This is a genomic window from Pseudomonas fildesensis (assembly GCF_001050345.1).
In the GTDB taxonomy this organism is placed as follows: Bacteria; Pseudomonadota; Gammaproteobacteria; order Pseudomonadales; family Pseudomonadaceae; genus Aquipseudomonas; species Aquipseudomonas fildesensis.
In genome coordinates, this window is the sequence record NZ_LFMW01000025.1 from 1 (window position 1) to 48,917 (window position 48,917).

Here is a 48,917-nt window from a genome sequence, read left to right on the forward strand (position 1 = left end):
CTCTTGCACCGGCCCAAAGATGCGGCTGAAGCCGCGCGAATGGTGGATCAATCGGTGCAGATATATAACAGCGAGCGGCCACATCTATCGCTGAAATACAAAACGCCCGATGCGGTGCATCGGGCGTTTTGAGGCTGAAATGGGTGTAAACCTATTTCAGGACTAGACACTGAAATTCGTTGAATCAACAACCGAGAACCATGGGGAGCAGAGCAGTGTCAGAACTGGTTATAGTCTTTGGAGAGGCTATTTCCATGTTGCCGATTAAATAAGGACTTGAATGAGCAGGCTTATCGTAGTGTTTGCAGTGTTAGTGCTCGCAGGGTGCACGGCAACCAACGCCAAGACCCACGCGCGGCATGGCGTCAGCGGCATCGAGATCGATTGCTCCGGCCTGGGTTCCAGCTGGGGCAAGTGCGAGAAGCGTGCTGCGCGTGAGTGCAAGGCGCAGGGCTACAAGGTGGTGACGAGGTCGAGCGACGCCAAGGATGAAGAGGGTGACTATCTGTTTGGCTGGAATCCGGCTGGGGCAGTAACCAGGAAGATGTTGGTGATATGCAATTGAGTGGATCGAGTGCCGTTTACTGGCGCCGAAATATCCTGCAGATAAGTTATTGGATGGGCTGTTCAAATTCAGCAAGTCATGCTAAAACCTTCGAAGCGCTTTTCCTAGCTGCTTGAAAAAGAAGGGAAAAATATGACGAAGTCGGAGTTGATCGAACGAATTGTCACCCATCAAGGGCTGCTCTCATCCAAGGATGTGGAGCTGGCCATCAAGACCATGCTTGAACAGATGTCACAGTGCCTGGCCACCGGAGATCGGATCGAGATCCGCGGCTTTGGCAGTTTCTCGCTGCACTACCGCGCACCGCGCGTAGGCCGTAACCCGAAGACCGGGCAGTCTGTCAGCCTTGATGGAAAGTTCGTGCCTCACTTTAAGCCGGGCAAGGAATTGCGCGATCGGGTGAACGAAGACGAGGAAGACGACGTCTGAGTTTTTTTGGGGTAGGAGAAAGTTATGCGTGGGGTTAAGCGCTTTGTTGTGGCATTGACGGTGCTGGTTGTTGCACTGGTGGTGTTGGCGTTTGTGCTGGAAAACCAGCAAGGTGTGTCGCTTTCGTTCCTGGGCTTGGCTACTGGGCAGATGCCGGTGTCGGTGTTTGTGGTGGTGGCTTTGATTGTGGGGATGTTGGTGGGGCCGTTGTTGGGCGTGTTGGTGCGTAGCCCGCGTCCTAAGTCGGTTCCGGTTGGGCGCAGCTAGGGCTGTTTTCACTGAACTTGCTGCCGTCTGGCTGGGTCGCTAATGTGACCGTCCGTCATATGGTTTTCTTTAAATATCGCTAGATTTGCTATTCGCATTTTTGTTGATAAGGTCCCCTCATGTCGGAAGCGCCGGCAATGGCCCTCGTTAGTCTGGAGTTTTCTTTCTGTCTGGTCCTTTTCCTACGAGCCTATCAGGGTTGCCCCTAGATGCTTAGGAAGTGCCCTACAGGCATGTCAAGACTTGTAATATGTCAGAGAGATGGCAAAATGCAATCTGTTCTCGATAACGGGCATTTTGTGCGCTAAAAATTTGGCAGAGACGCTGGGTTTTGGCGGTCATACAATCAGAATAAAAACACACAATTTCGTCTGCATAACGAGCCCGCAGTTTCTCTTTGAAGGCAGGTTTTTGTTGTGAGTATTAGCTTCCAAGCCCCCCCTGTTTCCTCATCTGATGAAGTGGGCCTCTATGCTCTTTATCGTATGGTATGGCAGCAGAAAGTGCTGATTCTGTTCGTGACGGTTTTAGTTGGAGCGGTAGTAATTGCTTGTGCTTTTCTAGTGCGTCCGGAATATCAAGTGAGTAGTGTTTTGCGTCCAGCGGCGATCAATGAGCTGGATGCGTTGAATCGCTCTGAGATTTACCAGCTGCCTCCGGGAGAGGCCTTGATAAAAGTGGGCGCTTCTCTGGAGTCTTATGAGACACGCCTCGGTTTTTTCAGGGCGAATCAAAAGTTGTTCAGTAAGTTTGAGCGCCCTGGTAGGACGTTGGAGCAAAGCTTCGAAGAGTTTAATTATAATTCTATTAAATTAGTGATTCCTGACGCTAAGAAGTCGGGTTCTTTAAGTGAATATATCAAGCTCGAAATGAACTATCCCGAAGGGATCGACGGCGTCGCTATTCTGAACGGATTTGTACAGTACGCGATTGCAAGTCAGCGTCAGCAAATTACCGCTGATATGGAAGTGATTGTTAAAAATCGTTTGAGTGAGCTCGCTGGTAGGCTCGATGCGGCTCGATCCAATTATGATACTGATAAGGCGGCCAGAATAGCTACGTTGAGCGAGGCTGATGATCTCAAGAGGGCTCAGTTACAGGATGAGTTGAAGGCGCTGCGTGCCCAACTGAAAACCCAGCGAGGTGACCGAGTAGCGCAGTTGAACGAAGCAATTGGGATTGCGAGGTCTCTGGGCATTCAGAAGCCGGCTACACCTTCTTCTCTGGGGGAGGCAGGTTCGCGTGGAAGCCAGCAGGTAATGCGTACAGAGGTGAATAACCAGCAAATCCCTTTATATTTCATGGGTGTAGATGCCTTGTTGGCAGAGCGTGCAGCCCTGTTGCAGCGCAAGTCGGATGACTTTGCCGAGGCGCGCATAGGACAGATTGCCAAGGAGCTTCAGTTACTGCTGGCTAATCGTGAGGTTGAAATACTTAAGCTGCGGAAAAACGAAGATCTGTTCCTCAGTGGCGTACAGCCCCTGCGCGCGGAGGAGGTAAGACTGCGTAACCTCAATGTCGATATGAGTGGCTTAAAACTTGTCACGATTGACAGAGAGGCTATAGAACCGTTGGGTGCTGTAAAGCCTAAAAAAGTGTTGTTCATCATTATCGGACTTGTGTTTGGTTTGATGTTAGGTCTGGTTGTCGCATTTGTGCGAGGCACCGTCCAAAATCGGCGTGAAGGCGGTCTGGATGCCGCGTTGCTGCCACGCTCATCCTCCTTTGCAAAAAAAAACTTATTGGCGAGTGTTGACGGGAAATGAGTCAGGCGCCGTCAAGAAGGGTAGCCCGGCGATCAAGGGTGATGGCTTTATGATACTCCTCATGACCGGATATCTCTTTCACGTTATCTTTATGCGGATTTCAGCACGAAGCTATGATTTAATTCGTGCATGTCTGATGCGTAGTGATTCGTCCTGGACGCGCTGCCCCTCACCTACCGCCTGATGATGTCTGCTTGTGAGTAACGGTAGGCAGGCATCAGGTCGGAGCTGAAAGGCAACGCCGATAGCAAAAGGTCGCCATATGACGGGTCACATGCTGACTTTAAAATTTATCTAGTTTAATTGGAGCGTTACGGATGCACCTGCAGAAGCTGGCCAGTGTTACCAAGTTCAAAAGTAAGGAAGCGTTGATCGGGATTGTTGGTCTTGGTTATGTAGGGCTGCCTTTAATGCTTCGTTATAATGCGATTGGCTTTCGCGTACTTGGCATAGATATCGATCTGGAGAAAGTCGACGACCTTAACGCCGGCAAAAGCTACATCGAACATATCTCTTCCGCTAAAATTGCAGCCGCGCGCAACTCGGGTTTTGAAGCTACCGTAGATTTTACTCGTGTTGCTGAGTGCGATGCGTTGATCTTGTGCGTGCCCACGCCGCTGAATAAATACCGCGAACCAGATATGAGCTTCGTCATCAACACCACGGACGCAATCAAGCCTTACTTGCGTGCTGGTCAGATCGTGTCGCTGGAAAGTACTACCTATCCTGGTACTACCGTTGAGGAACTGCTCCCCCGAGTTCAGGAAGGTGGTCTTGTAGTGGGTGAGAACATCTTTTTGGTTTACTCCCCCGAGCGTGAAGATCCGGGTAATCCAAACTTCGAAACCCGTACCATCCCGAAAATCATCGGCGGTGACACGGCTGCGTGCCTGGAAGTGGGTACCGCTCTCTATGAGCAGGCGATCGATCAGGTCGTTCCGGTCAGCTCTACTAAAGCAGCAGAGATGACCAAGTTGCTGGAAAATATTCATCGTGCCGTCAATATTGGTTTGGTCAACGAGATGAAAGTCGTTGCCGACCGTATGGGGATCGATATTTTTGAAGTGGTGGATGCCGCGGCTACGAAGCCATTTGGCTTTACCGCTTATTACCCAGGTCCTGGTCTGGGCGGTCACTGCATTCCGATCGACCCGTTCTATTTGACGTGGAAGGCTCGCGAATATGGCTTGCACACTCGCTTCATCGAACTCTCCGGTGAGGTTAACCAGGCAATGCCCGAGTACGTCGTCAGTAAGCTGGCAGATGGTCTGAATGAGCGTGGTAAACCGCTCAAGGGCAGCAAAGTACTGATACTGGGTATTGCCTACAAGAAGAACGTGGATGATATGCGTGAGTCTCCATCGGTCGAGATAATGGAGATGCTCGAAGCCAAGGGTGTCACCGTTGCTTACAGCGATCCCCACGTACCTGTTTTCCCCAAAATGCGTGAACACCACTTTGTCCTCAGCAGTGTAGAACTGACTGCGGAGAGCCTGGCAGGGTTTGATGCAGTTGTTCTGGCGACTGATCACGAGAAGTTCGATTACGAGCTTATCAAGGCGTCCGCGCAACTGATCGTGGACAGCCGTGGTAAGTACCGCGTGGCCGCTCCTCATATTGTGAAGGCATGATCAGGCCCTCCTGAATGACGTGCGCTCCCGGCCTCCATGCGTGGAACGCCGGGAATTATCGAATGTTATAGGAAAGACTCATGAAAAATTTTGCTCTTATCGGCGCTGCCGGGTATATCGCGCCGCGTCACATGCGTGCGATCAAAGATACAGGCAACGTTCTAGCTTCAGCTTATGACATTAATGATTCGGTCGGTATCATTGACAGCCTTTCTCCAGACAGTGAGTTCTTTACCGAATTTGAGCGTTTTCAAGAACACGCATTTCGTTTGAAGCGGGATCCGAAAACGGCGCTTGATTACGTCGCTATCTGCTCCCCCAATTATTTGCATCATGCTCACATTGTTGCCGGTCTGCGGCTGGGGTGTGATGTTATTTGTGAAAAGCCGCTTGTCCCGACTACCGAAATTCTTGATGAGCTTTCACTCGTAGAAAAAGAGACTGGTAAACGCGTATATAATATCCTGCAACTTCGTCATCATCAGGCCATCCTTGATTTGAAGGAAAAGGTCGCGGGTGAGCAAAAGGATGGAAAGTACGAAGTTGAGCTTACCTATATGACGTCTCGCGGCAAATGGTATATGGAAAGCTGGAAAGGTGATCCACGTAAGTCATTTGGTGTGGCGACTAATATTGGTGTTCACTTTTATGACATGCTGCATTTTGTTTTCGGAAATCTTGAACGGAATGTTGTGCATTTTGTTAATGAGCACAAGGCGGCGGGTTACTTAGAGTACGAAAAGGCGAAGGTGCGTTGGTTCCTAACGATCGACGCTAATGATTTGCCCGCCTCGGTTAAAGGTAAAAAATCTACTTACCGCTCGATCACGGTAGATGGCGATGAGCTGGAATTTTCCGAAGGCTTTACCGACCTTCACACTACCAGCTATCAGGAGATACTGGCCGGTCGTGGCTATGGTATAGAAGACGCGCGCCACTGCGTTCAGACAGTGGAGACCATCCGTGCAGCCACGCCTGTGATGCCTTCTGCCGGGGAAGGTCATCCCATGCTTGCTACGTTGCTACGTTGAACTGTTTGTCATTGTAGATAGGATGGCCTAGGCCATCCTTTGCAATTTTCAATATTAATACGTGTAGTTGTTGGTGAGGCGAAAATTACATTGCTGATGTCAAAAAATAATGAATCGAACCAGCACGCTAGTATTAGTTTTCGAGGTGACATACAAGGCCTAAGAGCTGTCGCGGTCTTGGCGGTAATGATTTTTCATGCCAATAGCAGCTGGATGCCGGCTGGTTTTATTGGGGTGGATATTTTTTTTGTGATTTCTGGCTACATTATTTCTTTTATTCTGGTTAAAGAAGGGAAGTCCCTGAGTTGGCGGCAGTTCTATTGGGCACGAGTTAAAAGAATCGTCCCCGCTTATTTGATGATGTTGTCTGTCGTTTGTGTTATTTCGGCGGTATTGTTGACGCCAACGGATTTTTCGTTTTTTAAGAGTTCTTTACGTTCTGCATTGCTTTTCGTCAGTAATCAGTATTACGCAGGTTTCGGGGATTACTTTGCGCCGGGCGCGCATGAGTTGCCATTGTTGCATACATGGTCCTTGGCAATTGAAATGCAGTTCTATCTGTTTTTGCCAATTATCATCTATTGGGTTCCTAGGCGCTTTCTCGTCCCTTTGCTCGGTTTTTTATGTGTTGTTTTTTTTGCGTATGCTGAGATGAGATTAGGCGCGGCAGATAATCAGCGACATGTATATTTTTCTCTGCTAGCCAGGGTGCCAGAGTTTTTAATGGGAACGCTGATTGCTGTAAGTGGTGTCGGGCGTTCATGGTCTTCGAGACTATCATTTATAGCCGGATTGGTTGGCGCCACGTTGTTGGGGCTTTCACTTGCTTTTGTGAATGAAAAAGCGTTTCCGGGCTTTTATTCAATCTTTCCATGTTTTGCTGCGGGTTTGATTATCGCTTCGAGGACGGGCGTGGTCAGTAAGGTATTAGCGCTCCCGTTTTTTGTCACCCTAGGTGCGTTATCGTATTCGCTATATCTATGGCATTGGCCTGTGTTGGCCTTTATGCGCTATTACCTTGGGCTCGATAAGCTGCCGGCGGTGTGGGTCTGCAGCTTTGTGATCCTTACCTTTGTGTTGTCATGGGCATCATACCGCTGGGTGGAAGTCCCTCTGAGAGGAGGGGGAGTGAGGTTAGCCCGCTGGGTTGTGCTGGCCGTAACGTCCGCGTGTTTGATTACCCTCAGCCTGGCTCTAAATCCTATTATTGAAAAACCTCTGCCCGTTGAGATGACCCGATACGCCCCTCCTGACGAAATTTGTCACGGGAGGATTCTTGGAGAGTGCTTGCGGGGAGATCACGAGCAAAGCCCGCGGATGCTCGTTATTGGAGACAGTCATGCTGCGCAATTGAACGAGTTTTTCGACGCGGCAGGTGTTTCGGAAAATTTTTCTGCAAGAGTTATTACCGCAAGCAATTGTGTTCCTATCCCCGGATTTGACGTGGAACGAATTCCCGATTTTTCCCGTGCTGATTGCCGTGCCCAGATTGCTGCGCTGAGAGCATACATCGATCACGCTAAAATCATCGTGATAGGTGCGATGTGGCAATGGCAGGCCCCCAGTGCTGAGTTCATGTCTGCGCTTGCTGGTTTTCTGGAGGTTGCAGCTCAGCACGATGTGAAGGTTATCGTTCTCGCTCAGGTTCCAATGTTTAACTCTAACCTGGTGAGGGTGAAGCGCTTTGCAGCGCTTGGATTGCCTATAAGTGTTGTAGAAGATCGCGAGTGGGCAGCGGCAAATCAAAAGGTCGCTGAGCTAGCGGCTCGTTATCACGGCGTTCAATTTCTTGATCTGTCCCGTAGCGAATTTTTCCGCAATGCACCATTCTCACACGGAAGGCTGATTTACATGGATGATAGCCATTTAAATGAACTAGGAGCCCGCCAGTACGGCCTGTTCGCGGCATCATTTCTGAAAGCAGCGTTGTCACGGGCTTCAGAATGAAGCTTGACGCGCCTTTGGGCGAGCTCTGCACTGCAGACCGAAAATGATTTAGCGCTGACATTTTCATTCAAGCGGCTTGATAGCTCGGGGGCGCACGATTATTGTGGGTGCTTGTCTATGCTTGGACTGATTTTAAACCGACACGTACGAGCCTGGTTGAATATTTAGTAATAAGCATATGATTTTTATACGGTTTTTTGGCGAATATCAATTTCTAAAGAGTCAGTCGGTTTCATAAGACGGCGAAACACGTCAACAAGGAAGTGCACATGCAGGGTAGGCCCGTAGGGGAATGGACGTGATTGTCGCGAAGATCGCCCAGCATGGCTTCTTCAAAGGATTTCGAGTTGAGCTTAAGTGAATAGCTAAACTCCGAAATCCTTAGGCGTCGGATTTGAATTGCTAAATCATAATTGTTTTTTGTATATGGTTGATGAGGGTGAAATGAATTATACGGTACATTCAAGTGCAATTGTTGATGATGGCGCTAGTATCGGGCGCGGAACCCGAATTTGGCATTTTGTACACGTATGTAGCGGCGCTGTAATTGGAGAGGGAGTTTCACTGGGGCAGAACGTATTTGTTGGCAACAAAGTTATCATTGGCGACCGTTGCAAGGTTCAAAATAACGTTTCGGTGTACGATAATGTCACGTTAGAAGAAGGGGTTTTTTGTGGCCCTAGCATGGTTTTTACTAATGTATACAATCCCCGGTCATTGATTCAGCGGAAAGATGAGTACCGTAATACGCTTGTACAGAAAGGTGCAACGCTGGGCGCGAATTGTACGATAGTGTGCGGAACCACAGTTGGGCGTTATGCGTTTGTTGGTGCTGGAGCTGTCGTCAATCGTAATGTACCTGACTATGCTTTAGTGGTAGGTGTGCCCGCTAAGCAGATTGGATGGATGAGTGAGTTTGGTGAGCAACTAGATCTGCCGTTAACCGGTGACGGTTCTGTGAAGTGCCAGCATACAGCTGCGGTGTATGTGCTGCATAAAAATGAATTGAAAAAAATGGACGCTTAAATGATTGAGTTTATTGATCTGAAAGCTCAGCAAGCCAGAATAAAAGATGAAATCGATTCTGGGATACAGAAAGTTCTGGCGCACGGCCAATATATCCTTGGTCCAGAAGTTTACGAACTAGAGGAAAAGCTGAAAGAGTTTGTCGGCGCTGAATATTGCATTACCTGCGCAAATGGAACCGACGCGCTGCAAATCGTTTTGATGACGTTGGGTATAGGCCCGGGTGATGAAGTCATTACCCCAGGGTTTACCTATATTGCTACCGCTGAAACTGTGGCGCTACTGGGTGCGAAACCAGTCTATGTTGACGTGGACGAAAAAACGTACAACCTCGATCCGAAATTGTTAGCCGCAGCAATAACCACACGTACTAAAGCAATTATCCCTGTGTCGCTTTATGGTCAATGTGCTGATTTTGACGCCATAAATTTAGTAGCAGAAAAATACAACATACCCGTGATTGAAGATGCGGCGCAGAGCTTCGGTGCTACCTATAAAGGGCGACGCTCCTGCAATCTGAGTAAAGTAGCCTGTACGAGCTTTTTTCCTAGCAAACCTCTTGGTTGTTATGGTGATGGGGGGGCGATATTTACCAATGATGAGCATTTGGCGACTATTATTCGACAAGTTGCAAGGCACGGACAAGATCGGCGATATCATCATATCAGAGTGGGCGTTAACAGCCGGTTAGATACCCTTCAAGCGGCAATATTATTGCCAAAGTTAAAAATATTTTCTGACGAGTTGGAACGTCGAAATTCAGTGGCTGACAGGTACAACGAACTATTCAAGGCCACTGGCAAATTTTTGCCTCCCTTTGTAGAAACCCATAACTCGAGTGCCTGGGCGCAATACACCCTGCGTGTAGATAACCGAGACGAACTCCAGAAGAAATTCAGCGACGCAGGGATCCCTACTGCCGTTCACTACCCGATTCCGCTGAACAAACAACCGGCGGTAGCCGACCCGAATTCGAACTTGCCAGTTGGCGATCTCATTGCGGAACAAGTGATCAGTTTGCCCATGGGGCCTTACTTGAGCGTTGATGACCAGCAGAAAATCGTTGAGGTTGCAATCAGCTGACGTACTAAGTTTCAGGGAGTGCCTTTCCATAGCGTTGGTGTGTTGGTGAGTATCTAAAAGAGGCCAAACACTTGTTAGGCTCAGGCACCACTCTCATCATGTTTTAATTGTCTAATGTATGTCATAGCGAATATTTTGTAATGAGGCTTACCTTAAAAAGTGATTATTGGAGAAGTATAGCTTCAGTGCTGACAGGGTCTGCCATTGCCCAAATTATCCCCATTCTGGGTGCTCTGGTCATCGCAAGACTTTATTCACCTGGTGAATTTGGTATTTTTGCTTCTTGGTTAGGTGGTGTCGTCTTTTTGGGCGTGCTTATCACTGTCAGATTCGAGACCGCATTGGCTATTGAGCAGGACGGGGCGCCACGAGCGCACGCGGTTTATTCAGTAGTGATAACGTCGCTGGTGGTCGCTGTCGGTTTCATGCTTGCAACTTTGCTAGTGTTATATGTATTTCCAGAAATCACCCAAACTGTCTCTCTAACGTTGCTCCTTTGCGCGGTCCCTACGGCGCTCACTATTGGTCTTCTCCAGACTTGGCTGTCCTGGGCTGCCGCAGAAGGTCATTATGGTTTGCTTTCGAAAATGAGAATCTGTGGTGCGTCGAGCATCACTTTTTTACAGATTGGGTTGGGCTGTATTCATCCCAACGCTACCGTACTCGGAATTGGGTATTTTTTAGGCGGTTTGATTGCTTGTGGTATCGCCATAAAGTTAATGCCGCTACGTGTGCCAGGTCGAGAGATTGGTAAAGCAAAAACAGTCAAAGGGTTTTGGTATCGCCAACGTAGGTTTCCACAGTTTTCGCTACCGGCGGACGCGATAAACTCCGCTGCTGCTCAGTTGCCCGTTATCATTGTGGCCCATCGATATGGGGCAGAGGTAGCTGGATTGCTAGCAATGACATTACGGATTCTAGGAGCTCCGCTCGGCCTATTGGGCAAGTCTGTGCTTGACGTGTTTAAACGGCACGCTGCCTCCCGCTATCGCGAATATGGCGAATGCCGCGACATCTATATTCGAACCTTTAAGGTGCTTTCCCTTGGTTCATTAATATTTGTTGCGGTGATGCTGTTTTTGAGTGAACCCATATTTGTTATATTTTTTGGGGAAAAATGGCGTTTCTCCGGAACTATCGCTACTTGGATGCTGCCATATTTTGCGTTGGCATTCATCGCTAGCCCGCTGAGCTATATGGTTTACATCGCCGGTAAGCAAAATCTTGATTTGCTTTGGCAGGTGGCACTTTTGGCAATGACAGTGACCGCGTTGAGTGTGTTTCAGGATTATGCCGTAGCTTTGAAAGTTTACAGCGTTGGATATGCTGCCCTGTATGTTGTTTATGTAGCCATGTCATATCATTTTAGCCTGGGTGACAAAAGATGATTGTTATTGTCGATTACGATATAGGCAATGTGGCCGCCGTATCAAATATGCTGATGCGCTTGGGCATTCGATCTTTGATTACTTCAGATAAAAAGGAAATTGAAAAGGCAAGCAAAATTATTCTTCCTGGCAATGGTTCATTTGATGCCTGCATGAAAAATTTAAAGGCCAGCGGCCTAATTGGTCTATTGGAAGACAAAGTGCTAGAGCAACATACCCCCCTATTGGGTATCTGTGTGGGCGCCCAGATGCTGGGTAATAGCAGTTCAGAAGGAAATGAAGAGGGCCTTGGATGGCTGGAAATGGAAGTCAAAAAACTCCCTGATATCGAGGATTTACGAGTACCTCATATGGGTTGGAATGACGTTTCAGCGGTTGCTGGTACAACGCATTATCTTACAAACGATATTGAAAGTGACGCCCGTTTCTATTTTGTGCATAGCTATTTTATGCAGCCCGCGGACCCGGGCAATATTATTTTGACTGCAAAGTATGGTCTCGAGTTTGCAGCAGGTGTTGCGCATGGGAATATATGCGGCGTTCAGTTTCATCCCGAAAAAAGCCATCGATTTGGCAAGCGTCTTTTAAATTCATTTGCTCGAGGATTATAAATGCACCGCCCACGCATAATTCCTTGTTTACTGATAAGTGGCAACGGATTGGTTAAAACAAAGAGGTTCAAGGATCCTACATATATCGGTGATCCTGTTAACGCCGTGAGAATTTTTAGTGACAAAGAAGCAGATGAAATTGTTGTCTTGGATATAGATGCATCAAAAAATCAAACCGAGCCCAATTACCAGTTGATTGAAGAGATTGCGGGAGAGGCTTTCATGCCACTCGCATATGGCGGAGGCGTAAAAAATCTCTCCCAAGTAAGGAAATTGATCAGATTGGGTATTGAAAAAATAGTGATTAATACGGCATCGATTGAATCAAAAGGTCTTATCAGAGAGGCCGCGGATATCTTCGGGAGCCAAGCAATTGTTGGTGCCGTGGATATCAAGAAAAATATATTCGGCACATACAAAGTCTATGTGCGGTCTTCCACTGTCGAAGTGAAGTGTAGTCTGGATGAACATATTGATAATTTGATATCTTCGGGCGTAGGAGAGATATTCTTAAATAATATCGACCGCGACGGAATGATGAATGGTTATGACTTGAACCCGATTTTGCGTACGACCAGCAGAGTCAATGTGCCAGTGGTTGCGTGTGGTGGTGCTGGTTCTATTGATGACCTCGCATCTGTAATACGAGAGGGGCGTGTGTCGGGTGCGGCTGCGGGGAGCATGTTTGTTTTTCATGGCAAGCACCGCGCGGTTCTCATTAATTATCCAAAAGATATTCAGCTATAGTATGGGCAATATTCGTATGCTAAAGGGCAGTACATTAAACTCGCTGATAGTGGGCGTTATCGGGTTTTTTATACTGATTTCATACGGTTTGCAGTTACAAAAGGATAATGAGTACATAGGCTATGTTAATATCAATTTGGACATGCCGTACTTGTCCCGTGTCGTATTCGGAATTATCCTGCTTGGAATTATTCTGCCTAAGAAAATTATCAGGCCTTCTGATTTTTTTGCGTTTCTGTATGGTTTTTTTGTATTGCTTCCTTACGTGTTATTAAGTTCCGTGAGGGGGGAGGTGCCATTTGCAGAGTTTGTTGTATTCTTTATGACATTGGTGCTTCCCCTTCTACTAATAAAACTCATGATATTAACAATGCCCGTAATTAGAGTTCCAGGAATTCTAACTCAGGGTAGTGTTATTTTCGTACTTTGCTTGTTCGTCGCGGTTGGCATAATGGTTGCTTTGTCAAACCCGACGCCGTCTGCTGGCTTTGACTTTTCTAACGTGTATGAGCGCAGATTAGAAGGCCGCGATATTTTTATATCTGGGTCGCTGTTCTCGTATCTAAGTGCAGCTAATATTAATGGGTTCTCGCCTTTTATAGCTTTTTGGGCATGCTGGAAGAAAAAATACTGGTTACTAGTCGTCCCAATTTTGTGTTGGTTGACGTTTTTTTATTTGTTGGGGGTCAAGGCGCCGCTTTTGTTTATCTGTGTTGCCGCTCTGTTGGGCATGGCAGCAAATAAGGCAAAAATCGTTAGCTTTATAAGCTATATATATTGGTTGGTCATGGCGGCTTTCTGCATATTTGCTATTGAGTACAGTTTGAATGGTTATTCTTACGTGGCTGATTATTTTATTCGTCGGTCATTTGCCGTGCCTCCATGGGTAATGTCTTCTTTTTTTGAGTTTATGAGCTCGGATAATACTTCTTGGTCCTTATTGAATGGCGCACTTGAAGATAAGCCGATTAGCTTACTTATAGGTGAAGATTTTCTGGGGATGGATGGGCTAAACGCTAATACCAACGCTTTTATCTACAGTCTAGGGGCAGGAGGGATACCTTTGTATTTTCTGACAATAGCATTGGTAGGTGTTGTCTTTCTTATTCTGGACTCTGCGTTTTCCGTAAAGAACAATCCAAGCTTTATATGTCTTGGTTTTTCTTACGCAATTTTAGTCATTGAGCAGGCTGCTACGACCGCGTTGCTATCCTCTGGAATCGGTATGTTGATAGCGCTCATGATCTTCTCTAAACGAAATATGGACAGTACTTATGCTGCAAAATGACGCATACAAGATCTGCACAAACTGTGTAATGGATACCTCTGACAAAGACATTACCTTTGATGAAGACGGTGTTTGTAATCACTGCCGGAAATTTGGGTTGGTGTCTAAAAGTAGTTGGTTTCCGAATGAGGCCGGGGCTGCGAAATGGTCGCGTATAATTGAAGAGATAAAGCTAGCAGGGAAAGGCAAAGAATATGATTGCGTATTGGGATTAAGCGGTGGGGTTGACAGCTCCTACCTGGCGATAAAGGTAAAGGATTGGGGGCTTCGTCCCCTAGTTGTTCATGTTGATGCTGGGTGGAACAGCGAGCTCGCGGTTGCGAATATCGAGTCTATAGTCAAGCATTGCGGGTACGATCTCCATACGCATGTAGTTGATTGGGAAGAAATGCGCGATTTACATCTGGCGTATCTGAGAGCGGGTATTTCAAATCAGGACGTTCCCCAAGACCACATTTTTTTCTCAAGCCTTTATCACTTCGCTATTAAGAACGACATCAAATGTATGATGTCGGGCGGCAATTTGGCGACTGAAGGTGTTTTCCCGGAGTGCTGGCATGGAACGGCTATGGATGCAATTAATTTGCATGCAATTCATAGTAAGTATGGCACCCGAAAGCTTAAAAATTATAAGACTATCAGTTTCTTCCAGTACTATATTTGGTACCCGTTTATCAAAAAAATGCGTACTGTCAGACCGTTGAATTATATGCCTTACGACAAGGAGCGAGCGCTGGAGGAGTTGAAGGATACTGTCGGCTACAAACCATATGCGCGTAAGCATGGTGAGTCGCAGTTCACTAAACTATTTCAAAATTATTATCTCCCCAAGAAATTTGGGTATGATAAGCGGCGCCCTCATTTAGCGAGTCTTATTGTCTCCGGTCAACTGAGTAGAGACGCTGCACTGGAGAAGCTTGAAGAACCTTTATATGATTTAGATCAACTAGAGCTTGATATTGCCTATTTTTGCAAAAAGCTACGAATATCCAGGTCGGAGTTCGATGATTTGATGAATGCTCCCATTCACGAGTACACCGATTTTCCTACTTGGAACGGGCGCTATCGTATCCTGAAATCGGTGCAAAGAGTTGTAGCTCGTTTAACTGGACGGCGGTTTAGCGTGTACTCCTGATGCAGGAACTATTTAACAGTCAACGGCCGGAAGTATTATTATGAAAGTATGTCACCTAACATCGGCGCATCCTCGTTTTGACAGCCGAATATTTTTCAAGGAGTGTGTGTCCTTGGAAAATAATGGATATCAAGTGTCTCTGATTGTTGCCGATGGCCTGGGTGAGGAAGTTAAAGCTGGAATCAGCATTCATGACGTTGGTAAATCCAGCGGCCGACTGAATCGTATGTACGCGACCACTCGAAGGGTGTTTGAGCGCTCGCTTGTAGTTGATGCTGATATCTATCATATCCACGATCCCGAGTTAATACCTGTTGGTAGAAAGCTGCTACGCCGCAAGAAAAAAGTAATATTTGATGCGCATGAAGATCTGCCTAAACAAATCTTAGCTAAATCCTATATGAACGTTGTTGTAAGGCACGTTCTTTCTCGCGTGTTTTACTTGTATGAACATATCGTGTTGTCAAAATTTACCGGGGTTATAGCTGCAACACCTTTTATCAGAGATAAATTTCTGAAGATCAACGCCAATACGGTTGATATCAATAATTTCCCGATTTTGGGCGAGTTGACTGATGACATGCCCGTACAACAAAGTGACAGTTCGAGTATTTGTTATATTGGGGGCATCGCAAAGAATCGAGGAATCTTGGAGATTGTTGATGCGGTAGGAAGGTGCCGACATGACGTCAGGCTTTTGCTGGCCGGTGTGTTTTCAGAACCCAATGTCGAGCTGCAGTCGCAGGGCATGTCCTCTTGGGCAAGAGTAGACGCTTTAGGCTATCTGGATAGAAGCGGCATCAAAGACGTTTTGCGACGTTCAATGGCTGGGCTGGTCACTCTTCATCCTACAATCAACTACATTGATGCGTTGCCCGTGAAAATGTTCGAGTATATGAGCGCTGGCGTACCAGTCATAGCTTCTGATTTTCCGTTGTGGCGCAGTGTCGTGATCGAAAGTGAGTGCGGGCTGTGTGTCGATCCTCTTGATAGCCAGTCAATCGCACGCGCAATTGATTTCCTGTCCGAGAATCCTGAACAGGCACGGATAATGGGCAGCAATGGTCAGTTAGCTATAAAAAATAAGTATAATTGGCAGATAGAAGAAGGCAAATTGCTCGATTATTATAAGGCACTCAGCAGGTAAGTGCCGTCCTCCACTGAATATGAGGAGGGCTTGAATTTAGATTGCGCCTTGTCATGATTTATGGTTGGGGCGCGTCGCTTTGTTAGAGCGCTGATTGGACTGAGTATCTCCAAGCGGTATCATGATTTTATAGGGTTTAAACTATGTGCGGGATATTTGGTATCGTTTCTTCATCCGCCGTGGTCGAAAAGGATTTAGCTTTTTTGGCTCGGCATGCGATGCAACGTGGTAGGGATTCGAGTGGATTATTGATTTGGGATTCCTCCAAGTATAAAGCTACCAGAGCGGACTATGACGTGGTCTCACTCTTGAAGCGGAATCCTGTTAGAAACGCTACGTTGGTAGTCGGTCATAGCCGCTTGATCACCAATGGTCTTTCCGATAATCAGCCCGTCGTACGAGAAAACATCTGTGTTTTCCATAATGGCATCATTGTCAATGATGCTGAAATCTGGGGGCAGATCAAGCCCGAACGAAAGTTGGAAATCGACAGTGAGGTCATCGCGGCGATTGCTCAAGAATACCTGGCTAACAACGTTGAACTGGATGGCTTGGCCAAGGTGGTCCTTTCTCTTTGTAAGGGCGTGGTAGCTTGCGCGATCCTCCTGCCAGAGCGAGGGAAAGCATTAATTTTTTCCAACAATGGCAGTCTGTATGTAGGTGAGTTGAATGGAAGTGTCTGCTTTTCTTCAGAACGCTTCCCTCTAGCTGAAATTGGTTGTGCCTCAATCAAGCAAGTGCGTGAGGAGGCGGTGGTTATTGATATTCCTACCGCCTCTGAGCTAACTGTTTCTGACGATAATCGTCGAGTCCATAACCTGATACCACCATTTAAATTTAATCAGGTAGAAGAAAAATTACTTGAATACAACACGCCTGAATTGCGGCGCTGCACCAAGTGTATTCTTCCAGAAACAATGCCTTATATTACGTTTGATGCGAGCGGCGTGTGTAACTACTGCACGACGTATAAGCTGCGTAATGTGCCTAAGCCAAAGCAAGAGATTTTTGATCTTGTTGCGCCTTACCGCCGTAACGGTGCACTGGATTGCATCGTGCCTTTTTCCGGTGGGCGTGATAGTTGCTATGGATTGCATCTAATTGTTAAAGAACTGGGCATGAACCCGGTTACGTATACGTATGATTGGGGCATGGTCACGGATTTAGGGCGCCGTAATATCAGCAGGATGTGTGCTGAGTTGGGTGTCGAGAATATCATTATTGCTGATGATATCGACAAAAAGCGGAATAACATCGCGGTCAACCTGAGAGCTTGGTTGAAGTCGCCGCATCTCGGAATGATCAGTATTCTGACTTCAGGTGACAAACACTTTTTCCGCCATGTGGAAACAGTTAAGCGTCAAACGGGCGTGGGATTAAACTTGTGGGGTGTGAATCCGTTGGAGGTTACCCACTTCAAAGCTGGCTTTTTGGGTATACCGCCGGATTTCGAAGAAAAACGCGTGTACATGCACGGTTGGCAAAAGCAAGTTGAGTACCAGAGCCTGCGTTTCAAGGCGATGTTGAAGAGCCCGGGCTACTTCAATTCGTCGCTATGGGATACGTTGTCGGGCGAATATTATAGAAGTTTCACCGAGAAAAAAGATTACTACCATATTTTTGATTACTGGAGCTGGGACGAAAAGACCATCGACGACACGTTGATTGGAGAGTACGACTGGGAGACTGCAGTCGATACCAGCACGACTTGGCGTATCGGTGACGGCACAGCAGCGTTCTATAATTATATCTACTATACGGTTGCCGGTTTTTCTGAACACGATACGTTCCGCAGCAACCAAATTCGTGAAGGTGTCATGACACGTGAACGAGCGTTAGAACTTGTCAAAGATGAAAATCAGCCAAGATATCAAAATATTCGCTGGTACCTCGATGCGTTGGGTATGGATTTTAGTGGTGTTATAAAAACGATTAATTCAATACCAAAGCTGTACAAACTTTGAGTCGGCCCGATTTTAATGAATAAGACATTTTGGTATATCACGAAGTATTTTTCGCCGAAAACTGCCAGTAGCCCTGGTGGTCGTGGATGGTTTTTGGTTGAGGAAATGCGGAAGGCCGGTTGTGAGGCTGTGGTTATTACATCTGACTCGAACAATTTAGTCGACGTTCCCACACTTTCCCTGCGCGTAACGACGCAGGAAGTGTCTGGCGTGAAAATTGTTTGGCTCAAAACGTTGAAATATACCGTCGCCAAGTCCCCTCGTAGAATTTTAGGTTGGCTCCATTTTGAATGGAACTTACTGTTTTTGGATAAGGCAAAGTTGCCACGGCCTGATGTTATTGTGGTGTCGAGTTTGTCGCTATTTACAATTCTAAATGGGTTGTTGCTTCGAAGAAAGTACAAATGCAGACTGGTATTTGAGGTCAGGGACATCTGGCCGCTTACTATCATTGAAGAGGGGGGGTTCAACAAGGATAATATTTTTGTCCGGGCATTGTCGTTTCTAGAAAAAACGGCCTATAAAAGAGCTGACGTTATTATTGGTACGATGCCCAATCTTGCTGAGCATGTGAAGAAAGAGACGGGTCTCGACCGCCCAGTTTTCTGTATTCCCATGGGTGTCAGCGAGGATCACCTCAGTGAAACCAAACCACTGGCAGATGACTACCAATCCACATTCTTTTCCAAGCCTAAATTCAGAATCGTCCATGCCGGCACTATCGGAATCACCAATGCGCTGGAGCCTTTTTTTCAGGCAGCGGAGGCACTTAAGGATCATAGTGACATAGAGTTCCTTATGGTCGGAGACGGAGCTCTTAAACCGCATTTTCAAAAAGTGTATGGTCATTTGCCTAACTTGGTTTTTGCCCCTAAAGTCTCCCGGGATAGGGTTCAATCGGTGCTGGTCAACGCCGACATACTGTATTTTTCGGTTTATCCTTCAAAGGTTTGGGATTACGGTCAATCGTTGAATAAGGTAATCGATTATATGCTGGCGGGTAAGCCTATTGTTGCATCATACAGCGGCTACCCCTCCATGATTAATGAAGCTGATTGTGGTGTTTATGTACCGGCTGGTGATGTCGATAGTTTGGTTGCTTGTATTTTGGATATGAAATCCAAAAGCCCGGGCGATCGTAATGACATGGGGATGCGCGGACGCCGGTGGCTTTTGGAGGAACGTAATTATCCAAAGCTAGCGAAGGGTTACATGGATGCCATATTTGAGAGGCGCCATTGATGAAACGGCTCTTTGACCTTCTTCTTTCGGTAACTGCACTATTGGTCTTGTGGCCGGTAATGTTGTGGACTGCATGGGCGGTTCGCAAGAAACTTGGTACACCGGTCATTTTTCGCCAGATGCGCCCAGGTTTGGGTGGAAAACCGTTCGAACTTATTAAGTTTCGTACCATGCGCGATGCAGTTGATTTGAACGGCGACCCGTTACCGGATGCTGAGCGGATGACGCCCTTTGGGCAATTCCTTCGCTCCAGTAGTTTGGACGAATTACCTGGATTGTGGAGTGTCATTAAGGGAGATATGAGTCTCGTAGGGCCTCGGCCACTATTGACCGAATATTTGCCTTTGTATTCTGCCGAGCAGGCTCGCCGTCATGAAGTTCGTCCCGGAATCACCGGTTGGGCGCAAGTCAATGGGCGTAATGCTTTGAGCTGGGAGGCTAAGTTTGAGCGGGATGTGTGGTATGTCGACAATCAGAGTCTGTGGTTGGATGTTAAAATAATTATGATGACGGTAAAAAAGGTTTTTGTGCGCGACGGGATAAGTGCCGAGGGTGAGGCTACCATGTCTCGTTTTCGGGGCAGTAAAAACAGATGAATACGGTCTCTCTATTGCGGAGATTTTGTGATCAGTGAATTTGAATTTCACGCAGCGTTGTTTGAATTGGCCTACCGTAGCCAGTAGGCCTGTTCGTTTATGACTGGTTAGGCACGTTTTATTATTGGGGCCGTGGCTTTTCTTTGGGTATATAGATCTCCGCGCAACCGGTTATCACTTCCTTGCCTCTGACTGTGCAGACCGTATCAAAAAAAACCCTGTTTGTGTTTAGCTCGACCTTTGTTACCGTGATTGTTGCGGTAACGGTGTCGTCGATGTACACCGGTCTTTTGAAATTCAGTGACTGTGCTACGTATACGCAACCGGGTCCGGGAAGCTTGGTTCCAAACAGTGCAGAGAAAAATCCAGCAGACATTAACCCGTGCGCTATGCGCTTACCAAATCGGGAAGAGTTCGCATAGTCGCTATCAACATGGACTGGGTTATGGTCACCGCTGATTCCAGCATATGCTTTGATGTCTGCATCAGTTATAGTTTGAGAATACCTGACGGTCATGCCAAGTTGTATATCGTTGATGGGTATGGAGCCTAGGGCTGAGTCATTCATGATTAACCACCCAACCCTTTGCGTGGCAAAGGTTTCGCAGGGTTACCAACAACGATTGCCCCAGGCGCAACATCCTTAGTGACAACTGCGCCCATACCGACAATGGCGCCCTTGCCGATTTTAAGTGGCTTCCCCGCTCGGCCTTGTTTGATTATTGCTCCAGTCCCGATATAGGCGTGGTCTTCGATAGTTACATTTCCATTACACTTCACCGAAGGAGCGAATGTCACATAGTCTCCAATTATGCAATCGTGAGCTATATAAGAATATATGTTCGCATGGAAAAATTTACCGATTTTTACATTGGACGTTATCGTAGTGAAGGGGCAGAGTATTGCGCCTTCGCCAATTTCGTTTTCATCCAAGATCAATGCGTTATCAGCGGTAATGGAGAATGTCTTTGCGTCAATCTCCCACATGCGTTGGGCAATTTTTTCTCTGATTTGACTGTCGCCAATGGTGATATTGAAGAATTTTTTATCTGCAGGTAGCAGTGAAAATTCTGCAGACGTTAATACATCATATCCATTTATACTTTTAGCGCAGTCGCCATCATCAACAAAAACTAGTTTAAAATTGCCTTGGCAGTTTGATTCAAGTTTTTTTTTGACAAGCGGAATTACCTCTCGTCCAAATCCCCCGGCCCCTACGATTCCAAAAATATTCAAACCAATCTCCTTCATGGGCTTTGATTACAAGATATGAATCATATGATAATGCGAACGGAGGCTTTTACAACCTAAAGGTGTGGCCTGCGTGGGGGCCTTGAAAAAATATTCTGCTTGCGTCTCAGGACGCGGAGTCTACTCTTGGCCCCGTTCAGGCGGTTAGAGGATTGTTCTGCACAGCCCAACCGTTGGTGCTTTTCAACGGGGCGGTCGGTCGCGACTTTCCTGTTCATGGGGGGAGGATATGCTTTCTACTAAGGGATCATCTGAAAACGTTGCCTTTGAAACAGTGTTGCCTTTGTGCCCGAGACAGGAATCGTATTCGGCGACCAAATACCAGCGTTTGCTGGCCCTTTCCCGTAAGCACCTCAATCGCTGTACTAGCCAGTGCACTTTTTTGGTGGTGTTGGTCGCTCATCAGAGCGCCCGGCCAATCGATCACAAGTCAGCTGACCGATCTAGCATAGACCAGGCAAGCAAACTGACACGCGTGACATTCGCTTGTAGAATCCACCAACAGGTACCAGGTTGCTTGTCCACGCATGATGTGCTGAATGCTTTGCGGAATGGCACGACCGGCTTCGCTCCTTAGGCGTAGCTGGGCGTGATAGGAGATAAATGAATGAGTTACCGCTCAGAAGAATAGGTTGTACTAAGACGTATGCGTGATTATTTGAAGTTTTTTACTGTGGTGTTGTCTATCGCCAGTTTTCAGGGGGCCTTTGCTGATGCAACGACGAAAGATTCGTCAGACGGGATAGTGAAACGCTGGATATCGTCGTCTGTTGATCACTGGCAAACATATTCACAAAGCGGATCTAATGGTGTCCATAAATTTACTGAAAGTGACAATAGCTTTAAAATAAGAAAGGCTAGCCCGCCGTCGAAAAACTTTCGTACTGGCTACACCTTCATTTACAACAAGTCTCTATATTTTGAAGATCTCGGGAACAATATTAGCTACAAAAGAAACTGGCTCGGAAGTTATAAGCCTGTAAAGCTTTCGTCCAATAGTGAGTACAACGCTGCCGGATACAACTTTGAAGTCGACTCCTATTCAGGCCTTATTTCTGCATGCCCTCTATCGGATGACAATGAATGTAAAGTTTTCAACTTCCAGCCTGGTAGCTATCCCTACGTCTATGCTCAAAAAGAAGGCTCCGTCCTGTCCATTACAAACTACGGAGAAGCGATTCTTTTTAAAAACGGCGAGTGGTGTCGGATGTCGATGCGTGACGATATTTATTCGTGCACCAATCCAGAGCTCCCTATATTATCCGTGCCTAGAGCAATACAGTTTTACAGCTCAATCAACTACCAAGGGAGGGTTTTGCTAGGAGAGTGGCCGACGGGTCGTCTGTATGAGTTTGATGGAGTAGAACTCAAACCCTCCAATATGACCCCTCCGGAAATTGCAAAATTGTCCGATAAGCGTTTGGGATATGAAGCGCAAACCATGGCAGAATATTGCGGGGATTTGTTTGTCGGGTACTGGCCAAAGGGCGAAGTCTGGCGCTACGACCACCTTGCAAGGGAGTGGCAATTCTTCAAGAGATTTTTCAGCGATGTAGAAGGTGAGCCTTTCATTCCTTACTCACTGAGGGAGAGCGACGGCCTTGACTCATCGTTCTTTGGCCAGCGTATCACCGCCATGGTTCCGTTTGAAGGCGCTCTGTACGTAACTACGTCAAATCTAAGGGCTTGGACAGCGGCCGATTCGGCACCTGCGACAATAGACCCTTCCAAGGTAGCTGAATACGGGGCCATTTATAAGGTCACCAAGCCAGGTTGCACAACAAGTTATAGTTATGCAAAAGATTGATAAGTGAACCAGATAGTCGGCATATGACATGCAGCATATGGTAACGCTGGATTTGAAGCGAAGGTGAACGCCGGGTAACCCGGCGTCCTACCTAAGGAAACTCTGAAAAAGACTTCCAAATCTGGTGAAATACGCCTGCCCCACGAACTGAACGGTTGAGCCCCGATGAAGCAAATGTCTTTCGCTGATGCCGAGTACGCAGGCAAACGTAAGCAGACCCGCCGCGAGCGTTTCCTGATTGAGATGGATCAGGTCGTGCCCTGGAAAGGCCTGATTGCGTTGATCGAACCGTATTATCCAAAGGGCGAAGGGGGGCGTCCGGCGTATCCGTTGATGGCGATGTTGCGCGTTCATTTGATGCAGAACTGGTTCGACTACAGCGATCCGGCGATGGAAGAATCATTATATGAAACGACGATTCTGCGCCAGTTCGCGGGCTTGAATCTGGATCGAATTCCCGATGAAGCCACGATCCTCAACTTCCGCCGTTTGTTGGAAAAACATGAGTTGGCAGGTGGGATTTTGCAGATCATCAATGGCTATCTAGGTGATCGTGGCCTTCTGTTGCGTCACGGCATGGTGGTCGATGCGACGATCATTCACACGCTGAGCTCGACTAAGAACAAGGACGGTAAACGCGATCCTGAGATGCATCAGACGAAGAAAGGGAACCAATATTTCTTCGGGATGAAAGCGCACATCGGCGTCGACGCCGAATCCGGCTTGGTGCATAGCCTGGTGGGCACCGCAGCGAATGTGGCGGACGTGACACAAGTCGATCAGTTACTGCACGGCGAGGGAACTTACGTGTGTGGCGACGCCGGTTACACCGGCGTGGACAAACGATCCCAGCATCAGGATCGCAAGATGATCTGGTCGATTGCCGCCCGCCCAAGCAGCTACAAAAAGCACGCAAAAAAGAGTTTGATCGAGCGCATGCGAGGCAAGATCGAATACGCGAAAGCGCAGCTGTGGGCCAAGGTTGAGCCCCCGTTTCGTGTGATCAAGCGCCAGTTTGGTTATACGAAAGTGCGCTTTCGTGGTTTGTCGAAAAACATCGCGCAGCAGACAACGTTATTCGCTTTGTCAAACTTGTGGATGGTGCGAAAACGTTTTTTGGTATGGGCGAGGTGCGTCTGTAATGTGGGCCAATAGCCCTGAAACAGCGCGATCAGAGGACAGAACCGTGAATTAAGGACAAGAAGGTCTGATTTTCGACCGACTTATGATTTTTTGAGCCTCAAGTAGTGAGGGCATCAAAACATCGGTGGGTACTTCAGACCTTCCCTAAGGAAACGGTTTGTGCGTCTCCTGCATCAGAGGGCCTGTCAGAAGTCAGAAGGGACGCTGCTGGTCATGTCCTGCTTTTTGTGTCGTTTTCGAACGTAGGTCTTTGCAAACTTGATGCAAAGGGACTTATCTTTTGAAGCAGTAACCTTCCAGTGGTCGTATGTCCTGTGGCGGGTAATGTGCCATGGGTGGTTCATAAGGGCTGGTACGCTAGCCGAAAGAGTTATTTCAATAGGGGCTTTATGCTTAATACACCTTTTTCGCCTTGGCCAAGTTTTACCCTTCAGGAAGCTGATGCGGTCCGTGATGTGATTTTGTCTAACAAAGTCAACTACTGGACTGGGCAGGAATGCCGGTTGTTCGAAAAGAGCTTCGCATCTTGGGTGGGATCTACACATGCGGTCGCGCTGGCTAATGGCACGCTTGCATTAGATGTTGCCCTACTGGCGTTGGGTATTGGTAAAGGTGACGAGGTGATTGTTACTCCCCGGACTTTTCTTGCCTCGGTGTCGAGCATCGTGAATGCAGGTGCGATCCCCGTTTTTGCCGAAGTGGATCGAGAGACTCAAAACATCACAGCCGAAACGATTCGCGCTGTACTCACACCGCGGTCGAGAGCAGTTATCTGTGTGCATCTCGCCGGTTGGCCTTGCGACATGGACCCCATCATGACATTGGCCGAGGAGCACGGTCTCAAGGTCATTGAGGATTGTGCTCAGGCGCATGGGGCTCAATACAAGAACCGTTCAGTCGGTTCGATCGGTCACATTGGCGCCTGGTCGTTCTGCCAGGACAAGATCATGACGACTGGCGGGGAGGGTGGGATGGTGACCACCAGTGACCCAGAGTTATGGTCGCGTATGTGGTCTTTCAAGGATCACGGTAAATCCTGGCAAGCGGTCTATGAGCGCGAGCATGCGCCCGGATTTCGGTGGCTGCATGAGAGCTTCGGTACCAACTGGAGAATGATGGAAGTGCAGGGTGTAATTGGGCGTATCCAATTGGACCGGATGGCTGAATGGAGTGTTGCGAGGCAGGAAAATGCTGAGCGCATTTGGCAGACTGCTCGAGCCTTTCCTGGTCTGCGCGTTCCTGACGTGCCTGTGGAAATCAAGCATGCGGCGTACAAATGCTATGTATTTGTCGAGCCTTCCGTGCTGAATGAAGGTTGGTCGCGCGACCGTATTTTGAATGAGATCAACGCACTTGGCGTTCCATGCTTTTCGGGTTCCTGTTCTGAGGTCTATTTGGAAAAGGCCTTTGACGGTACTGACTGGCGGCCGCACTCACGACTGCCCGTTGCTCAAGAACTGGGTGAAACCAGCCTTATGTTTTTGGTACACCCGACGCTGACTGACGCTGAAATCGGTAAGACGTGCGAAGTGCTGGATGAGGTGATGGCCAAGGCTTGTTCATTGATTAGTTGATGTTGTCGCGGGACTAAAGGGCTGCCATTGATTGCTTCATGTGGGTGATAGGGCTCCGTGGGTACGTGTGCAGATCAATAATCTGACTGACCCCGGCTTAGGTGCCAATATATGCTGCGCACTGAAGATTTACCAAGCCAGAATGCGGTCAGGGCCGTACTATGAAAAATGTTGCATCGATCACAGGAGCGGTTTGAGGTGGACGAAGGGGTTATGGAAAGGGTACGGGCATATTTGGTTGCACTGCCGCGTCGGAAGAAAAGGCTGATCCAGGTCGCTACCGATGTATTGGTGGTGTGGTGTGCGCTATGGCTAGCATTTGTCGTTCGCCTCGGCGTGGACGAAATGATCAATCCCTTCTTCGATCATCTCTGGTTGTTTTTGGCTGCGCCTGTAGTTGCGATACCGTTATTCATACGCTTCGGTATGTACCGAGCAGTTATGAGATATTTCGGGAACGATGCGCTCATTGCCATTATCAAGGCTGTCAGTCTGTCAGCGCTGATTTTAGGGGTGGTCGTATACTGGTATAGTAATCATCAGAATATCATTCCCCGCTCTATCGTTTTCAACTACTGGTGGCTCAGTCTTATTATGGTGGGCGGCTTAAGACTGGGGATGCGTCAGTATTTTTTGGGTGATTGGTTTACAGCAACTCAATACGTTCCGTTTGCGAGTCGGGAAGATGGTTTACCTCGAGTTGCCATTTATGGCGCGGGTGCAGCGGGAAACCAACTGGTGGCTGCTCTCAGAATGGGGCGCGTCATGAGGCCTGTCGCGTTTATCGACGATGATGTCAGTATCAGTGATCGCGTTATCTCAGGCCTTCAAGTCTATAAGCCTAAACATATTCAACGGATGATTGATGTCACTGGTGCGCAAGAGATTCTTTTGGCTATTCCTTCATCTAATCGTGCACGCCGACGTGAGGTCCTGGGTTTTCTTGAAGGTTTTCCGCTTCACGTGCGCAGCGTTCCTGGCTTTATGGATCTGGCGAGTGGCCGGGTCAAAGTGGACGATATCCAAGAGGTCGATATCGCCGACTTGCTGGGTCGCGATGCTGTGCCTGCTCAAGAGGAACTGCTGGAACACTGCATCAAGGGGCAGAGCGTTCTGGTGACGGGGGCCGGGGGCTCCATCGGTTCTGAGTTATGTCGACAGATTTTGACGCTTCGCCCGACGACTTTGTTGCTGTTCGAACATAGTGAGTTCAATCTTTACAGTATTCTTTCTGAACTTGAGCAGCGCATCACTCGTGAATCGTTATCGGTGAAACTGCTTCCGATTTTGGGGTCTGTGCGAAATCAGTCCAAACTCCTTGACGTGATGAAAACTTGGCACGTAGATACGGTCTACCATGCCGCTGCGTATAAGCATGTGCCGATGGTCGAACACAATATCGCCGAAGGTGTTCTGAATAACGTCATTGGCACCCTTAATACCGCACAGGCCGCACTGCAGGCAGGCGTTGCCAACTTCGTCCTGATTTCCACGGACAAGGCAGTGCGTCCGACTAACGTGATGGGTAGTACTAAGCGTTTAGCAGAGTTGACACTGCAGGCTCTCAGTCGTGAATTGGCTCCCGTTTTGTTTGGAGACAGGTCTAATATTTCACGCGTTAATAAAACCCGATTTACAATGGTTCGTTTTGGTAATGTTTTAGGATCCTCGGGCTCGGTTATTCCGTTATTCCATAGGCAAATCAAATCGGGTGGTCCGCTTACGGTTACCCACCCGAAAATCACTCGATACTTTATGACTATCCCTGAGGCTGCACAGTTGGTTATCCAGGCGGGTTCCATGGGACAGGGCGGTGACGTATTTGTACTGGACATGGGAGAACCGGTGAAAATCATCGAGTTGGCCGAGAAGATGATTCATCTGTCCGGTCTGAGCATACGCTCAGACAAAAATCTTCACGGTGACATTGCGATTGAATTTACCGGCTTACGTCCTGGCGAGAAGCTTTACGAAGAGTTACTCATCGGTGACAACGTAGTTGCCACCCGGCACCCGATGATTATGAGTGCCAATGAGGATCATCTCCCATGGGAGATACTGAAAGTCAGGTTGGCCGAGTTGCTGGCGGCCGTAGATCAGGACGATTATGTTCGTGTCCGCTTGCTACTGCGCGATACCGTCAGCGGCTATGCTCCCGACGGCGAAATCGTCGACTGGATCTACCAGCAACGCCGTCTGGAGCCGTGAGTTAACACCCTGTTACTCACCCACTTTTGACACCCTCCAAACATCGCCTAAGTTAAGAAAGCAGCTTCGGAAAAGCTGCTTTTCTCCCAACGATGTCATGGAGCGTCACCAATGCAAAACACCTACATCTCCTCCCTAATCTTCGCCTTCCTCACCACCCTCTCCGTAGCCACGACCGCAGCCCCATCAATCAAACCCGAAGCCCCAACCCCCATCACCACCCAAATGACCCAGTCCGAGCCATCCGCTAAGGTCAACCTCAACGCCGCCGACGCCGAAACCTTGCGTCGCGACCTCTTCGGTATCGGCGCCGCCAAAGCCAAGGCGATCATCGCCTACCGCGAAAGCAACGGCCCGTTCACGGCAGTGGATGAATTGTTGGAAGTAAAAGGTATCGGTAAGGCGCTGATGGAGAAAAACCGCGACAGGCTGGAAATCAAATAAGGTCAGGAAGGCCGGTCATCGACCGGCCTTTCCACTCTCTGAAACCTGCGCCTTCAAACTCCCCCGCACTACGTCCATGATGCGCGTCGCCAACTCCGCACTCTCAACACTCCTGGCCAGCACCAACGCCCCCACCAGCGTGGACATCATTACCAGGCTCTGGTCTCCGGCCCCTGGGCGGCCCAAAGCTGCTTCAACCTGTTTCAACCGAGCCCCCAACACCACGTCCGTTGTCGGACTGTGCTGCGCTCTCAACCCCAGTTCCGCCGACATGGTCGGCAGCGGGCGGCCCTGGTCTGGGGTGGTCTGGTGCCATTCCGACAGGTAGCTGTCGATAAACGCTTCCAGCGGGCGCTCCTGGCTGAACAGCATTTCACAATGCGCATCCAGCTCTGCGGCTGCTGTCTGCAGCGCCTTTTCCACCAGTTCGTCCTTGGATTTGAAATGCGCGTAGAACCCGCCATGTGTCAGGTTCAGTGCCTTCATTAATGGCTGGAGGCCGGTTGCGCTGATGCCGTCGCGGCGAAAGCGTACGGAGGCTTCTTTGATTATGCGTTGGTGGGTCTGGGCTTTATGGTCTGGTGAGTAACGCATAGGACTGCCTTGTGAACGTGGCGGCATTTTAACGGAGTTATATCTCTTTACACATCTAGACAATGCAGCGCGCGTTGGCATGGAATGTGGTTACGTCTACAACATGGATTGTTGAACAATCGTGAGGTAGTGATGACGCTCAGCTTGTCTTTAGCCGACCAGATTGCCCTGGAGCTTCGCGCCGATATCATCGGTGGGCGGCTGTTACCTGGAATGGCATTGGTCGAGGTCGAGTTGGTCAAGTCCTACAACGCTTCGCGCAATACGATTCGCGAGGCGTTGCACCGTCTGGGGCAGGAGGGGCTGACTCGGTACGTGCGCAATAAGGGTGTGATGGTCCGTCGGTTGGACCGCGACGAAGTACGTGATCTGTTTGTCGTCCGTCGCACCCTGGAGTTGCAGGCGATCACCCAGAGCGGCCCGTTGACCGATGCTCAATCCGAGCGCATGCAAAATGCTATCGAGGCCACCACCCTGGCCCGCGAGCGCGAGGACTGGCGGGCGGTGGCCACCCACAGCCTGCTGTTTCACCAGCAGATTGTCGGGCTGATGTGTAGCCCGCTGTTCGATGAGTTTTTCGCTCAGGTAATCGCCCAATTGCGTTTGGTGTTTTGCGCCGCGCCCGATGAGCAGCGCTTCCAGTCGCCCTGGCTGGAGCGTGATCGTGAAATATACGAGTTACTGATCCACGGAAATAAACCGGCGGCAGGCGAGGCGATGAGCCTGTACCTGGATGATTCCGAACGCCTCTCGTTAGCCCTGTTTACGCACCCTTGATTGAGGATTCGCCCCATGTATAAAGACTATCCGGCCGCTTACCAGGTCAGTAAAGGCTCTGCGCTGCAGGTCGATACGGCGTTCTACGAGCGCATTCGGGACCGGGCTGATCAGCGCACGTTGATCGAGCAGTTCGAGGTGCCGATTCGCACGGGCAGGGCGTGGAAGGTACCGGCCGGGCATGTGTTCCGCGTGACCACGCCGGTCGGCCCGCAGGTCGGTGACTTCAACGTATGGAACGCCAATGATCCTCGCGAACGCCTATGGGCCGCGCGTACACGCCAGTTGCAGGGCGCGCATGTCAGCACCCATGACCGATTGTGGTCGAACCTGCCATTCCTGCGGCCGTTGGTGACCATTACCGATGACAGCCTGGCAAGCTACGGCATTGATGAACACGGCGGGCGCTTGCACGATCTGCTCGGCACACGCTGCGACCCGTATGTGAACCGCATGCTGACCGGCGAAGACTTTCATCACCATTGCCACTCCAACCTGACCCGTGCGGTATTGCCCCATGGCCTGACGGAGTTTGACGTGCATGACGTGCTGAATATTTTCCAGTGCACCGGCCTCAATCACGACGACATGTACTTCATGAAAGCCTGCCCGGCGCAGAAGGGCGACTACCTGGAGTTCTTCGCTGAGATTGATCTGCTGTGCGCGCTGTCGACGTGCCCGGGTGGGGATTTGTCGCTGCCGATGTGGGGGCCGGACGCGCAGGACCCGCTGACGGTGTGTCGTCCGCTGGGGGTTGAGATCTATAAACTGGAGGAGGTGTTGCTGGAAGGCTGGAGCCAGCCTGAGCGTGCGGCCTATAAGGGGCAGCACGGGTTGCATATTGCCAAGGCGGATTGGGAATAATCGGGGGAAGGGGCTGCTTCGCAGCCCAGCGGGAGCAAGCTCCCTCGCCACAGGGGGCAACTCGCTCAGCGGTCCTGCGCATCCTTTGAGTCTGCCTGCGCATTGCGCTCAGCCACGCGTTTGCGTTGTTCGTCGGTGAGTTCCACCTTGTTGGCGCTGTCACGCAGCATCATCAGCCCACCGACGATCGACCCGATCGCGACCACCATAATCAACCATGCATACCACGGCATAACGCTCTCCTTGAGGCAGATTGCCGTGGGAGAGTTTTCCCACGGTAATAACTGCTTTGAGTTACAGGCTTTCTGAGTAGTTCAGTGTAGGCCTGTTCCGCCTCATAAACCTTAGAGCCCGGTCAACATTGCATCTGCCGGCGCATCGGCGCGGTCTTGGGCGGTCAACTGGAAGTAGATGAAACCTACTGCCATGAAGCCGAGGAAGATCAGCCCGATCAGGGTGTTGAACCAGGCCATGGCCACCAGGCACACCACTGCCAGTACCAGCGCGATACCTGGCACGATTGGGTAGCCGGGGGCGCGGAAAGTGCGTTCCAGCAGCGGCTCGGTCTTACGCAGTTTGAACAGGCTGAGCATGCTCATGATGTACATGACGATGGCGCCGAACACTGCCATGGTGATCATCGCTGCGGTCAGCGTCATGCCGCCCAGGTTGATCAAGCCGTCGCTGTAGATGGCGGCAATGCCGACCACGCCGCCGGCGATGATTGCCCGGTGCGGTGTCTGAAAACGCGACAGTTTGGCGAGGAAAGACGGCAGGTAACCGGCACGGGCCAGGGCAAAGAACTGGCGCGAGTAGCCGAGGATGATGCCGTGGAAGCTGGCGACCAGCCCGAACAGGCCGATCCACACCAGCATGTGCAGCCAGCCGGAGCTTTCACCCACGACGGTTTTCATCGCCTGCGGCAACGGGTCGTTGATGTTGGACAGGGTGCGCCAGTCGCCCACGCCGCCCGCGAAGAACATTACGCCCATCGCCAGGATCACCAGGGTCAGGATGCCGCTGATGTAGGCTCTTGGAATCGTGCGCTTCGGATCTTTCGCTTCTTCGGCCGCCATGGCCGCGCCTTCGATGGCGAGGAAGAACCAGATGGCGAAGGGAATCGCCGCAAACATCCCGGCAATCGCCGGGGGCCCAAAGGTGTCGGAACCGGCCCAGCCATTCAGGGCGAAGTTGCTGAAGCTGAAGGCGGGGGCGACCACGCCCATGAACACCAACAGTTCGGCGACGGCGAGTACGCACACCACCAGTTCGAAGGTGGCGGCGAGTTTCACACCGAGGATGTTCAGGCCCATAAACACGAAGTAGGCGCCGACGGCCGCGTGTTTCGGGTCCAGTGCCGGAAACTGCACATTCAGGTAGGCGCCAATGGCCAGGGCGATGGCGGGCGGGGCGAACACAAATTCGATCAAGGTCGCCAGCCCGGCGATCAAGCCGCCTTTTTCACCAAAGGCGCGGCGGCTGTAGGCAAATGGCCCACCGGCGTGCGGAATGGCGGTAGTCAGTTCGGTGAAACTGAATATAAAGCAGGTGTACATGGCGGCGACCATCAATGAGGTCACCAGAAAGCCCAGCGTACCCGCGACGCCCCAGCCATAGCTCCAACCGAAATACTCGCCGGAAATCACCAGCCCGACGGCAATGCCCCATAAATGCAGGGTGCCCAAGGTGGGTTTGAGTTGTGTGTTCATCGTGTTGCGCTCCCTGAACGGTTTGGAATGATTCAGGTGTTGCAGCGGGCATGCCACTCCACACAATCGTGTCGTAAAGGGGCGCAACTGTCGTCGGGGGGATGGTTTGGCGTTTGAAATTTTCCGGCGTTGCACCAGATAGGTGCGGCGGTGACTGTGCCGGCGCTATCGGGAGCAAGCCCCCTCCCACAGGTTGATCGGCGCTCGGCATGACAACGCGGTCGAGTGTGGGAGGGGGCTTGCTCCCGATAGCGCCCGCCCTGGCACCTGAAATCCCCCCTGTAAACCCCGCATAAACCCACTCTTTACGCCGTCTTTACGCCCCACCCATACCCTCGCTCTCGTTCCTTTACACCACTCCTGCGGACAATTGCCCTACACGCGGCACTCGCCGCAATACGGAGAAACTTCCATGAGCGTTCTGGACGGGGTGTCACTGCTATTGGCCGTGGCGCTGTTCATTTATCTGCTGGTTGCGCTGTTACGCGCGGATCGGAACTAGGAGCAGGCTATGCACAGTTATGACTATTGGCTGATCATCGCCTTCTTTGCCTTGGTGCTGGTGCCGGCACCCTTCCTGGGGCGGTTCTACTACAAGGTGATGGAAGGCCAGCGCACCTGGCTGACGCCGGTCCTTGGCCCGGTCGAGCGCGTGTGCTATCGCATCGCCGGGGTGGATGAGCAGCAGGAACAAAGCTGGCAGAAATACATGCTGGCCTTGCTCGCGTTCAACCTCGCGGGCTTTTTGCTGTTGTTCGCGATTCTGGTGTTCCAGGACTATCTCCCACTGAACCCGCAGAAATTGCCGGGTCAGGAGTGGACCCTGGCCTTCAACACTGCGGTCAGTTTCATGACCAACACCAACTGGCAGGCCTACAGCGGTGAAGCGTCCCTGAGCTACCTCAGCCAGATGGCCGGCCTCACCGTGCAGAACTTCGTCAGTGCAGCCACAGGCCTTGCAGTCCTTGTCGCGCTTTGCCGTGGGATCGGTCGCAAATCCACCCAGACATTGGGCAACTTCTGGGTCGATATGACCCGCGCCACCCTCTACGGCCTGTTGCCGTTGTGCCTGGTGATGGCGCTGTTCCTGGTGTGGCAGGGCGTGCCGCAAACCTTCGCCCATTACGTCGACGCTGTAACGATGCAGGGCGTGGATCAGGTGATCCCCCTGGGCCCGGCGGCCAGCCAGATTGCGATCAAGCAATTGGGCACCAACGGCGGTGGTTTCTTCGGCGTCAACTCGGCGCACCCGTTTGAAGATCCGACCGCCTGGTCCAACCTGTTCGAATTGGCGGCGATCATCCTGATCCCGGTGGCGCTGGTGTTCACCTTCGGCCACTACGTGAAAGACCTGCGCCAAAGCCGCGCGATTCTCGGCTGCATGCTGGCGCTGTTCCTGATCGGTGGCGCGACTTCGCTGTGGGCCGAATACCAGCCTAACCCGACCCTGAACAACCCGGCCGTGGAGCAAGCCGCACCGCTGGAAGGTAAGGAAGCACGCTTCGGTACCACCGGCACCGTGTTGTGGTCGGTGACCACTACGGCGGCGTCCAACGGTTCGGTCAACGGCATGCACGACAGCCTCAGCCCCCTCAGCGGGATGGTTGCACTGGTCAACATGATGGTCGGCGAAGTGATCTTCGGCGGCGTCGGTGCCGGCATGTACGGGATGTTGCTCAACGTGTTGATTGCTGTGTTCCTCGCCGGCCTGATGATCGGTCGCACCCCGGAATACCTGGGCAAGAAACTCCAGGCCAAGGAAGTGCAATTGCTGGTGGTGACCTTGCTGGTGATGCCGGTGGGCGTGCTGGTACTGGGTGCCATCGCCGCGAGCCTGCCTGGCCCGGCCGGTGCCATCAGCAACCCTGGCCCCCACGGGTTCAGCCAGTTGCTCTACGCCTACACCTCGGCCAGTGCCAACAACGGTTCGGCGTTCGGCGGCTTCGGCGCCAACACCCCGTTCCATAACTTGATGCTGGGCCTGGGCATGTTGATCGGCCGCTTCGGCTACATCCTCCCGGTACTGGCCCTGGCCGGCAGCCTGGCGATGAAAAAGACCGCACCGATCGGCCAGAACAGCTTCCCGACCCACGGCCCGCTGTTTGTGACCCTGTTGACCGTGACCATTTTGCTGGTGGGCGGCCTGACCTTCCTGCCGACGCTGGCGTTAGGCCCCATCGCTGAACACCTGAGCATGGGCTTCTAAGAGGGGATATGAAAATGAATATGCCTGCAAAAAACGCGGCCCCGGTCAAACACCAGGAGCCCACCAAAACCGCCATCTCCGCCCTGTGGCGCCCGGCGCTGGTCCAGGCGTTCGTCAAGCTCGACCCACGCCAACTGAAGCGCTCGCCGGTGATGCTGGTGGTTGAACTGACCGCCATCCTGACCACCGTGCTGTGCTTCGTGCCCGACGCCACCGTGCCAACATTCGTCGCCGTGCAAATCGCTGTGTGGCTGTGGTTCACCGTGCTGTTCGCCAACTTCGCCGAAGCCTTGGCCGAAGGTCGCGGCAAGGCCCGCGCCGACAGCCTCAAGGCCGGCAGCGAAGGCCTGAGTGCACGTCGCCAGGAAGCCGATGGCAGCTTCAAGGTCGTGCCGGCCACCAGCCTGCGCAAAGGTGATGTGGTGCGCGTCGCCGCCGGGGAAATGATCCCCGGTGACGGCGAAGTCATCGAAGGCATCGCGGCGGTCAACGAAGCGGCGATCACCGGCGAATCTGCCCCGGTGATCCGCGAGTCCGGCGGCGACCGTTCGGCCGTCACCGGCAATACCCGCCTGGTGTCGGACTGGCTGATGATCCGCATCACCGCCAACCCCGGCGAGTCGACACTGGACCGCATGATCGCGTTGGTGGAAGGCGCCAAACGCCAGAAAACCCCCAACGAAGTCGCGCTGGATATCCTGCTGATCGGCCTGACGTTGATCTTCCTGCTGGTGGTGGTGACCCTGCAGCCGTTCGCCCACTTCGCCAATGGCAGCTTGCCGCTGGTGTTCCTGGTCGCACTGCTGGTGACGCTGATTCCTACCACCATTGGCGGCTTGTTGTCGGCCATCGGCATCGCCGGCATGGACCGCCTGGTACGCCTCAATGTGATCGCCAAGTCCGGCCGCGCCGTGGAAGCGGCGGGGGACGTGCATGTGTTGCTGCTGGACAAGACCGGCACCATCACCTTTGGTAACCGTCGCTGTACGGCAGTGGTTGCGGCGCCTGGCGTCAGCGGCCGGGATTTGGCCGAAGGCGCGCTGCTGGCGTCGCTGGCGGATGACACGGCGGAAGGTAAATCCATCGTCGAATACCTGCGCGCCTTGCACCCTCAGGCCGAGCCGTCGCTGGATGAGCTGACCGCTGTGCCGTTCAGCGCGGAAACCCGCTTGTCCGGTGTCGACTATCAGGGCCGCGTGTTCCGTAAAGGCGCGGTGGATTCGCTGCTGGCGTTTATCGGCCAACAACGCCGCGACCTTGCACCTGCGCTGTCGCGGGAAATCGACAAGATCGCCCAGAGCGGTGGCACGCCCTTGCTGGTATGCGCCGATGGCAAGTTGCTCGGTGCGATCCATCTGAAGGACGTGGTCAAGCCCGGCATCCGCGAGCGTTTCGCCGAGCTGCGCAAGCTGGGCATTCGCACCGTGATGGTCACCGGCGACAACCCGCTGACCGCTGCTGCGATTGCCGCTGAAGCGGGCGTGGATGACGTGCTGGCCGAAGCCACCCCGGAGAAAAAACTCGCGCGTATTCGTCATGAACAGAACGACGGTCGCCTGGTTGCGATGTGCGGCGACGGCGCCAACGACGCCCCGGCGCTGGCCCAGGCTGACGTCGGCATGGCGATGAACGACGGTACCCAGGCGGCGCGTGAAGCCGCCAACATGGTCGACCTCGACAGCGACCCCACCAAGTTGCTGGACGTGGTGCAGATCGGCAAGGAATTGCTGGTGACCCGTGGCGCGCTGACCACCTTCTCCATCGCCAACGACGTGGCCAAGTACTTCGCGATCCTGCCGGCGCTGTTTGCCTCGATCTATCCGCAACTGGGCGTGCTCAACGTGATGCACCTGCAGAGCCCGCAGAGCGCGATCCTGTCGGCCATCGTGTTCAACGCGCTGATCATCGTGGTGCTGATTCCGCTGGCGCTGCGTGGCGTGCGGGTGCAAGCGGCGAGTGCGGCAGCGTTGCTGCGTCGCAACCTGCTGATCTACGGGGTGGGCGGGCTGCTGGTGCCGTTCGTGGGCATCAAGGCGATCGACATGCTGCTGACAGCGCTGCACCTGGTGTAACCCGATTTTTCTTTTTGTGGCGAGGGAGCTTGCTCCCGTTGGACCGCGCAGCGGTCCCGAGCTTTACGGCTGCTACGCAGCCTAACGGGAGCAAGCTCCCTCGCCACATGGGTTTCTCAATTGATTGAGGATTTTAATATGACTAACACTATCCGCCCGGCCCTGAGCCTGCTGGTACTCATGACCCTGATCACCGGCGTCGCTTACCCGTTGGTGGTCACCGGCGTCGCGCAAGTCGCGTTCCCGAGCCAAGCCAATGGCAGCCTGGTACGTGATGACAGCGGCAAGGTGCGCGGCTCCAGCCTGATAGCCCAGGACTTTACCGGTGACAGCTGGTTTCACCCGCGTCCTTCGGCCGGCGCTTTCGCAACCGTTTCCAGCGGCGCCAGTAACCTGGGCCCAAGCAACCCGGCGTTGGCCACCCGTGTGTTCGACGATGCCAACAAGCAGCTGGTACCTGGCCAGGGGCCGGTGCCATTGGTTTCGCTGACTACCTCCGGCAGCGGTCTTGATCCACACTTGCCACCACAGGCGATTGCCTATCAACTGGCCCGGGTGGCCGCCGCGCGCAATCTGCCGGTGTCGACCCTGCAACGTTTGCTGGATGAGCACATCGAAAGCCCGCTGGTAGGCCCGCCTGTAGTCAACGTACTGGCACTGAACATGGCCCTGGAAAAACTCTGAACCCCCTGTAGGCGCCGGCAAGCCGGCGCCTACAGGTTTTTGATTGACTCTTGAAGGATCACCGCATGAGCGACTCCGGCCGCGCCGATGCCCTGTTAGCCGATCTGCCCCGGAACGGCCGTGGCCGGCTCAAAGTTTTCCTCGGCGCCGCGCCTGGTGTGGGCAAGACCTACGCCATGCTCCAGGCGGCCCACACCCAGTTGCGCCAGGGCGCCAAGTTGATCGCCGGTGTGGTCGAAACCCACGGCCGCGCAGAGACCGAAGCCTTGCTCAGCGGCCTGCCGCAACAGCCGTTGCTGCGTACGGAATACCGCGGCGTGATGCTCGAAGAAATGGACCTCGACGGCCTGCTCGCCGCCAAGCCCAAGCTGGTGCTGGTCGACGAACTGGCCCACAGCAACGCCCCCGGAAGCCGGCATGAAAAGCGCTGGCAGGACATTCAGGAACTGCTCGCCGCCGGCATCAACGTGTTCACCACGGTCAACGTCCAGCACCTGGAAAGCCTCAATGATCAGGTACGTGGCATCACCGGGGTACAGGTGCGTGAAACCCTGCCGGACTGGGTGTTGCAGGAAGCTGACGAACTGCTGCTGATCGACCTGCCGTCCCGCGAGCTGCTTGAGCGTCTGCGCGACGGCAAAGTCTACGTGCCGGAACAGGCCCGTGCGGCGATCGATGCGTTCTTCACCCAGACCAACTTGATGGCCCTGCGCGAACTGGCGATGCAAACCGCCGCTGCCCATGTCGACGACGATTTGGCCCAAGGCTACCGCCAACTCGGGCAAGCGGCGCCCGCGGTGCGCGGTCGTTTGCTGGTAGGCGTGGATGGCGATACGCAAGCCGAGCGCCTGGTGCGCCACGCCAGCCGCGTGGCCCAGCGTCGGCATTTGCCGTGGAGCCTGGTGCATATCGACAACGGCCGCGCGCGGGATGAGCAGTCGCGCCTGCGTCTGCAAAACGCCCAGCAACTCGCCGAACGCCTGGGCGGCGAGGTGGTGTTGCTGCGCGCGGGCGAGGTGGCCAAGACGCTGATCCAGCACGCCGCCGAACGCCGCGCCAGCCTGGTATTGGTGGGGCAGTCGCGGATGAGCTGGCGGCGTCGGTTATTCGGTGGCGGTCTGGCCGCGCGCCTGTTGCGCAACGCGCGCGGCCTGGAAATCAACGTTCTCGACAGTGACGATATCCCCGCGCCACCACGCTTGCCGGAGGTGCGCGGCCTGGTGTGGTTCGATTACGCCCTGGCCGTGGTGGCGACCGTCGTTGCGGCTGCCGTGGCTTGGGGTGTGTCCAGCGTGTTGCCGTTACCCAATATCTCGCTGGTGTTTCTCGCGGCGGTCTTGCTGGTGGCGGTGCGCAGCAGCCTGGGGCCGTCCCTGGCGTGTTCGGCGTTGTCGTTCCTGACGTACGACTTCCTGTTTATCCCGCCGAGTTTCTCCTTTGCCATCCAGCGTGAAGAAGACGTGCTGACCCTGTTGTTCTTTCTGTTGATGGCGGCGCTGACCGGCAACCTTGCTGCACGCCAGCGTCGCCAATTGCAGGCCTTGCGCGATACACAGGAAGAAACCAGCGAGCTGCTCGACCTGTCGCGCAAACTCACTGCCGCCACCGATCGCCAGGCGGTGATCAGTGCGGCGGCCCATCACCTGGAAGGTTGGAGCGACCTGGACCTGTGCCTGGTCAATCGCGATGGCCATGGCGGCTGGACCGTCGAGACCGGCGGCCCGCTGACCTTCACCGAAGCCGAGCGCGCCGCCGCTGATTGGGCCTGGCAGCACGACCAGCCGGCGGGCAAGGGCACCGGCACCTTGCCGCTCGGGCGCTGGTGGTGGTGGCCGCTGTCGGGCGAAGAAGGGCCGTTGGGCTTGCTGGGTGTCAGCGCGAAACCGGGTACGGAGTTGAGCGGCCAACGCCGTCGCCTGCTGACCGCGTTGAGCCAGCCGCTGGCCCAGGCCTTGGCGCGCGCGCAACTGGCGCAGGAGCTGGAATCCGCGCGCCTGCACGGTGAAACCGAGCAACTGCGCAGCGCCTTGCTCGCGTCGGTGTCTCACGATTTGCGTACGCCGTTGACCTCCATGCGCGGCAGTATCGACAGCCTGCTGGCGCTGGGCGAAGCCATCCCGCTGGAGGATCGCCGCGAGTTGCTGGAAGGCACCCGCGATGAAGCCGAACGCCTCGACCGCTATATCCAGAACCTGCTCGACATGACACGCCTCGGCCACGGAGCGCTGAAGCTGGCGCGGGATTGGGTGTCGCCCGGCGATATCGTCGGCAGTGCCCTCGGCCGTTTGCGTGCGGTGCTGGCGCCGTTGCAGGTGAGTACCGAGGTGCCGCCTGAGCTGCCGTTGCTGTATGTGCACGCGGCATTGATCGAGCAAGCGTTGGTCAATGTGCTGGAAAACGCCGCGCGCTTTTCACCGCCTCAGGGCCGCTTGCAGTTGAGTGCAGGTGTGTCGGACAACCAGTTGTTTTTCGCCGTGGCCGACGAGGGGCCGGGGATTCCCGAGGAGGAACGCGCGAAGATTTTCGACATGTTCTACACCGCCGCCCGTGGTGATCGGGGCGGGCAGGGCACAGGCCTTGGATTGGCGATTTGCCAGGGTATGGTCGGTGCGCATGGTGGGCATATCAGCGTTGCCGAAGGCATCGAAGGGCGCGGCACCTGCATCACTTTGTTCCTGCCATTGCAGGCTCAGCCTGACCTGGAACATAACCTGTAGGCGCGAGGGTGATCTGGTCCTTGCTCGCGAAGATCTTTAACGATAATGATGGCAACCTGAATGAACGCGGTGCCCTTGGGTTTTTCGCGAGCAAGGGCTAGCCGCCCGCCTCGCTACTACAATGATTTTTTCACGGATTTTGATTGGAAACCATGAGCCAGACCGCGACGATTTTGGTCATTGATGACGAACCGCAGATCCGCAAGTTTTTGCGCATCAGCCTGGCCTCCCAGGGCTACAAAGTAATCGAGGCAGGTAGCGGTAACGAAGGCCTGGCCCAGGCAGCCTTGAGCAAACCCGATTTGCTGGTGCTCGACCTCGGCCTGCCGGATATGGACGGTCAGCAAGTGCTGCGCGAGTTTCGTGAATGGTCGACGGTACCGGTGCTGGTGCTGTCGGTACGGGCCAGCGAAGTACAAAAGGTTGAAGCCCTCGACAACGGCGCCAACGACTATGTCACCAAACCCTTTGGCATCCAGGAGTTTCTCGCCCGCGTGCGCGCATTGCTGCGCCAGGCGCCGGCGGGTGAGGCGCAGGAAGCCGCGTTGAGTTTCGGCCCGCTGACGGTGGACCTGGCCTATCGCCGAGTCCTGCTGGACGGTGCCGAGGTGGCGCTGACTCGCAAGGAATACGCGGTGCTGGCGCAATTGGCACGCCATCCTGGCCGGGTGATTACACAGCAGCAGTTGCTCAAGGATATTTGGGGGCCGACCCATACCGAGGACAGCCATTACTTGCGCATCGTGGTGGGGCATCTGCGCCAGAAACTGGCGGATGATCCGACTCAGCCACGGTTTATCGTGACCGAAGCGGGCGTGGGGTATCGGTTGTTGAGTGTTTAGACGCGTTGGAATGCATATCCCTGTGGGAGCCGGGCAAGCCCTAACGCCGCTCAGTTAAGGGTGGGCGCCGAACCTGTGGCGAGGGAGCTTGCTCCCGTTGGACTGCGTAGCAGTCCCATCTTCGGGTCCGCTTCGCGGCCCAACGGGACGGTGCGGCGATCCGACAAGCTCTTATCAAACTTAAAATAACTTACTGATTTTAAAGGGTTAAAATTTCACCCTAAAGTTTTGAGTCTTGCATAAACACTTTCAGGCGAGCGCATTCTTGTGGTGAGCGGGCTTGTCCCGCGTTGGGCTGCGCAGCAGCCCCAAAACCAGGCGCAGAGGAGTGCCCGATACACTGCATTCGTCTTCATCAGGGGCGCTTCGCACCCCAACGCGGGACAAGCCCGCTCGCCACAGAGGTCCCAGTTTGCTGCGCGACAGCGCGGCGTCGAAGACGGGGTGGGGCCCCCTCGCCACAGGTACACTGCGTGACCATAACTGATCGGCACTAGGGCTTGCCCGCGATGAGGCCGGTGTGGTCACCGAAGAGCTCATTGCTGCTCACTTTCATACCGATCCAACGTATCACTGGCAATCTCGCGCCCCAGGGCGATCAACTCTGGCGCCTTGTAAAACTCGAAAAATCGGCACACCCGCTTCGGCACGTTGATCAACACGTCCGGCGGATAGCCGGCGATCTTGTACTGCGCAAGCGAGGTCTGCATCACCTCGAAACTCTGGTTGATCAAATCCAGCAGCGATGCCGGCCCGACGTTATCGATGATGAACGACCCAGTGGCCGACTTCGGCGCACCGGCCTTTTCCGGCGCAGCGGCGGGTTGCTGGGATTCGGGTTCGGCGGAGTCCAGCCACGGGTTGATCTCGGCCGCCTGGGCCTGCAAGGCTTCCTGCTCCAGCTTCAACAGCTGCTCGGCCTGCTTGCGACGAAACGGCAAGTGCGAACCCAATGACTTCGCCAGGTTGTTGAAGCGACTCTTGAAAGCCGGCGGACGCGGGATCACGGGCAGTTGGTAGTGTTTCTGGTTGGTGGCATTGAGGTTCACCGCGATGATCAAGTCGCAGTGGCTCGACACCACGGGCACGATGGGCAGCGGGTTGAGCAGGCCGCCGTCCACCAGCATGCGGTTGCCCTGCATCACCGGAGTGAACAGGCTGGGAATCGCCGCCGAGGCACGCATGGCCTGGTGCAGGCAGCCTTCCTGGAACCAGATTTCCTGCTGGTTGGTGAGGTCGGTGGCCACGGCGGTGTAGGGGATGCGCAGTTCTTCAATGTTGATCTCGCCGACGATCTTGCGAATCTGCCCGAAGACCTTTTCGCCGCGAATGGCACCCAAGCGAAAGCTCACGTCGACCAGGCGCAAGACATCGAGGTAGTCGAGGCTTTCAATCCAGTTTCGATACTCGTCGAGTTTGCCCGCGGCATAGATCCCGCCCACCACGGCGCCCATCGAACAACCAGCGATACACGCGATGTCGTAACCGCGCCGCTCGATCTCCTCGATCACCCCGATATGGGCGTAGCCCCGGGCCCCGCCGGAGCCTAGCACCAAGGCAACACGCTTCTTCATGGTCGATGTCCTTCGTTACGCGGGTGCCCACAATGCACCCAATACGGGGGCTGCTTCAATCTTCGCTGAAAGTGCGCAATATTTTTCCAGAATAGCCAGGCTGGTCGGGTATGCTCTGGCTGTAAGCGGTTTTGATTTCAGGCTGTCGGACAAGGCACTTTTTCTTGTAGGCAACGTCTACACCGTACGACTGTTTTTCTTTTTTTGAGGTGTCATCGATGAAAGCCTGGATGTGTGTGCCTGTGATCATGTTGGCTTTGGCCGGTTGTGCCGGGAAAACCGCGTACCGCGACAGTTGCGGCAGCCAATTGGATGCCGCCTGGAAAGAGCTGGACCTGGCCAAGGCCGAAGGTTTTGCCGGCACCGTGAGTTACTCAAAAGCCCTGTCCCTGTTGACCGGTGCCAAGACCCAGCAACAATTTGAAGCGTTCGAAGGCTGCTTCAACAAGGCCGAGAAGGCGCGGTTCTATATTCGTGAGTCTCGCGCCGGGCGCTAACCCATAGCGGCAGGTAGGATTTTTCAACGGAAAGTGAGGGCGGAATGTCAGCTTTGGTCGATCAGTTAGTCGCTCAAGTTATTGGCCTGGAAGTAGGGTTACTGAGCTGCCAAGCTCGCCTCGCCGCCGTCACCGACGATGAAGCCTTGCATGATCTGCGCACCACCGTGCGGCGCCTGCGCAGCCTGTTGCGCCCCTTGCGCGGGCTGCCCGGTGTCGAACAACTTGAATTGGCCGCCAGCACGGTCGGCCAATTGACCACCCCGTTGCGGGATCGTGAAGTGCTGGCGGCCTATCTGCACCAGCATGGCCATCACGAAGCCGCAGACCGCCGTCTGCGCCTGCAACCGGATGCCTATCGCCACGTAGCGCAAAGCCCGGAGCTGGCGCACCTGCTGCAAATCCTCGATGCCTTCCCACGGTTTATCCGTGCCTCACAACACCAGAAACTGCTCAAGGGCCTGCGTGCGCGCATCGAGAAACGTCTGGCCAAGCAATGGCAGAAACTCGACGACGCCTTGAAGGACCCCGACCACGATCGCCACCGTCTGCGGTTGCTGATCAAGCGCGTGCGCTACGCCGCCGAGGCCTACCCCGAGTTGGATAAGCTCCCCGCCAACGCCATGTCACGCCTCAAGAATGCCCAAGCTGCACTGGGTGATTGGCACGACTGCTGGCAATGGCTGGCCCAGGCTGAACACCAGGCTGATCTGCAGCCCTGTGTCGCGGTATGGCATCGCACCATGGCTAAAGCCGAAGGGCAGGCGGATCGCGTGCTGGACAAACTCAGCACCGGTTGTTTCTAAGGCTATTCCCCATCTTTGTAGGAGCCGGCTTGCCGGCGAAAAACGTCCAGACACCGCGTGTATCCTGATTCGCTGCATCATCGTTAACGACCATCGTCGGCAAGCCAGGCTCTACCGGTCCGGTTTTTGGCCGGAATAGGCGCTGTGCCCTGGCGGGCGCGATGGTTAAGATCCCCCATCGGTTTTCTTGATGTGAGGTCGCCATGCGCTTTAGTGATTTGCTCGACGCTGCCCGTAGCAACCCGCTGGATGTCACCATCCCCGCCGAATGGGCACAGGGACGCGCCACGTTTGGCGGCTTGGTTGCCGCCCTGCAATACGAAGCCCTGCGCGCCCAAGTGCCCGCCGACCGCCCATTGCGTTCGCTGGCGATCACCTTTGTTGGCCCGGTAGCACCCGATGTACCCGCCCGTTATCAAGTCGAAGTGCTCCGCGAAGGCAAGGCAGTCAGCCAATTGCTCGGCCGAGTGGTGCAGAACGGTGAAGTGGCGACACTGGTCCAGGCCAGTTTTGGCGCGTCTCGTGAGTCGGAAATCGACGTGGCGAGCGAACCGCCGCCAACGTTCAAACACTGGGATGAGTGCCAGGAACTGCCCTATATCAAGGGCGTCACACCCGAATTCATGCGCCACCTGGCGATGCGCTGGAGTGTCGGCGGCCTGCCGTTTACCGGCAGCAAATCCCGCAACATGGGCGGCTGGGTACGCCTGCGGGGGGATGTGAAAGAGGAGCCGCTGACCGAGGCGCATATCCTCGCCCTGGTCGACGCCTGGCCGCCGGCCTTGCTCCCGCACCTGAAGAAACCTGCGCCGGGCAGCACCCTGACCTGGACCATCGAATTCATCCAGCCGCTGCAAAACCTCACCACCCTCGACTGGTGCCAGTACCACGTCAACATCGAACACGCCCGCGACGGCTACGGCCACGCCGCCGCTGCGCTATGGAGCCCAACCGGTGAATTGATCGCCATCAGCCGCCAGACCGTGGTGGTCTTCGCCTGACCCTCAGTGCCGGTTGCGCTGGCGCCAGGCGCGCCACCAGCCACCGCTCAATACAAATCGCGCAAAGGTCACAAACTGCTCGACCACCAAGCGCTGCACCGCGTCGTTACGGTCACTGAACGGCTCACTGGCCTGAGCTTCCAGGCGATGGCCATGACGCTGCAATGCCAGGCCGGCCAAGATGCCGACAACGCCCACGGCAAAACTGGCCAGGCTCAGGCTGAACACACCCGAGACGATCAGCAGAAAGCCGATGACGAACAGCGGTACGGCAATCAGGTGCAGCGCCAGGTTGGTCGGGTGCTGATGGTTCTGCGGGTAGTTACGCCATTGCCAGGCGGGGAGATTGGGATGATGTTTGCCCATGATGGTGAATCCTCTGTCCGTTGAAATAGCTTGGGCAGAGTTTAGGTGGGGGGGGGCGAGGCGGCGAATCAAGGCTGGCTATGGGGGTGATAGCCTTGCCCGGTCGCAGAAGCGCTGCTTATTAGTATCTAAGTGAAAGCTAGCGTCGATTCTTTCCGCGTTTAGTTTGATAAAGTGTCCGTTATATTCGGGGTGGTCGTGGTGTGTACCTTCAGCGTTTAGCGATGTGAAGGTAAGGAAGTTTTTATTATCCGGTTTTCCGTAAAGAAGATAGGAATAACCAGGGTCTGTCTTTGCAGCCAATAGTGCAGTGAAAAGGGGGCCAGTGAAAAGAGTGAAAAGGGGACGGATTTATTTAGAATAAGTAGCGCTAAATTATTTTAAATAAATCCGTCCCCTTTATGCAAGCACGAGGGGCTGCAAGGGCCGAGGTACATAAGAACGGGCATCCGAAGAGGGTTAAGTAAGTGCCATTCAAATCCGTACCCTTTATTCGCAAATAACGCATTCATAGCGTCCATGCGCACAAGAAGCGTATGGCTGATTTTTATTGGTAATGCCTGTTATTTTAAGAATCTTCATCATTACCTCTGATGTAAACGTTAGGGTCGCAAATTGAGATGCTCTGGGCCTTAAATTCGATTAATGAATTTTTGTTGGCAGCCTGGAAGCAGAGCTGACCATCTTCTTTTTTTATTCTTACGTAAAAATTATCTCGGCCGGGTATGTTGAGTATTTTTAGATCGCTAATGCCATAGCAATCAACACCAAGTCTGCAAACGTTGTAACCTTTGTTTTTCCATTTTTCCGGTAGAATGTCTGGGAACTCAGGTATGTCGAACCCAATCCCCAAAGACGGTCGATCATTGTCTATTTGTAAAGAGAAGAGAGTAATTTCTCCTATCTTTACAGGCTGGCTAAAAATTTTTTCAAAGAATATATTTTTATCTAGTTCATTCCAGTGTTTCATTTTTTGTTCCTGAAAAAATAGTGTGCTTGTGTGCCTATGACTTTGCCGTTCCGGGGTTGTTCAATAGGTCGTAAATTGAAGTGTGTTGTTTGGTCTCCAATTCCATCTGCTCTACCGTATTTATGCCCAGCAGAATGATCTTGAATAAGGACTTGTGAGCCATCTTCTCTTGTAAATTGGTATACCCATCGTCTCGATGGGTTGGCCGGTTGCATCGAGTATTTTTTTATCATTCAAATCGGTCATGTTTTCTATTTTGTACTGTGTCGTTCGTCCTGTTTTCGGGTGTGTCATCGCATCTGGGCTCTGATTCATCGGTATATGGGCATCTCTTTTAGCTTGCCTGAAAGCCCCCTTACGAGAAACGTCAGGGGCATCCGGTTCAGTAGGAGTAGCGCAAGCGGGATTTTTCCTTATTGATCCAGGACAATTTGCGCTGAGCCCCAAAGGGTCCACCCATCCCGTCGGGTTGGGCACGTACTGGTACGCATTGATCCCACCCGCCAGCTTCACCGGGTCGCGCGTCAGGTAACGACCAACATCCGGATTGTAGTAGCGATGGCGGTTGTAGTGCAGTCCGCTTTCCTGGTCGAAGTATTGGCCCTGGAAACGTAGCGGGTTGTCGATTTTTCCGATGTCGAGGCGGGCGATTTCGCCGTAGGCGCGGTAGTGGGCGGACCAGACGATTTCACCGTCGGGGGCGGTGAGTTCCTGCGGGGTACCGAGGTGGTCGAGTTGGTAGTGGAAGGGTTTTGTTTCTTTTGGGCCAAATCCTTCCAACAGCGCCAATGGCCGGAAGCTGTTCGGCTCGTAGATGTAGCTGCGATGTCGATCCGCATGATGCTCGGCAATCAGCTTGTCGCCTTGCCAAAAAAACTCCGTGGTGATGCCGTCGACGGTTTTGCTGATACGGCGTCCGAACGGGTCGTAGCGATAGCTCGCGGTTTCCCCGTTGGGCTGGGTTAGGTGGATCAAACGATGCTGGCAGTCGTAGCGGTATTCGGTGATCAGCGCGTGCCCACGGCCGCGCCGCTCGCGGATGAGGTTGCCGAAGGCGTCGTAGTCGTACTGGCGATCGCCCTGGATCATCAGGCGGTTGCCGGCGACGATGTCGGGGCCGGGGCGGTCGAGCATGAGGAGGTTGCCCGCTGGGTTGTGGGCGAAGCGTTCCTGCACGTCTTGCGAGTGGTTGGCGCGGGTCAGGCGGGCGAGGGGGTCGTAGTGGTAGAGGTGTTCGCCTTTGCGGGTGTCGAGGAGGCGGGTGAGATTTCCCGTTTTGTCGTAGTCGTATTGGCGTTGGTAGAGGGTGTGTTGCTGTTGGGTGAGGGTGTGGGCGTGCAGGCGGTTTTGGTCGTCGTGGTGGTAGTGGCTGAGGAGTTGGCCTTGTTGGCGCTGGCGTTCGCGGCCGTTGCTGAATAGATGGGAAGTAAGGGTTTCACCATTCAGTTCGACGGTGGCGAGATGGCCGCCTTTGTCGTGGTTAAACACAAGGCGGTTGTTGTCCGGCAGGCGCAGGTTTTTCAGTTGGCCGCAGGCGTCGTAGCCGTAGCGCAGGGTGCCCCAGCCTTGGTGTTCGGCGGTGAGGCGGTTTTGGACGTCGTATTCGTAGGCTAACGCCCAGTGGCCGTCGTCGACGCTGAGGAGGTTGCCTTGGCGGTCGTAGGTGTATTCAACAATGCTGTCGTCGGGCAGGGTTTTTCGTACGAGCCGTCCGGCGTGGTCTCGCGTGTAACGGGTGACTAGCTGACTGCCATCATCACCGTGTTCAGTCTTCTCTTGCAGGTTGCCGTTGAGATCGTAAACGTAGGCGGTGCGCTGCCCGTCAAAACCGGTTTCCTGTTGGATCAGGCCGTTTGGGTGGTAGTCCAACTTATACGTTTCGCCGATTTCGTTTTCGATCTCGGTGAGCAGCAACCGCACGTTGTCGTAGCGGTAGCTGACCTGGGTGCCATCCGCATTAAGGCGGCGGCTGATCAGGTGCAATCCATCGGCGTATTCGTAGCGGGTGACGTGCCCCAGTTCATCGCGTTCTGCGGTGATTTTTCCGTAGGGGTTGTAGCTGTATTCCCGCGTCGCTCCACCCGGCAATACGACGCGATTTAGCCGGCCAACACTGTCCCACTCATACTGGCTCAGCGCGCCATGTTCGTCCTCACGCGCAACCTGCCGCCCAAGATCGTCATAGCGATAGCGCTTGATCCCGCCATTCGGCAACTGCTCCTCAAGCAACTGCCCGCGCTCATTCCAAACGAGCCGCTGACAACTGTGATCCGGATACCAAACCCCAATCAGCTGCCCATATTTGTTGTAGCTGTAGTCGGTAACCTGTCCATCGGGATCGGTCCTACGCGTAACGTCGCCCTGGTCATTACGCTCGTACTTCCAAACCGCTTCCCCACGCCTAACAACCCGTACGAACCCATTGTCATGCTCGTAAGAGGTCGGCTCATCCTCCCCCGGAAACAGCGCCACCAAGCGCCCGGCTTCGTCGTACTGATACGCCGTCACCGCCCCCAGCGGGTCCTGCTCGACCGTCAGTCGGCCTTTGTCATCGTAGGATTTGAAATGCTCGGCACCGTCAGGATCAATCCGCTGCACCAACCGTGCACGCTGGTCATGAACGTAAACTTCCAGGCTACCATCAGCGTTATGAACGCCAACGCGGCCGTCATCCCCCCAGACATACCGCGTGTCCATCTGCGAAAAACTGGCCCAATGCCGAACACATCGCGCCGCCTTGCCAGACCGTTCCCACGCCCAAAAGAAACTCGCCCCGCCGGCCAACTGCCGTTCAAGAATGACGTGCTGCTCGTCGTACCGATAACCCTCGCTTTCACCTACGGCATTGGTCGCCGAGACCAGTCGTCCAATGTCGTCATAGGCGTAGGAAACAACGTTCTGCTCGGTCACCCAGACGAAAGGTTCATGCCCCGTGGCGCGATGAATCT

The 48,917-nt window shown here is 53.1% G+C and carries 45 protein-coding genes; 35 read left to right on the plus strand and 10 right to left on the minus strand.

From position 1 onward, the window contains the following. The 19 genes from ACR52_RS29905 to ACR52_RS26680 form a co-directional block, all read left to right on the plus strand. Positions 1 to 132 (plus strand): integrase core domain-containing protein (locus ACR52_RS29905; protein ID WP_152687706.1); only part of this gene is annotated, 132 nt, incomplete at its 5' end. Between the two features lie 148 nt (positions 133 to 280). After that, positions 281 to 565 (plus strand): hypothetical protein, encoded by a 285-nt coding sequence (locus ACR52_RS26600; RefSeq protein WP_048731064.1) that lies wholly within the window; start codon positions 281 to 283, stop codon positions 563 to 565. 132 nt (positions 566 to 697) lie between these two features. Then, positions 698 to 994, plus strand: a complete 297-nt coding sequence (gene ihfB, locus ACR52_RS26605) for an integration host factor subunit beta (protein WP_048731065.1) — start codon at positions 698 to 700, stop codon at positions 992 to 994. A gap of 24 nt (positions 995 to 1,018) precedes the next feature. Further along, the gene (locus ACR52_RS26610) at positions 1,019 to 1,261 is read left to right on the plus strand and encodes a lipopolysaccharide assembly protein LapA domain-containing protein (protein ID WP_048731066.1); all 243 of its coding nucleotides are present in this window, start codon (positions 1,019 to 1,021) and stop codon (positions 1,259 to 1,261) included. A gap of 416 nt (positions 1,262 to 1,677) precedes the next feature. After that, a complete protein-coding gene (locus ACR52_RS26615; protein ID WP_152687707.1) occupies positions 1,678 to 3,027 on the plus strand; it encodes a Wzz/FepE/Etk N-terminal domain-containing protein in 1,350 nt (449 codons plus the stop codon). 317 nt (positions 3,028 to 3,344) lie between these two features. After that, positions 3,345 to 4,658, plus strand: coding sequence for a UDP-N-acetyl-D-glucosamine 6-dehydrogenase (gene wbpA / locus ACR52_RS26620; protein WP_048731068.1), 1,314 nt, complete (start codon positions 3,345 to 3,347; stop codon positions 4,656 to 4,658). Positions 4,659 to 4,738: 80 nt separating this feature from the next. After that, entirely contained in the window at positions 4,739 to 5,689 is a 951-nt protein-coding gene (locus ACR52_RS26625; protein ID WP_048731069.1) for a Gfo/Idh/MocA family oxidoreductase, read from the plus strand. A gap of 96 nt (positions 5,690 to 5,785) precedes the next feature. Beyond that, on the plus strand, positions 5,786 to 7,636 hold the full coding sequence (locus tag ACR52_RS26630; protein ID WP_048731071.1) for an acyltransferase family protein: 1,851 nt from the start codon (positions 5,786 to 5,788) through the stop codon (positions 7,634 to 7,636). Between the two features lie 444 nt (positions 7,637 to 8,080). Beyond that, positions 8,081 to 8,662: an acyltransferase gene (locus tag ACR52_RS29910; protein ID WP_082143255.1), complete on the plus strand. Its 582-nt coding sequence runs from the start codon at positions 8,081 to 8,083 to the stop codon at positions 8,660 to 8,662. Then, complete coding sequence (locus tag ACR52_RS26635) at positions 8,663 to 9,745, plus strand: DegT/DnrJ/EryC1/StrS family aminotransferase (protein WP_048731072.1); 1,083 nt, start codon at positions 8,663 to 8,665, stop codon at positions 9,743 to 9,745. It begins immediately after the preceding gene. Positions 9,746 to 9,885: 140 nt separating this feature from the next. Then, positions 9,886 to 11,133, plus strand: a complete 1,248-nt coding sequence (locus ACR52_RS26640) for a lipopolysaccharide biosynthesis protein (protein ID WP_082143256.1) — start codon at positions 9,886 to 9,888, stop codon at positions 11,131 to 11,133. Next, a complete protein-coding gene (hisH, locus tag ACR52_RS26645) occupies positions 11,130 to 11,744 on the plus strand; it encodes an imidazole glycerol phosphate synthase subunit HisH (protein WP_048731077.1) in 615 nt (204 codons plus the stop codon). The genes ACR52_RS26640 and hisH overlap by 4 nt, the downstream gene beginning before the upstream one ends. Further along, positions 11,745 to 12,491, plus strand: coding sequence for an AglZ/HisF2 family acetamidino modification protein (locus ACR52_RS26650; RefSeq protein ID WP_048731080.1), 747 nt, complete (start codon positions 11,745 to 11,747; stop codon positions 12,489 to 12,491). It begins immediately after the preceding gene. After that, positions 12,439 to 13,779, plus strand: coding sequence for a hypothetical protein (locus ACR52_RS26655; protein WP_152687708.1), 1,341 nt, complete (start codon positions 12,439 to 12,441; stop codon positions 13,777 to 13,779). The genes ACR52_RS26650 and ACR52_RS26655 overlap by 53 nt, the downstream gene beginning before the upstream one ends. Then, entirely contained in the window at positions 13,766 to 14,914 is a 1,149-nt protein-coding gene (locus ACR52_RS26660; protein WP_048731084.1) for an N-acetyl sugar amidotransferase, read from the plus strand. Before ACR52_RS26655 ends, ACR52_RS26660 begins: the two co-directional genes overlap by 14 nt. A gap of 106 nt (positions 14,915 to 15,020) precedes the next feature. Beyond that, positions 15,021 to 16,061, plus strand: a complete 1,041-nt coding sequence (locus ACR52_RS26665) for a glycosyltransferase family 4 protein (RefSeq protein WP_330219129.1) — start codon at positions 15,021 to 15,023, stop codon at positions 16,059 to 16,061. Between the two features lie 143 nt (positions 16,062 to 16,204). Beyond that, entirely contained in the window at positions 16,205 to 18,025 is a 1,821-nt protein-coding gene (locus ACR52_RS26670; protein ID WP_048731087.1) for a glucosamine 6-phosphate synthetase, read from the plus strand. A gap of 15 nt (positions 18,026 to 18,040) precedes the next feature. Next, a complete protein-coding gene (locus ACR52_RS26675; protein WP_082143257.1) occupies positions 18,041 to 19,267 on the plus strand; it encodes a glycosyltransferase family 4 protein in 1,227 nt (408 codons plus the stop codon). Further along, on the plus strand, positions 19,264 to 19,863 hold the full coding sequence (locus tag ACR52_RS26680) for a sugar transferase (RefSeq protein WP_048731091.1): 600 nt from the start codon (positions 19,264 to 19,266) through the stop codon (positions 19,861 to 19,863). The genes ACR52_RS26675 and ACR52_RS26680 overlap by 4 nt, the downstream gene beginning before the upstream one ends. A 121-nt stretch (positions 19,864 to 19,984) precedes the next feature. Here ACR52_RS26680 and ACR52_RS26685 read toward each other — a convergent pair whose 3' ends face one another. Both ACR52_RS26685 and ACR52_RS26690 read right to left on the minus strand, forming a co-directional pair. After that, positions 19,985 to 20,431 (minus strand): MaoC family dehydratase, encoded by a 447-nt coding sequence (locus tag ACR52_RS26685; protein ID WP_048731093.1) that lies wholly within the window; start codon positions 20,429 to 20,431, stop codon positions 19,985 to 19,987. 2 nt (positions 20,432 to 20,433) lie between these two features. After that, positions 20,434 to 21,099: an acetyltransferase gene (locus ACR52_RS26690; protein WP_173439347.1), complete on the minus strand. Its 666-nt coding sequence runs from the start codon at positions 21,097 to 21,099 to the stop codon at positions 20,434 to 20,436. Between the two features lie 661 nt (positions 21,100 to 21,760). Here ACR52_RS26690 and ACR52_RS26695 point away from each other — a divergent pair. The 5 genes from ACR52_RS26695 (at position 21,761) to ACR52_RS26715 (ending at position 28,290) form a co-directional block, all read left to right on the plus strand. Then, positions 21,761 to 22,921, plus strand: a complete 1,161-nt coding sequence (locus ACR52_RS26695; protein WP_048731097.1) for a hypothetical protein — start codon at positions 21,761 to 21,763, stop codon at positions 22,919 to 22,921. A gap of 165 nt (positions 22,922 to 23,086) precedes the next feature. Further along, a complete protein-coding gene (locus tag ACR52_RS26700; protein ID WP_048731099.1) occupies positions 23,087 to 24,076 on the plus strand; it encodes an IS5 family transposase in 990 nt (329 codons plus the stop codon). 377 nt (positions 24,077 to 24,453) lie between these two features. Beyond that, entirely contained in the window at positions 24,454 to 25,638 is a 1,185-nt protein-coding gene (locus ACR52_RS26705) for a DegT/DnrJ/EryC1/StrS family aminotransferase (RefSeq protein WP_048731101.1), read from the plus strand. A 213-nt stretch (positions 25,639 to 25,851) separates the two neighbouring features. After that, complete coding sequence (locus tag ACR52_RS26710) at positions 25,852 to 27,846, plus strand: polysaccharide biosynthesis protein (RefSeq protein WP_048731129.1); 1,995 nt, start codon at positions 25,852 to 25,854, stop codon at positions 27,844 to 27,846. Between the two features lie 111 nt (positions 27,847 to 27,957). After that, positions 27,958 to 28,290, plus strand: coding sequence for a ComEA family DNA-binding protein (locus ACR52_RS26715; RefSeq protein WP_048731103.1), 333 nt, complete (start codon positions 27,958 to 27,960; stop codon positions 28,288 to 28,290). Between the two features lie 15 nt (positions 28,291 to 28,305). Here the strand turns inward: ACR52_RS26715 and ACR52_RS26720 are convergent, their stop codons facing one another. Further along, a complete protein-coding gene (locus tag ACR52_RS26720) occupies positions 28,306 to 28,884 on the minus strand; it encodes a TetR/AcrR family transcriptional regulator (protein WP_048731105.1) in 579 nt (192 codons plus the stop codon). 132 nt (positions 28,885 to 29,016) lie between these two features. On the opposite strand from ACR52_RS26720, the gene ACR52_RS26725 reads away from it, so the two are divergent. Together ACR52_RS26725 and ACR52_RS26730 are read left to right on the plus strand one after the other, a co-directional pair. Next, the gene (locus ACR52_RS26725; RefSeq protein WP_048731107.1) at positions 29,017 to 29,661 is read left to right on the plus strand and encodes a GntR family transcriptional regulator; all 645 of its coding nucleotides are present in this window, start codon (positions 29,017 to 29,019) and stop codon (positions 29,659 to 29,661) included. A gap of 15 nt (positions 29,662 to 29,676) precedes the next feature. After that, entirely contained in the window at positions 29,677 to 30,525 is an 849-nt protein-coding gene (locus tag ACR52_RS26730; protein WP_048731109.1) for an urea carboxylase-associated family protein, read from the plus strand. Between the two features lie 65 nt (positions 30,526 to 30,590). Here ACR52_RS26730 and ACR52_RS29915 read toward each other — a convergent pair whose 3' ends face one another. Together ACR52_RS29915 and eat are read right to left on the minus strand one after the other, a co-directional pair. Further along, a complete protein-coding gene (locus tag ACR52_RS29915; RefSeq protein ID WP_082143258.1) occupies positions 30,591 to 30,758 on the minus strand; it encodes a DUF2897 family protein in 168 nt (55 codons plus the stop codon). 111 nt (positions 30,759 to 30,869) lie between these two features. Next, entirely contained in the window at positions 30,870 to 32,234 is a 1,365-nt protein-coding gene (gene eat, locus ACR52_RS26735) for an ethanolamine permease (RefSeq protein ID WP_048731110.1), read from the minus strand. Positions 32,235 to 32,646: 412 nt separating this feature from the next. Between eat and kdpF the strand changes: the two genes are divergently transcribed. The 6 genes from kdpF (at position 32,647) to ACR52_RS26765 (ending at position 40,755) form a co-directional block, all read left to right on the plus strand. Beyond that, positions 32,647 to 32,736: a K(+)-transporting ATPase subunit F gene (gene kdpF / locus ACR52_RS26740; protein ID WP_003218754.1), complete on the plus strand. Its 90-nt coding sequence runs from the start codon at positions 32,647 to 32,649 to the stop codon at positions 32,734 to 32,736. Between the two features lie 9 nt (positions 32,737 to 32,745). Then, the gene (kdpA, locus tag ACR52_RS26745; protein ID WP_048731112.1) at positions 32,746 to 34,440 is read left to right on the plus strand and encodes a potassium-transporting ATPase subunit KdpA; all 1,695 of its coding nucleotides are present in this window, start codon (positions 32,746 to 32,748) and stop codon (positions 34,438 to 34,440) included. A 14-nt stretch (positions 34,441 to 34,454) separates the two neighbouring features. Next, positions 34,455 to 36,512: a potassium-transporting ATPase subunit KdpB gene (gene kdpB, locus ACR52_RS26750; protein ID WP_173439349.1), complete on the plus strand. Its 2,058-nt coding sequence runs from the start codon at positions 34,455 to 34,457 to the stop codon at positions 36,510 to 36,512. Between the two features lie 138 nt (positions 36,513 to 36,650). Then, positions 36,651 to 37,196 carry a potassium-transporting ATPase subunit KdpC gene (gene kdpC, locus ACR52_RS26755; protein WP_048731115.1) on the plus strand — a complete coding sequence of 182 codons (546 nt, stop codon included), beginning with the start codon at positions 36,651 to 36,653 and terminating at the stop codon, positions 37,194 to 37,196. A gap of 65 nt (positions 37,197 to 37,261) precedes the next feature. Beyond that, a complete protein-coding gene (locus ACR52_RS26760; RefSeq protein ID WP_048731116.1) occupies positions 37,262 to 39,913 on the plus strand; it encodes a sensor histidine kinase in 2,652 nt (883 codons plus the stop codon). Positions 39,914 to 40,065: 152 nt separating this feature from the next. Further along, the gene (locus tag ACR52_RS26765; RefSeq protein WP_048731117.1) at positions 40,066 to 40,755 is read left to right on the plus strand and encodes a response regulator; all 690 of its coding nucleotides are present in this window, start codon (positions 40,066 to 40,068) and stop codon (positions 40,753 to 40,755) included. 536 nt (positions 40,756 to 41,291) lie between these two features. Here ACR52_RS26765 and ACR52_RS26770 read toward each other — a convergent pair. Next, a complete protein-coding gene (locus ACR52_RS26770; protein WP_048731119.1) occupies positions 41,292 to 42,329 on the minus strand; it encodes a patatin-like phospholipase family protein in 1,038 nt (345 codons plus the stop codon). Between the two features lie 218 nt (positions 42,330 to 42,547). Between ACR52_RS26770 and ACR52_RS26780 the strand changes: the two genes are divergently transcribed. The 3 genes from ACR52_RS26780 (at position 42,548) to ACR52_RS26790 (ending at position 44,633) form a co-directional block, all read left to right on the plus strand. Further along, on the plus strand, positions 42,548 to 42,826 hold the full coding sequence (locus ACR52_RS26780) for a hypothetical protein (RefSeq protein WP_048731122.1): 279 nt from the start codon (positions 42,548 to 42,550) through the stop codon (positions 42,824 to 42,826). A gap of 44 nt (positions 42,827 to 42,870) precedes the next feature. Next, a complete protein-coding gene (locus ACR52_RS26785) occupies positions 42,871 to 43,632 on the plus strand; it encodes a CHAD domain-containing protein (protein ID WP_048731123.1) in 762 nt (253 codons plus the stop codon). A gap of 203 nt (positions 43,633 to 43,835) precedes the next feature. Continuing rightward, complete coding sequence (locus ACR52_RS26790; protein WP_048731125.1) at positions 43,836 to 44,633, plus strand: acyl-CoA thioesterase; 798 nt, start codon at positions 43,836 to 43,838, stop codon at positions 44,631 to 44,633. 3 nt (positions 44,634 to 44,636) lie between these two features. On the opposite strand, the gene ACR52_RS26795 is transcribed toward ACR52_RS26790, so the two are convergent. The 4 genes from ACR52_RS26795 to ACR52_RS26805 all read right to left on the minus strand — a co-directional run. Then, a complete protein-coding gene (locus tag ACR52_RS26795) occupies positions 44,637 to 44,999 on the minus strand; it encodes an Mpo1-like protein (protein WP_048731126.1) in 363 nt (120 codons plus the stop codon). 568 nt (positions 45,000 to 45,567) lie between these two features. Beyond that, positions 45,568 to 45,969 (minus strand): Imm50 family immunity protein, encoded by a 402-nt coding sequence (locus tag ACR52_RS26800; RefSeq protein ID WP_048731128.1) that lies wholly within the window; start codon positions 45,967 to 45,969, stop codon positions 45,568 to 45,570. Next, positions 45,966 to 46,202 (minus strand): HNH/endonuclease VII fold putative polymorphic toxin, encoded by a 237-nt coding sequence (locus tag ACR52_RS29920; protein WP_082143259.1) that lies wholly within the window; start codon positions 46,200 to 46,202, stop codon positions 45,966 to 45,968. Before ACR52_RS29920 ends, ACR52_RS26800 begins: the two co-directional genes overlap by 4 nt. After that, on the minus strand, positions 46,090 to 48,917 hold a 2,828-nt coding region (locus ACR52_RS26805), incomplete at its 5' end, for an RHS repeat-associated core domain-containing protein (protein WP_236692205.1). The genes ACR52_RS26805 and ACR52_RS29920, both read right to left, overlap by 113 nt.

Excerpts from the sequence above, each read along its gene's own strand:
- ACR52_RS26610 (WP_048731066.1), top strand. The coding sequence starts at position 1,019 with ATGCGTGGGGTTAAGCGCTTTGTTGTGGCATTGACGGTGCTGGTTGTT.
- ACR52_RS26630 (WP_048731071.1), top strand. The coding sequence starts at position 5,786 with ATGTCAAAAAATAATGAATCGAACCAGCACGCTAGTATTAGTTTTCGA.
- ACR52_RS26730 (WP_048731109.1), top strand. The coding sequence starts at position 29,677 with ATGTATAAAGACTATCCGGCCGCTTACCAGGTCAGTAAAGGCTCTGCG.
- ACR52_RS26675 (WP_082143257.1), top strand. The coding sequence starts at position 18,041 with ATGAATAAGACATTTTGGTATATCACGAAGTATTTTTCGCCGAAAACT.
- kdpF (WP_003218754.1), top strand. The coding sequence starts at position 32,647 with ATGAGCGTTCTGGACGGGGTGTCACTGCTATTGGCCGTGGCGCTGTTC.
- ACR52_RS26785 (WP_048731123.1), top strand. The coding sequence starts at position 42,871 with ATGTCAGCTTTGGTCGATCAGTTAGTCGCTCAAGTTATTGGCCTGGAA.
- ACR52_RS26705 (WP_048731101.1), top strand. The coding sequence starts at position 24,454 with ATGCTTAATACACCTTTTTCGCCTTGGCCAAGTTTTACCCTTCAGGAA.
- ACR52_RS29920 (WP_082143259.1), bottom strand. The coding sequence starts at position 46,202 with ATGATAAAAAAATACTCGATGCAACCGGCCAACCCATCGAGACGATGG.
- ACR52_RS26770 (WP_048731119.1), bottom strand. The coding sequence starts at position 42,329 with ATGAAGAAGCGTGTTGCCTTGGTGCTAGGCTCCGGCGGGGCCCGGGGC.
- ACR52_RS26625 (WP_048731069.1), top strand. The coding sequence starts at position 4,739 with ATGAAAAATTTTGCTCTTATCGGCGCTGCCGGGTATATCGCGCCGCGT.
- ACR52_RS26600 (WP_048731064.1), top strand. The coding sequence starts at position 281 with ATGAGCAGGCTTATCGTAGTGTTTGCAGTGTTAGTGCTCGCAGGGTGC.
- hisH (WP_048731077.1), top strand. The coding sequence starts at position 11,130 with ATGATTGTTATTGTCGATTACGATATAGGCAATGTGGCCGCCGTATCA.
- ACR52_RS26710 (WP_048731129.1), top strand. The coding sequence starts at position 25,852 with ATGGAAAGGGTACGGGCATATTTGGTTGCACTGCCGCGTCGGAAGAAA.
- ACR52_RS29915 (WP_082143258.1), bottom strand. The coding sequence starts at position 30,758 with ATGCCGTGGTATGCATGGTTGATTATGGTGGTCGCGATCGGGTCGATC.
- ACR52_RS26640 (WP_082143256.1), top strand. The coding sequence starts at position 9,886 with ATGAGGCTTACCTTAAAAAGTGATTATTGGAGAAGTATAGCTTCAGTG.
- ACR52_RS26650 (WP_048731080.1), top strand. The coding sequence starts at position 11,745 with ATGCACCGCCCACGCATAATTCCTTGTTTACTGATAAGTGGCAACGGA.
- eat (WP_048731110.1), bottom strand. The coding sequence starts at position 32,234 with ATGAACACACAACTCAAACCCACCTTGGGCACCCTGCATTTATGGGGC.
- ACR52_RS26760 (WP_048731116.1), top strand. The coding sequence starts at position 37,262 with ATGAGCGACTCCGGCCGCGCCGATGCCCTGTTAGCCGATCTGCCCCGG.
- kdpB (WP_173439349.1), top strand. The coding sequence starts at position 34,455 with ATGAATATGCCTGCAAAAAACGCGGCCCCGGTCAAACACCAGGAGCCC.
- ihfB (WP_048731065.1), top strand. The coding sequence starts at position 698 with ATGACGAAGTCGGAGTTGATCGAACGAATTGTCACCCATCAAGGGCTG.
- ACR52_RS26670 (WP_048731087.1), top strand. The coding sequence starts at position 16,205 with ATGTGCGGGATATTTGGTATCGTTTCTTCATCCGCCGTGGTCGAAAAG.
- ACR52_RS26800 (WP_048731128.1), bottom strand. The coding sequence starts at position 45,969 with ATGAAACACTGGAATGAACTAGATAAAAATATATTCTTTGAAAAAATT.
- ACR52_RS26780 (WP_048731122.1), top strand. The coding sequence starts at position 42,548 with ATGAAAGCCTGGATGTGTGTGCCTGTGATCATGTTGGCTTTGGCCGGT.
- ACR52_RS26655 (WP_152687708.1), top strand. The coding sequence starts at position 12,439 with ATGGCAAGCACCGCGCGGTTCTCATTAATTATCCAAAAGATATTCAGC.
- ACR52_RS26635 (WP_048731072.1), top strand. The coding sequence starts at position 8,663 with ATGATTGAGTTTATTGATCTGAAAGCTCAGCAAGCCAGAATAAAAGAT.
- ACR52_RS26700 (WP_048731099.1), top strand. The coding sequence starts at position 23,087 with ATGAAGCAAATGTCTTTCGCTGATGCCGAGTACGCAGGCAAACGTAAG.
- ACR52_RS26765 (WP_048731117.1), top strand. The coding sequence starts at position 40,066 with ATGAGCCAGACCGCGACGATTTTGGTCATTGATGACGAACCGCAGATC.
- ACR52_RS26720 (WP_048731105.1), bottom strand. The coding sequence starts at position 28,884 with ATGCGTTACTCACCAGACCATAAAGCCCAGACCCACCAACGCATAATC.
- ACR52_RS29910 (WP_082143255.1), top strand. The coding sequence starts at position 8,081 with ATGAATTATACGGTACATTCAAGTGCAATTGTTGATGATGGCGCTAGT.
- ACR52_RS26795 (WP_048731126.1), bottom strand. The coding sequence starts at position 44,999 with ATGGGCAAACATCATCCCAATCTCCCCGCCTGGCAATGGCGTAACTAC.
- ACR52_RS26685 (WP_048731093.1), bottom strand. The coding sequence starts at position 20,431 with ATGAATGACTCAGCCCTAGGCTCCATACCCATCAACGATATACAACTT.
- ACR52_RS26725 (WP_048731107.1), top strand. The coding sequence starts at position 29,017 with ATGACGCTCAGCTTGTCTTTAGCCGACCAGATTGCCCTGGAGCTTCGC.
- kdpA (WP_048731112.1), top strand. The coding sequence starts at position 32,746 with ATGCACAGTTATGACTATTGGCTGATCATCGCCTTCTTTGCCTTGGTG.
- ACR52_RS26695 (WP_048731097.1), top strand. The coding sequence starts at position 21,761 with ATGCGTGATTATTTGAAGTTTTTTACTGTGGTGTTGTCTATCGCCAGT.
- kdpC (WP_048731115.1), top strand. The coding sequence starts at position 36,651 with ATGACTAACACTATCCGCCCGGCCCTGAGCCTGCTGGTACTCATGACC.
- ACR52_RS26660 (WP_048731084.1), top strand. The coding sequence starts at position 13,766 with ATGCTGCAAAATGACGCATACAAGATCTGCACAAACTGTGTAATGGAT.
- ACR52_RS26715 (WP_048731103.1), top strand. The coding sequence starts at position 27,958 with ATGCAAAACACCTACATCTCCTCCCTAATCTTCGCCTTCCTCACCACC.
- wbpA (WP_048731068.1), top strand. The coding sequence starts at position 3,345 with ATGCACCTGCAGAAGCTGGCCAGTGTTACCAAGTTCAAAAGTAAGGAA.
- ACR52_RS26790 (WP_048731125.1), top strand. The coding sequence starts at position 43,836 with ATGCGCTTTAGTGATTTGCTCGACGCTGCCCGTAGCAACCCGCTGGAT.